The 57,671-nt window shown below is 30.9% G+C and carries 58 protein-coding genes and 1 pseudogene (2 of these 59 cut by a window edge); 52 read left to right on the plus strand and 7 right to left on the minus strand.

The features are described 5' to 3' along the window. Together BUA82_RS00290 and BUA82_RS00295 are read left to right on the plus strand one after the other, a co-directional pair. Positions 1–517 carry the 3' portion of a Gx transporter family protein gene (locus tag BUA82_RS00290; protein WP_073003742.1) on the plus strand. 8 nt of this gene lie to the left of the window's left edge, so only the last 517 of its 525 coding nucleotides appear in the window; the start codon falls outside the window, past its left edge; it ends in the stop codon at positions 515–517. 11 nt (positions 518–528) lie between these two features. Continuing rightward, the gene (locus BUA82_RS00295; RefSeq protein ID WP_073003743.1) at positions 529–1,494 is read left to right on the plus strand and encodes a polyprenyl synthetase family protein; all 966 of its coding nucleotides are present in this window, start codon (positions 529–531) and stop codon (positions 1,492–1,494) included. A gap of 77 nt (positions 1,495–1,571) precedes the next feature. On the opposite strand, the gene BUA82_RS00300 is transcribed toward BUA82_RS00295, so the two are convergent. Beyond that, entirely contained in the window at positions 1,572–2,462 is an 891-nt protein-coding gene (locus tag BUA82_RS00300; RefSeq protein WP_073003744.1) for a LysR family transcriptional regulator, read from the minus strand. 158 nt (positions 2,463–2,620) lie between these two features. On the opposite strand from BUA82_RS00300, the gene BUA82_RS00305 reads away from it, so the two are divergent. From BUA82_RS00305 to BUA82_RS00325, 5 genes are all read left to right on the plus strand, one after another. Next, the gene (locus BUA82_RS00305) at positions 2,621–3,733 is read left to right on the plus strand and encodes a sensor histidine kinase (RefSeq protein ID WP_073003745.1); all 1,113 of its coding nucleotides are present in this window, start codon (positions 2,621–2,623) and stop codon (positions 3,731–3,733) included. Positions 3,734–3,742: 9 nt separating this feature from the next. Beyond that, the gene (locus tag BUA82_RS00310) at positions 3,743–4,372 is read left to right on the plus strand and encodes a response regulator transcription factor (RefSeq protein ID WP_073003746.1); all 630 of its coding nucleotides are present in this window, start codon (positions 3,743–3,745) and stop codon (positions 4,370–4,372) included. Positions 4,373–4,463: 91 nt separating this feature from the next. Further along, positions 4,464–5,399, plus strand: a complete 936-nt coding sequence (locus BUA82_RS00315; RefSeq protein ID WP_073003747.1) for an ABC transporter ATP-binding protein — start codon at positions 4,464–4,466, stop codon at positions 5,397–5,399. 10 nt (positions 5,400–5,409) lie between these two features. Beyond that, entirely contained in the window at positions 5,410–6,528 is a 1,119-nt protein-coding gene (locus BUA82_RS00320; protein WP_073003748.1) for an ABC transporter permease, read from the plus strand. A gap of 1 nt (position 6,529) precedes the next feature. Continuing rightward, positions 6,530–7,675 (plus strand): ABC transporter permease, encoded by a 1,146-nt coding sequence (locus BUA82_RS00325; protein ID WP_073003749.1) that lies wholly within the window; start codon positions 6,530–6,532, stop codon positions 7,673–7,675. A 9-nt stretch (positions 7,676–7,684) separates the two neighbouring features. On the opposite strand, the gene BUA82_RS00330 is transcribed toward BUA82_RS00325, so the two are convergent. After that, positions 7,685–8,617 (minus strand): hypothetical protein, encoded by a 933-nt coding sequence (locus BUA82_RS00330; RefSeq protein WP_073003750.1) that lies wholly within the window; start codon positions 8,615–8,617, stop codon positions 7,685–7,687. A gap of 190 nt (positions 8,618–8,807) precedes the next feature. Beyond that, positions 8,808–9,398 carry a nitroreductase family protein gene (locus BUA82_RS00335; protein ID WP_073003751.1) on the minus strand — a complete coding sequence of 197 codons (591 nt, stop codon included), beginning with the start codon at positions 9,396–9,398 and terminating at the stop codon, positions 8,808–8,810. A gap of 184 nt (positions 9,399–9,582) precedes the next feature. Between BUA82_RS00335 and BUA82_RS00340 the strand changes: the two genes are divergently transcribed. Then, complete coding sequence (locus BUA82_RS00340) at positions 9,583–9,870, plus strand: hypothetical protein (RefSeq protein ID WP_073003752.1); 288 nt, start codon at positions 9,583–9,585, stop codon at positions 9,868–9,870. Positions 9,871–9,941: 71 nt separating this feature from the next. Further along, positions 9,942–11,219, plus strand: a complete 1,278-nt coding sequence (locus tag BUA82_RS00345; protein ID WP_073003753.1) for an ABC transporter substrate-binding protein — start codon at positions 9,942–9,944, stop codon at positions 11,217–11,219. An 11-nt stretch (positions 11,220–11,230) separates the two neighbouring features. Here the strand turns inward: BUA82_RS00345 and BUA82_RS00350 are convergent, their stop codons facing one another. Next, positions 11,231–12,346: a glycosyltransferase family 4 protein gene (locus tag BUA82_RS00350; protein ID WP_073003754.1), complete on the minus strand. Its 1,116-nt coding sequence runs from the start codon at positions 12,344–12,346 to the stop codon at positions 11,231–11,233. A gap of 117 nt (positions 12,347–12,463) precedes the next feature. Between BUA82_RS00350 and BUA82_RS00355 the strand changes: the two genes are divergently transcribed. From BUA82_RS00355 to BUA82_RS00365, 3 genes are read left to right on the plus strand one after another with little or no spacing between them, the layout of a single operon-like run. Next, positions 12,464–13,489, plus strand: a complete 1,026-nt coding sequence (locus BUA82_RS00355; RefSeq protein WP_073003755.1) for a CotS family spore coat protein — start codon at positions 12,464–12,466, stop codon at positions 13,487–13,489. A gap of 3 nt (positions 13,490–13,492) precedes the next feature. Next, positions 13,493–14,251 carry a hypothetical protein gene (locus tag BUA82_RS00360; protein WP_073003756.1) on the plus strand — a complete coding sequence of 253 codons (759 nt, stop codon included), beginning with the start codon at positions 13,493–13,495 and terminating at the stop codon, positions 14,249–14,251. A gap of 16 nt (positions 14,252–14,267) precedes the next feature. After that, positions 14,268–15,311, plus strand: a complete 1,044-nt coding sequence (locus BUA82_RS00365; protein ID WP_073003757.1) for a CotS family spore coat protein — start codon at positions 14,268–14,270, stop codon at positions 15,309–15,311. A gap of 103 nt (positions 15,312–15,414) precedes the next feature. Here BUA82_RS00365 and BUA82_RS00370 read toward each other — a convergent pair whose 3' ends face one another. Further along, the gene (locus tag BUA82_RS00370) at positions 15,415–16,536 is read right to left on the minus strand and encodes a glycosyltransferase family 4 protein (RefSeq protein ID WP_073003758.1); all 1,122 of its coding nucleotides are present in this window, start codon (positions 16,534–16,536) and stop codon (positions 15,415–15,417) included. Between the two features lie 106 nt (positions 16,537–16,642). On the opposite strand from BUA82_RS00370, the gene BUA82_RS00375 reads away from it, so the two are divergent. From BUA82_RS00375 to rho, 13 genes and pseudogenes are all read left to right on the plus strand, one after another. Further along, entirely contained in the window at positions 16,643–17,644 is a 1,002-nt protein-coding gene (locus BUA82_RS00375; protein WP_073003759.1) for a CotS family spore coat protein, read from the plus strand. A gap of 114 nt (positions 17,645–17,758) precedes the next feature. Then, complete coding sequence (yabG, locus tag BUA82_RS00380) at positions 17,759–18,622, plus strand: sporulation peptidase YabG (RefSeq protein WP_073003760.1); 864 nt, start codon at positions 17,759–17,761, stop codon at positions 18,620–18,622. 446 nt (positions 18,623–19,068) lie between these two features. After that, positions 19,069–19,308: a Veg family protein gene (locus tag BUA82_RS00385; RefSeq protein ID WP_073003761.1), complete on the plus strand. Its 240-nt coding sequence runs from the start codon at positions 19,069–19,071 to the stop codon at positions 19,306–19,308. A gap of 389 nt (positions 19,309–19,697) precedes the next feature. Beyond that, positions 19,698–21,263 carry a DUF3794 and LysM peptidoglycan-binding domain-containing protein gene (locus tag BUA82_RS00390; RefSeq protein ID WP_073003762.1) on the plus strand — a complete coding sequence of 522 codons (1,566 nt, stop codon included), beginning with the start codon at positions 19,698–19,700 and terminating at the stop codon, positions 21,261–21,263. 147 nt (positions 21,264–21,410) lie between these two features. Further along, entirely contained in the window at positions 21,411–22,229 is an 819-nt protein-coding gene (locus BUA82_RS00395; RefSeq protein WP_242948904.1) for a cyanophycinase, read from the plus strand. Beyond that, the gene (gene cphA, locus BUA82_RS00400; protein WP_073003763.1) at positions 22,226–24,841 is read left to right on the plus strand and encodes a cyanophycin synthetase; all 2,616 of its coding nucleotides are present in this window, start codon (positions 22,226–22,228) and stop codon (positions 24,839–24,841) included. Before BUA82_RS00395 ends, cphA begins: the two co-directional genes overlap by 4 nt. 100 nt (positions 24,842–24,941) lie before the next feature. Continuing rightward, the gene (gene ispE / locus BUA82_RS00405; RefSeq protein WP_073003764.1) at positions 24,942–25,784 is read left to right on the plus strand and encodes a 4-(cytidine 5'-diphospho)-2-C-methyl-D-erythritol kinase; all 843 of its coding nucleotides are present in this window, start codon (positions 24,942–24,944) and stop codon (positions 25,782–25,784) included. A gap of 66 nt (positions 25,785–25,850) precedes the next feature. After that, a pseudogene (gene spoIIR / locus BUA82_RS20920) lies at positions 25,851–26,441 on the plus strand (stage II sporulation protein R); the annotation flags it as partial. Positions 26,442–26,819: 378 nt separating this feature from the next. Further along, on the plus strand, positions 26,820–27,806 hold the full coding sequence (locus tag BUA82_RS00415) for a DUF814 domain-containing protein (RefSeq protein ID WP_073003766.1): 987 nt from the start codon (positions 26,820–26,822) through the stop codon (positions 27,804–27,806). Between the two features lie 13 nt (positions 27,807–27,819). After that, complete coding sequence (locus tag BUA82_RS00420) at positions 27,820–28,233, plus strand: YwiB family protein (protein WP_073003767.1); 414 nt, start codon at positions 27,820–27,822, stop codon at positions 28,231–28,233. Between the two features lie 278 nt (positions 28,234–28,511). Further along, positions 28,512–28,811 carry a hypothetical protein gene (locus tag BUA82_RS00425; protein ID WP_073003768.1) on the plus strand — a complete coding sequence of 100 codons (300 nt, stop codon included), beginning with the start codon at positions 28,512–28,514 and terminating at the stop codon, positions 28,809–28,811. A 266-nt stretch (positions 28,812–29,077) separates the two neighbouring features. Further along, on the plus strand, positions 29,078–30,685 hold the full coding sequence (locus BUA82_RS00430) for a CTP synthase (RefSeq protein WP_073003769.1): 1,608 nt from the start codon (positions 29,078–29,080) through the stop codon (positions 30,683–30,685). Between the two features lie 251 nt (positions 30,686–30,936). Beyond that, positions 30,937–32,319: a transcription termination factor Rho gene (rho, locus tag BUA82_RS00435; RefSeq protein WP_242948915.1), complete on the plus strand. Its 1,383-nt coding sequence runs from the start codon at positions 30,937–30,939 to the stop codon at positions 32,317–32,319. Positions 32,320–32,349: 30 nt separating this feature from the next. Here the strand turns inward: rho and BUA82_RS00440 are convergent, their stop codons facing one another. Next, positions 32,350–33,462: an MGDG synthase family glycosyltransferase gene (locus BUA82_RS00440; protein ID WP_073003771.1), complete on the minus strand. Its 1,113-nt coding sequence runs from the start codon at positions 33,460–33,462 to the stop codon at positions 32,350–32,352. A gap of 174 nt (positions 33,463–33,636) precedes the next feature. Beyond that, entirely contained in the window at positions 33,637–33,849 is a 213-nt protein-coding gene (gene rpmE / locus BUA82_RS00445; RefSeq protein WP_073003772.1) for a 50S ribosomal protein L31, read from the minus strand. A gap of 182 nt (positions 33,850–34,031) precedes the next feature. Here rpmE and BUA82_RS00450 point away from each other — a divergent pair, with 182 nt between their 5' ends. The 27 genes from BUA82_RS00450 to mreB all read left to right on the plus strand — a co-directional run. Then, complete coding sequence (locus BUA82_RS00450; RefSeq protein WP_073003773.1) at positions 34,032–34,643, plus strand: thymidine kinase; 612 nt, start codon at positions 34,032–34,034, stop codon at positions 34,641–34,643. Positions 34,644–34,657: 14 nt separating this feature from the next. Continuing rightward, on the plus strand, positions 34,658–36,406 hold the full coding sequence (gene prmC / locus BUA82_RS00455; RefSeq protein WP_073003774.1) for a peptide chain release factor N(5)-glutamine methyltransferase: 1,749 nt from the start codon (positions 34,658–34,660) through the stop codon (positions 36,404–36,406). A gap of 75 nt (positions 36,407–36,481) precedes the next feature. Next, the gene (prfA, locus tag BUA82_RS00460; protein WP_073003775.1) at positions 36,482–37,567 is read left to right on the plus strand and encodes a peptide chain release factor 1; all 1,086 of its coding nucleotides are present in this window, start codon (positions 36,482–36,484) and stop codon (positions 37,565–37,567) included. 60 nt (positions 37,568–37,627) lie between these two features. Beyond that, positions 37,628–38,203 (plus strand): hypothetical protein, encoded by a 576-nt coding sequence (locus BUA82_RS00465; RefSeq protein WP_073003776.1) that lies wholly within the window; start codon positions 37,628–37,630, stop codon positions 38,201–38,203. 72 nt (positions 38,204–38,275) lie between these two features. Next, positions 38,276–39,001 (plus strand): ZIP family metal transporter, encoded by a 726-nt coding sequence (locus BUA82_RS00470; RefSeq protein WP_073003777.1) that lies wholly within the window; start codon positions 38,276–38,278, stop codon positions 38,999–39,001. 43 nt (positions 39,002–39,044) lie between these two features. After that, entirely contained in the window at positions 39,045–40,097 is a 1,053-nt protein-coding gene (locus tag BUA82_RS00475; RefSeq protein ID WP_073003778.1) for an L-threonylcarbamoyladenylate synthase, read from the plus strand. 9 nt (positions 40,098–40,106) lie between these two features. Further along, complete coding sequence (locus BUA82_RS00480) at positions 40,107–40,559, plus strand: low molecular weight protein arginine phosphatase (RefSeq protein WP_073003779.1); 453 nt, start codon at positions 40,107–40,109, stop codon at positions 40,557–40,559. A gap of 41 nt (positions 40,560–40,600) precedes the next feature. After that, positions 40,601–41,050: a ribose 5-phosphate isomerase B gene (gene rpiB / locus BUA82_RS00485; RefSeq protein ID WP_073003780.1), complete on the plus strand. Its 450-nt coding sequence runs from the start codon at positions 40,601–40,603 to the stop codon at positions 41,048–41,050. A gap of 23 nt (positions 41,051–41,073) precedes the next feature. Beyond that, positions 41,074–41,703: a uracil phosphoribosyltransferase gene (gene upp / locus BUA82_RS00490; protein ID WP_073003781.1), complete on the plus strand. Its 630-nt coding sequence runs from the start codon at positions 41,074–41,076 to the stop codon at positions 41,701–41,703. A 165-nt stretch (positions 41,704–41,868) separates the two neighbouring features. Then, positions 41,869–42,909 carry an MraY family glycosyltransferase gene (locus BUA82_RS00495; protein WP_143148542.1) on the plus strand — a complete coding sequence of 347 codons (1,041 nt, stop codon included), beginning with the start codon at positions 41,869–41,871 and terminating at the stop codon, positions 42,907–42,909. A gap of 26 nt (positions 42,910–42,935) precedes the next feature. Further along, the gene (gene wecB / locus BUA82_RS00500; RefSeq protein WP_073003783.1) at positions 42,936–44,084 is read left to right on the plus strand and encodes a non-hydrolyzing UDP-N-acetylglucosamine 2-epimerase; all 1,149 of its coding nucleotides are present in this window, start codon (positions 42,936–42,938) and stop codon (positions 44,082–44,084) included. 158 nt (positions 44,085–44,242) lie between these two features. Further along, complete coding sequence (locus tag BUA82_RS00505) at positions 44,243–45,424, plus strand: acetyl-CoA C-acetyltransferase (RefSeq protein WP_073003784.1); 1,182 nt, start codon at positions 44,243–44,245, stop codon at positions 45,422–45,424. Between the two features lie 521 nt (positions 45,425–45,945). Further along, positions 45,946–46,317 (plus strand): ATP synthase subunit I, encoded by a 372-nt coding sequence (locus tag BUA82_RS00510; protein ID WP_073003785.1) that lies wholly within the window; start codon positions 45,946–45,948, stop codon positions 46,315–46,317. A gap of 1 nt (position 46,318) precedes the next feature. Continuing rightward, a complete protein-coding gene (locus BUA82_RS00515) occupies positions 46,319–46,999 on the plus strand; it encodes a F0F1 ATP synthase subunit A (RefSeq protein WP_073003786.1) in 681 nt (226 codons plus the stop codon). Between the two features lie 19 nt (positions 47,000–47,018). After that, complete coding sequence (atpE, locus tag BUA82_RS00520) at positions 47,019–47,258, plus strand: ATP synthase F0 subunit C (protein WP_073003787.1); 240 nt, start codon at positions 47,019–47,021, stop codon at positions 47,256–47,258. A gap of 71 nt (positions 47,259–47,329) precedes the next feature. Beyond that, positions 47,330–47,809, plus strand: a complete 480-nt coding sequence (locus tag BUA82_RS00525; protein WP_073003788.1) for a F0F1 ATP synthase subunit B — start codon at positions 47,330–47,332, stop codon at positions 47,807–47,809. 1 nt (position 47,810) lies between these two features. Continuing rightward, the gene (locus BUA82_RS00530) at positions 47,811–48,350 is read left to right on the plus strand and encodes a F0F1 ATP synthase subunit delta (RefSeq protein WP_073003789.1); all 540 of its coding nucleotides are present in this window, start codon (positions 47,811–47,813) and stop codon (positions 48,348–48,350) included. A gap of 10 nt (positions 48,351–48,360) precedes the next feature. Next, positions 48,361–49,881, plus strand: a complete 1,521-nt coding sequence (atpA, locus tag BUA82_RS00535) for a F0F1 ATP synthase subunit alpha (protein WP_073003790.1) — start codon at positions 48,361–48,363, stop codon at positions 49,879–49,881. 22 nt (positions 49,882–49,903) lie between these two features. Next, a complete protein-coding gene (gene atpG, locus BUA82_RS00540; protein WP_073003791.1) occupies positions 49,904–50,758 on the plus strand; it encodes an ATP synthase F1 subunit gamma in 855 nt (284 codons plus the stop codon). A gap of 14 nt (positions 50,759–50,772) precedes the next feature. Next, a complete protein-coding gene (gene atpD / locus BUA82_RS00545) occupies positions 50,773–52,170 on the plus strand; it encodes a F0F1 ATP synthase subunit beta (RefSeq protein WP_073003792.1) in 1,398 nt (465 codons plus the stop codon). A gap of 22 nt (positions 52,171–52,192) precedes the next feature. Continuing rightward, positions 52,193–52,597 (plus strand): F0F1 ATP synthase subunit epsilon, encoded by a 405-nt coding sequence (locus tag BUA82_RS00550; RefSeq protein ID WP_073003793.1) that lies wholly within the window; start codon positions 52,193–52,195, stop codon positions 52,595–52,597. A 168-nt stretch (positions 52,598–52,765) separates the two neighbouring features. Further along, on the plus strand, positions 52,766–53,464 hold the full coding sequence (locus tag BUA82_RS00555) for a YwmB family TATA-box binding protein (protein WP_073003794.1): 699 nt from the start codon (positions 52,766–52,768) through the stop codon (positions 53,462–53,464). Positions 53,465–53,483: 19 nt separating this feature from the next. Continuing rightward, positions 53,484–54,743 carry a UDP-N-acetylglucosamine 1-carboxyvinyltransferase gene (gene murA / locus BUA82_RS00560; protein WP_073005062.1) on the plus strand — a complete coding sequence of 420 codons (1,260 nt, stop codon included), beginning with the start codon at positions 53,484–53,486 and terminating at the stop codon, positions 54,741–54,743. A 73-nt stretch (positions 54,744–54,816) separates the two neighbouring features. After that, positions 54,817–55,851, plus strand: coding sequence for a stage II sporulation protein D (spoIID, locus tag BUA82_RS00565; protein WP_073003795.1), 1,035 nt, complete (start codon positions 54,817–54,819; stop codon positions 55,849–55,851). 158 nt (positions 55,852–56,009) lie between these two features. Beyond that, positions 56,010–56,747, plus strand: coding sequence for a M23 family metallopeptidase (locus tag BUA82_RS00570; RefSeq protein WP_073003796.1), 738 nt, complete (start codon positions 56,010–56,012; stop codon positions 56,745–56,747). A 106-nt stretch (positions 56,748–56,853) separates the two neighbouring features. Then, on the plus strand, positions 56,854–57,108 hold the full coding sequence (gene spoIIID / locus BUA82_RS00575) for a sporulation transcriptional regulator SpoIIID (protein WP_040210639.1): 255 nt from the start codon (positions 56,854–56,856) through the stop codon (positions 57,106–57,108). Positions 57,109–57,203: 95 nt separating this feature from the next. Further along, positions 57,204–57,671: the 5' end (the start) of a rod shape-determining protein gene (gene mreB / locus BUA82_RS00580; protein ID WP_073003797.1), read on the plus strand. The gene runs 567 nt beyond the window's last position; only the first 468 of its 1,035 coding nucleotides appear in the window; it begins with the start codon at positions 57,204–57,206; its stop codon lies beyond the right edge, outside the window.

Consider the following 57,671-nt stretch of genomic DNA (forward strand, 5'->3'; position numbering starts at 1 on the left):
AACATCAAAGATGGTATATTTAGCATTATTGGTGGCACAAGCGCTGGTACTTCATATCTTTGAATCCATGATACCGGTTCCTTTTATAACCCCCGGTGCAAAGCTTGGATTATCAAACCTTGTAACAGTAATTGCTCTTTATACCTTAGAAGATTATAAAGAAGTATTTATAGTGGTGCTTTTGAGAATTATCTTAGCCACCATGTTTGGTGGTAATCTTTCCAGCTTCATGTACAGCGTAGGTGGAGGATTATTAAGCTTTGGAGCCATGGTGCTAACTAAAGAATTATTTAAAGATAAAGTGAGCATCATAGGAGTAAGTTCTTCTGGTGCTGTTTTCCATAACATTGGTCAGCTGTTAGTAGCTTCTGCTATAGTGAGAAACTTAGGGGTGACTCTTTATCTCCCTATATTATCTATAGCGGGAATAGGAACAGGAATATTTATTGGAGTTTCAGCCAATTATTTAACTAAACATATAAGTAAAATACCTTATTTTAAGAAAATTAAACAATAGAGGTTGATGCAATGGATAAAATGTGGCTTCAGTATCCTGAATTACATAAAGAACTGGAAGCTGTACTGTATATAATGAAGGAAAATACAAAATGCAAAGATAAAAAAATTGAAAATTCAATTTTAGATTTAATAAATTCTGGTGGCAAGATGTTAAGACCGGCATTTACATTAATTTCTTCACGTTTTGGAGAGTATAACGAAGAGAGAGCTAGAGCCTTAGCTGCAGTTATAGAAATGATGCATATGGCAACTTTGGTTCATGATGATGTTATTGATGACTCAAAATTAAGAAGAGGTCAGGAAACCATTCAATCAAAATATGGTAAAGATTATGCGGTATATATTGGTGATTTTCTGTTTTGCGTATGTTTTAAGATTCTTGCATCAAATTCCTCACTGCAAAGTATTAAAGTTGACAGCAAATCAATGTCAAGGATATGCCTTGGAGAGGTAGAGCAGCTTAATACTCGCTTTAAAACTCAAGTATCCGTAAAGGATTATCTTTCTAGAATTTCAGGAAAAACAGCTGAATTATTTTCATTAAGTTTATATATTGGTGCTGCAGAAGCAGGTTGTAGTGAAAAAGTTAATAGATTATTATGGAATATTGGACATAATATTGGTATGGCTTTTCAGATTATTGATGATGTATTAGATTATACCAGTGCTAAATCATACATAGGAAAGCCTGCAGCTAGCGACATAAAGCAAGGTATATTCACTATTCCTATAATATATGCATTATTAAAGGATAAAGGAAGTTTGAAAGATATAATTTCTAAAGATGATTATAGTGATTACGATATAGCTAATATTATTTTTTTAGTAAATGAGCTTGGTGGAATTGAGAAATCTAGAGAATTAGCAAAAAAATATACAGACAAAGCTTATAAACTTATTAATAAGCTTCCAGAAAATAAATATAAAATTGTTCTTAAGGAAGTTTGCGAGACTTTGCTTAATAGAAGTTATTAATTCAATATAAATAAAAGCATGAATATTATTGCCTTGGAAATATATATTTCTAGCAATGATTATTCATGCTTTTTAAATTATATAAGAATTTTTTTACTTTCTTTCTTTATATAATCAATAAAGTTTTTAATTATTTTATGATTTTCTTGGGTATAAATAAGGTATATGCTATATTCAAGAGAAATATCATCAATAGATATTTCTTTTAAGTTTCCTTTTCTTATATCGTCTATGACACACATCCTGGGTAAGATTGTAAGTCCGTAATCTTTAAGGGCAGAAGTCCTAGCGGCGTCCATAGCATTTACCATAAAAAGTACATTCAGGTCGGAAAAACTTTTGTTTTTTTTGTTTAGTGCTAAATGTAATTTCCTTTTTATATTCATCTTATCGTTCATAATTATTAATGGGTATTGAAGCAAATCTAAAGATGAAATAGAAGAGGGCACGTTAAAAGAGCTGGAAGATATGAGTACTAATCTATCTTCTAGTAGCTTTGAAGATAAAAGGGAACTATCATCAGCTTCCTTGAAGGAAATCCCTAAATCGGATATATGGTTAACAAGATTAGATTCCATGTTTTCAATCATGGTATTATTAAGCCTCAATTCATATTGAGGAAATTTCTTTCTTGCATTAAAAAGTAAAGATGGTATATAAGCATTAGTTAAATTATAATAAGAATCAATAACAATTTCAGTTTTATCAAGTTTAAAGCTATCTATATCATCTAACATCCTGTCATAGGATTTTAGCATTACTTCAACATGCTTTAATAAAATTCTTCCTTGGGGGGTCAGTTCTACTCCTTTATTGCTTCTATCAAAAAGTCTTACCCCTAGCCTGCTTTCCATATTATTTAGCTGTTGACTTAAAGCTGATTGAGAAATATGAGATAAAGCAGCAGCTTTTGAAATACTTTTGCAAGTAGCCACATCATAAAAAAATTTAAAATATTCTATATGCATAAAATTCACCTTCAATATATCTATTAATAGCACAGGTAATAAGCTAGTTCTTTAGTTATTTTACTCTATATTTTAAGATAAAACAATGATTGTCATTTTCATAACTAGGTATTTTTAGTTATAATAGAAGTATATTATTTATTTTAGAGGTAACTAATTTGATTAAGAATGGTAAAGATTATATATTAGTTTTAAGGTTTTTAATACTATCCTTTTGTTTAATTGAATATTTACTTGGAGAAGATTATAATTCTGTAATAATAATGGTAGCCTTATCATATATCATTTTGAACACCTTGTTATTTTTAAGTAATAACAAAATGTATAAGATATTTTGGATGTTACTATCATTTATTCTTTGCTTATACACTTCAAAACAGCTTAATGAAATATTCTATGTTTTAATTCCAGTGAATATTATGGATTTATGGAGTATTAGTAACAGCTCAGTACTTATTATTTTTATATTTATTCTGTTTGCCACCATAGCTTTACCACTTAAAATGATCCCATTATTTCTGCTGATAACGATAATAGTATTTTTATTCCATTGTATTGTAAAAAAATATATAGTAAGTCTAGAGGCGCTAATTAATGAAAATGATGAATTAAGAGAAATGAATAGCATTTATTCAATGAAAATTAAAAGTATGAAAAACTATGAAAAGCAATCTCTTTATGCCACTAAATTAGAAGAGAGAAGTAAGATTTCACAAGAGATGCATGATAAAATTGGACATACTATTTCAGGAAGTATCCTTCAATTAGAAGCTGCAAAATTGCTTTTGAATAAAGATAAAGATAAATCTGAGAAAATATTAAATAATACCATTAATGTGCTTAGAGAAGGGCTGGAGGATATAAGAATTATTTTAAGAAGAATAAGGCCTACTAAGGAGGAAATGGGGATAAATAGAATTAAGCTTCTGCTGGCTGAAGCTATGAAAAATACTAAATTTACATATTCATTAAGCTTTCATGGGGATATAGACAATATAACTTATGCTCATTGGAAGGTTGTATATGACAATTTAACAGAAACCATAACCAATATAATGAAGTATTCTAAGGGGGATTTTGTAGAAGTAAATATTCAAGTTTTTAATAAGGTTGTGAAAGCTTCCATAAAGGATAATGGCATGGTGGAAGGAGTCATTAATAAAGGATTAGGTTTAAGAGGGATAGAACAGAGATGTGTTGATATGGGTGGAACAGCCATAATTGATTTTAGTGATGGTTTTAGTATAATAATGATTTTACCCATTAAGTAAGGAGGGTTTATGAAGATTAAGATTTTAATTTGCGATGATGATGCCCTTATTAGGGAAAGTTTAAAAATCATTCTTTCCATGGAAGAGGATTTAGAAATAGTTGGAGAGGCTGATAATGGACTTAAGGCATTGGAGCTTTGTAAAAGAGAACAGATAGATGTAGCTCTTATGGATGTTAGAATGCCAATAATGAATGGTGTAGAAGCTTTGAAGGAAATAGTAAAAAAGACAGAAGCAAAAGTGATTATTCTGTCTACTTTTGATGAAGATGAATATATAAAAGAGTCAGTAAAATATGGAGCCAGCGGATATATACTAAAAAATAATACTCCAGAAAGTATAATTAACGCCATAAAAATGGTGTATAGCGGAAGTAACGTCATAGAGAAGAAAGTTTTTGATAAAATAAAGTTTAATATGATGGATGCTTCCCTTAAATTTGATGCTTCTAGTTTTACTCATAGAGAATTAGAAATAATAAAAGAAATATCGGAAGGCTATTTTAATAAAGAAATTGCTCAAAGATTATTTATATCCGAAGGCACCGTAAAGAATTATATATCAAATATATTAGATAAGACTGAACTAGATCATAGAACTCAAATTGCTATATATTATTTAAAAGGAAATAGTTACTAAAGTCATATATTAATATGACCTTCTCTACTAACATAGCAGAGAAGGTTTTTTTATAATTAAAATAAGTAATGTATATAAGGGAGATGTAGTAATGAAGATATTAGAAGTTAATAACTTAACTAAAAGGTTTGGAGATAAAATTGCTGTAGATAATCTTTCGTTTTATGTTAATGAGGGAGAAATATTTGGGCTATTAGGTCCCAATGGAGCAGGAAAAAGTACTACTATTAATATAATTATTTCTCTTTTAAAAAGTAGTAAAGGAGAAATAAACATTTTTGGCAAATCTCTTCACAAAAATGAGCTTGACATAAAAAAGAATATTGGGGTTGTACCTCAAAGCCTCGCAATTTATGAAAATCTTACGGCAGAGGAAAATATAAGGTTTTTTGCAGGCCTTTATGGTCTATCAGGGAAAAATCTAAAGGAAGCAGTAGACTATGCGCTGGATTTTACTGGGTTAACAGAGGTAAGAAAAACTAGAGCTAAAAAGTTTTCTGGAGGAATGATGAGAAGACTGAATATAGCTTGTGCTATAGCACATAAGCCTAAATTTATAATTATGGATGAACCTACTGTTGGTATAGATCCTCAGTCTAGAAATCATATTTTAAGATCTGTAAAACTTTTGCAGCAAGAAGGTTGTACTATATTATACACCTCTCATTACATGGAGGAAGTAGAAGTTTTATGTAATAGGATAGTTATTATGGATCATGGAAAAATTATTGCAGAGGGAAGTAAGGATGAATTAATATCATTAGTTTCTGATAGTCAAAATCTTGAAATTCAAATAGATAATATGGAAAATATAGATATGGAAAAGCTAAAAAGTATTACTGGAGTTAAAAGTATATCTGTAAAAGAGGATAATATAACCATAAATTCTTCAAGGGAAATCAATAATCTTGATAAAATAATAGGCTTCTTCACTTCTCAGGGAGTAAAAATTAAAAATATAGATTACAAAAATATCAATCTTGAAATGGTATTTTTAAACCTTACAGGTAGAAATCTTAGGGATTAGGGGTGAGGTCATGAGGATTATTAGACAAATTTGGTATGAAATTATAAATGCCTTTAGAGATAAATCAAGCATTAGTTCTATGATAATATTTCCTATAGCTTTTATGATAATATTAGGAGCAGCTTTATCCGGAGCTTTTAATAATGTTCAGGATATAAACCCTGTAGAAATTATATATTATGATAATGGAGAAAAAGAGGCCAAAGAGATTTTTGATACTTTTAAAGATAAAAGTAATATTAAAAATATTACTTTTAAGGAAGTAGGAGCTTTAGAGGAAGGTAAAAAAGAAGTATCAAAGGATTCGCATAGAATATTAGTTGAACTAAAGGAAAACAACATTAAGGTTTATAAAAATGAAAAGGAAGGTATATCTGTAAATATAGTTATGGCAGCACTGAAATCTATTTCTGAAAGATATGGAGCTATTAATGCAATTGTTAAAGTTGCGCCGGAAACCTTAGAGAATATAGATAACGACTTTCATATGAGTTATATAAAAACAAATAAAATAGAAATGGGAAGACAATTAACTTCTTACGACTATTATGGAATTGTAGAAATAACTATGATGTTCTTGTATGGTTCATTATTTGGATTCTTTTCTATATATAATGGGAGAAGAATGAGAATAGAAGGAAGAATTTTTAGTACCGGTGTATCAAAACTTGAATATGTATTTTGTAAGTTTGCTTCCAATTTCATTATAACCATTATAACTTTAATTCCAGCATTTTTATTTTCTATTTTTGTTATGAAGACTTACTGGGGAGATAACCCTCTAGCTTTGGCAGGCATATTATTATCTTTTAATGTTTTCTGTTCAGCTTTAGGTGTAAGCTTTGGATACTTTTTTAATGATGATAAATTAGGTCAATTGATACTCAATTCTTTAGTTTTTCCTGTTATCACCTTCTTGGGAGGAGGGTACGTGTATATAGGAGGAAATACTACTGGAATATTTGATTTTGTTACAAAGCTTTCCCCTCTTAGGTGGGTTAATAGAAGTATCATTAATATTGCTTATGATAATAATTATGCTATGTTCAAAGAGGGAATTGTTATTAATCTAATCTTAGGAATGTTACTTCTTATCTCTGCTGTTATATTAAAAAAGGAGGAAGCTTAATATGTATGAAATATGGATAATAACTAGAAAAAATTTAAAACTGATATTTGATTCAAAAAAATCTATCTTACAATTTGTTGTTCCTATAGTAGTGCTGCTAGCCTTTATGAAGTTGCTTAGTATAGGAAGTTCTCCTATAAAGATAGGAGTAATAGATAAGGATAAGACGACCTCTTCTAATATGGTTATTGAATCTCTAAAGAAAGTTTCCTTTATGAATACAGTGGAAGTAAAGGACGATGAAATAAAACAAGCCATGCTTCAGAGAGATATTGTATTGGGGATTACCATACCTAAAGGCTATGAAGAGGGTATAGTAAAGCAATCTCCTTTATCCATAGAATTATCAGTGGGAGAGGATAATTCTATGGCAGAGGGCATTAGAAGTATAATAAATATAAAAACAAAAGATTTGTTGGATTTATCCAAGGCTTCCTATAAAGATAAAGAGAAATATTCTATACTTATAAATGAATACAAAACTGAAAAGGTTAATATTTCTAGTAGTTTTTTACAAGATATTAGCTCTCAATACGAAACTACGGAAATAAGTATGGGATTCTTAATATTTTATCTTATGATTAGGGCTGTAGTTATTTCGGGCATTATATTAAAAGAAAGAGAAAATAACACTTATGCTAGGATATTTATGTCCCCTGTAGGAAGCTTTAAATATCTCCTAGGCAATATAATAGCCAATTTAATTGTTTTATTTACACAAGTAGTGATAATGCTGCTTACCCTCCAATATATATTCAAAATTAATACCGGCATAAAATTTATTCCTATGATGCTTTTGCTGATGCTTATTATATTGGTAGCTATCTCTTTTGGAATTTTATGTGTTGCACTATTTGAAAATATACAAGTTTACTCTACCATAAGCAACTTAATAATATCTGGTACCTCCATGTTTTCTGGATCCTTTGTTCCTGTAAAGCTGCTTCCAGAATCGGTTCAAAAAGTATCTTTCTTTACCCCGCAAAGATGGGTAATGGATGGCATACAAAAGATGCAGCAAGGGATGGAAATAAAAAGTCTTACAATGAATTTTCTGGTGTTGTTATCCTTTTCCCTAGCTTTCTTTCTAATAGCAGTATATAAAATGAGAAGCAGTCAAAAATCAATTATTGCTATAAATTCATAATTTTATCAGCTATGTTTTTAAAAGATGTATTCCATCCAGTGCTAGTACACTTTGAAAAATAGGATCTCCTTGATTTTTAACCCTAGCTTCTAATATATAATCATCTTCCACGTTCAATTCATAGCTCCATAAACTCCAAGGAGTGTTGCCTGTAGAGTTCACGCTGGCTTTAAATATTATTTCTTCAAAACTATCACTTTTATTTTTTATAACAATTTCTGCAAAATTATCAAAAAGTGGGATATCGCCGGAAAGGAAAAAAGAATAACCTTTTAGCGTAGTCCCTTTTTTTCCGTGAAATCTTTGATACATTATCGCAGTAGAATCTTCTCCTTCAGTGTTTAGTACTGCAAATTTTAACCCTTCCATGGGAGATATATCCTTAAATTTTTCCACAATGGTTACTAGTTTAGAAGAGATTGAGGGAATAATCCAATGATGTAAATCACCTTCAAAGCTGCCATTTTCAATATCTCCTTTATATTCCATCATGATATTAAACTTAAAGTCACCTCTAAACAGAAGCTTATTTAATTCATATTTATACTTTGAAAGGATTAAAGAAGAATTTATATTATTACATATTAAAGACACATAAAAACTTTGAAATAAGTTACTATCAATAAATACTAAATATCTATCTAAGTTTAAAGCAAAATGGGATAATATTAAGGATACACTTCTTTCTCCTTTAGGGGTAAGGAAGGTAAACTCAGAGGCTATTTTATAATTAATCTTTCCTTGGACTTTTATATGTGAGTCTTCCATACTGTATTCCATTAATGGATTGATGTTTACATTTAATATTTTAACTTCACAAGAAGTGTTTTTAGGAAACATATCATCTGAGAGGGATATTTTATTATAAAATGGAATAAAAGTTTCATAAGTATAATAATTGCTTTTTATATTGGCGGTTTCAGGTAGTTTATCTATATCCATGGAAGACTCCTTTCAATGTTTCAATAAGCTTTGTTGATCTTATTAAGAAAAACATTCTGAACTTAATAATGACCTGATACTACATATATATTCTAAAAATATAATTCTGAGCTATATATTAAAAAATAATTTGCTGTTGACGAAGGGGATAATAACATTAGCAGGATAAATATTTATCCTGCTAATGTTATTATTTAATGTAACTATGATCTTCATCTATCCACTTAGTGAAATTTGAAAAGTGAGTTCTTTTTCTAATCCTGTTACTAGGTTCGGCATAACCGATGTAAACTACTCCAATAACAGCGTCCTTATCCTTAAGACCTAATATTTCTTTCATTTTAGGATGGTATACATAATTGCCAGTACCCCAAAAAGCACCCAATCCTTCATCAGTAGCAGTTAGTAGCATATTTTCTACACATGCATTAACTGCAGCTATTTCTTCTACAGGTATTACTTTATCATCCTCTGTAAGCTCACAAGCAACTATTATGTTCACTGGCGCTTTTAGTGGTAAATTTTTATAGGTTTCCATTCTTTTGTTTCTTTCTTCTTCCGCAGCCTCGGACATTATATCTTTAGCTATTTCCTCCATAACCTTAGAGAGAGGTAATCTTCCATCACCAGTGAGAACCCAGAATCTCCATGGCTCTGTAAGCCTTCTATTAGGAGCCCAGGTGCCAGCTTCTATAATGCGTTCTATTTTATCTTTAGATACTTCCATAGGTTGAAAGTTATAGGTGGTTGCTCTTTGTTTTATTATTTGCTTAAAATCCATTTCGTACTCCTTTCAATATATGATAACTATTATCATTTAATTATATTTTATTACAATAAAGGGTGAAATACTATAGGAGTAAATATTATAATACTATTTTATTTAATTATAGTGATTTGAATTTTTTGTAATTTAGTATATAATATTAATGGGATTATTATAAATTGAGTGAGGTGTGGGGGTCTTGAGTTCCTATATAAGTATAATATGCTTATTGATATCATTAATAAGTTTTGTTATAACCTTTGTATATCCTGATAGATGGTTTCAGTATAGAAAAGAAAAATTTAAGTGTATGAATTGGGATAAATATGTAAAGGAATATAAAAGTACCATGAAGTTTTTGCAAATTTATTGCTTAGTTATAGGGGTATTTTTATTAGTGGACAGCAGCTATGCTCCTATTTTAATACTTCCAGCTTTTTTTTCTATCTTTACACTTATAAATATAAAAAACAAATATTCAATTTGAATAACGGCTGTGTATAACATAGCTTTAATGCTTTATTTATTCTAGAAATTCACCTTAGGAGGTGATAGAGCATGAAAAAAAAGATACTATCTGGAATCTTATGCTTAATGTTTTTAGTAAGCGGATGTTCAGATAAGACCAAAAAAGAAAATAGTGACTTGGATAATAAACTAAAAGGTAATATAACCATATGGTCTACAGAAAAACACTATGCTTTTTTAAAAAGCTCTTCAGAAAAATTTCAAACTAAATATCCTGAAGTTAAAATTAACCTACAGCAAAAAACCACTGAAGAGGTTAATAATAATTTTTTAGAGGGATATTTAAAAGCTGAAGAAAAACCAGATGTTATAACTATAAAGAGCAATTTTATAAGTCTTTATTCTGAGGACAAAGAACTTTTTGAACCATTAAATAATATTATTAGCCCTTATGAAAAGAATTTCTATAAAGGTAGATTAGATGAGGTAAAAAAAGATAGTCAGTATGTTGCCTTTCCTATGGATAGTAATCCGGCGGCGCTTTTATACAGAAGAGATATTTTAGATGCTGCAGAAATATACCCTGAAGATATAAATACATGGAATAGATTTATAGAAGGAGGAGAAAAATTAAAAGCTTCTTTTAAAGGGCAAAAAAAGATGCTAGGTATTTCCTCTAAGAATTACAATGAAGTTGTTGCTTTATTGGCCAATGAGCTTTCTATGGAAACCTACTTTAAAGAGAGTAATATGACTTCTACTATAAGTAAATATGAGAAAATTTTAAATGTCCTTAAGAAACTCTCTGAAAGCTCTAACATTGCAATATTTCAGTCAGAAGAAGAACTGTTAAAATCTTTCACTGAAGGAAACATAGGATTTATAGTAGGATATCCAGAGTATATACCAAAGCTGGTAAGTGAAAAGCCCAACTATGGCATAAAGCAGCTTCCCTCTTTTGAGCCAGGGGGGAATAACAACGCACAACTTCCAGCTTACAACTTAGCTCTATTAAAAAACTCTGAAGATAAGGAAATTGCACAAAAGTTTGTTGAATTTACCCTTACAAATAGTGACGCTTTGGTAGAGTCTATGTTGAAATATGGAAATTTTCCCGCCTATATACCTACCTATAGTCATAGTGACTTTGATAATAAAATAGATTGTTTTTCTAAACAAAAAGTATATAGTATCTTTGAGATAAGTTATAAAAATAGTCCTAACATAAAATATAACTCATATACCAAAGACATAGAAGGCATTTTTTATAACAGTGTGGATAGCCTTTTAAAAGGTGAAAGAACAGAAATTGTTTTGAATAAATTGATGAAGGATATAAATGAATTAGCAATTAAAAGGCAGCCATAAATCTGCTGCTTTTAATTGCTAATTTTTTCATAAGCGCAATAAGTTTTTTCTGCCGTTGCCTTCCAAGAAAATTCTTTGCTTCTTTTTAAACCTTTATTTCTTAATACTTCTCTTAACTCTCTATTATTAAGGAGATTTATTAATGCTCTTGTTAATTCCTCTTCATTATGTGGATTTATAAGTATACCAGCATCTTGAACTACTTCTGGGATAGAGGTAGTATTTGATGTTATTACTGGAGTGCCACAGCTCATGGCTTCTAGTGGAGGCAATCCAAATCCCTCATAAAGTGAAGGGTAGATAAATGCTCTACAGGAATTATATAGTATAGGCAACATATTATCTTCTACAAAACCAATGAACTTTATATTAGTAAGGTGCATATCTATTACCTTTTTATATAAAATTTCTCCTTCATCCTTTAAAGAACCCACAATAACTAGTTCATGCTCTTCATTTAATTCTGAAAGAGAATTTTTGAAAGCATTAATTAGAGTCTCTACGTTTTTTCTAGCGCTAAATCCCCCTATATAAAGTATGAATGGCTTAGTAATAGAATATTTATTTTTAACCTTTAACATACACTCATCTTTATTTAAAGGTGTAAATATACTGTCTGCAGCTAAGGGAGTGACAAATATGTTATCGGGTGATAATTGAGGGAAAAATTTTAGGATATCTTTTTTTGAGTATTCAGAAACTGTTATTATTCCATCACTAAGTTCAACTATTTCGGGCATAGTCTTTAAAAAGTTTTTTAAATATCCTTTACCAACGGTTTCAGGAAGAGTATATGGAATTAAGTCATGAATAGTACAAACTTTCTTACAGGGAATGTTTAAGTTCATACCCATACCGTTTTGGGGAATATGATAAATATCCACTGAATCCTTGTTTAAATTATTAGGGAAATAATTATATTCAAAGAATTTCCTATGTTTCTTTGAAGTCATTATTATCTTAGTATTCTCTTGCTCATAAAGCTTATAATTTTCTCCATACCAATAAATATTATAAAAACTGGAAGTGTTCATATCTAATATATTTTTCAAGACGTTTTGAGTATAGGTACCTATTCCTGTTCCCTTATATAAATTTATTCCTCTTGCATCTATGGCAATTTTCATATAATCCTCTCCTAGCTTATTGGGTTATATTACTATAAATATTAATGAGCATAGGTATTTGTGAATAATAATCACAGCTCTAGTGAAATATTCATATACTAAAAAAGAAGTAATAACATGGAGTACAAAATAGTTATGGAATCTATAGACAAATATGTTCAAGATAACTACGGTATTAAAGTAACTCAAGAAGAAAAAATAAAAAATGTTTATAAAATAAGGTCTGGCAATAGATTTTACTGTTTGAAAATCATTAAATATGAGTTTCAACATTTTAATTTTATAGTATCTGCTATAGAACACTTAATAAATAAAGGATTTAATAAGATTCCTCCTATAATTACCACATTAAAAGGAGAAAAATATATACCTATTAATAAAAATTATGCCTATTTAACCTCTTGGGTAAATGCTAGAGAAAGTAATTATGATAATCCATATGATTTATATCTTGCGATTATAACACTGGCAGAACTTCATAAATGCAGTGAGGGGTTTACTTTAAACAAAAATATGAAACCTAGAGTTGGATGGTTTAGATGGATAAGTAATTTTGAAACAAGAACTAATGAGATATTGGATTTTAAAAATAGGATAAGCCAAAAAGCAAAAAAAAGTGAATTTGATGTGATTTATCTTTCTTTGATGGATAAAGAATTAAAAATTGCAGAGAGTGCCATAAATAATCTTAAAAATTCAAACTATCTAAGTGTTATGAATAAAGAATTCTTTAAAAGAGGGTTTTGTCATCATGATTTTGCCCATCACAATGTGCTTATAGATAGCCATAGTAATGTCAGTGTTATTGATTTTGATTATTGTATTTTAGATTCTTATTTACATGATTTAAGCAGCTTAATGCTTAGAAGCATGAAAAATGGCAAATGGGAATTAGAAAAGGCTAAGTTTATATTAAATAATTACTCTAATATAAAGGATATTGAAGATGAACATATCCCTTTAATGGCAGCTTTCATGGAGTTTCCTCAAGATTATTGGCAAGTAGGGTTACAGTATTATTGGGAACAACAAAACTGGGAAGAAAAATTTTTTATTAGTAAACTTAAAAAGATAAAGGAAGATTTAGAGGATAAAGAAGATTTTATAAATGAATTTAAATTATATAAATTAAATGGAGGGTAAGCAATGCAGAAGAATAAACCTTGTGTTTTTAAAGAGCACATATTAAGTAAAGGTATAAAAGTTATAGAAGGAGATTTTAAAGATAATGATTATTCTTGGAAGTTAGATGATAATAAGGCTTCTGAGCATTTAAAAATAATGGTAGAGTTGCAGAAAGCCATAGCAGGTTATACGGGAGTTGTGGGAAGCAGGCTTCCCAATTGTATTGGAGAGCAAATTGAAGAAAGCAAGGTTCAAGTGAGAAGGCTAAAGAGAGATATTAATAATCTAAAAAATTACGGTGCTATGAATAAGTTTGAGGAAATACTCTTGGATAAGGGAGAATATTTCTTGGAAAGAGCAGAAGGAGCTATATCTATAGCTAGGGACTCAAGGTATATCGATAGAATTTATCGAAGTATGAGGGCTAATGAAATTTGTATTGGCAATGTTACACCGGGAAATATAGGTAAAAAAGAACAACTTTTTATTATAGATATTTCACGTTGTTCCTATAATTTATTAGAATTTGATGCAATTTCTTTTTTTAGTAAAGCAAAGAGAAAAGGATGCAGTGTTAATTTTAGAAAACTTTCAAAAGAATATATAGATGAGCACAGCTTAGAAGAAAAAAGCGAAGAATTTATAATTGCTATGATAAATTATCCTTATGAGTTTATGAAATCCTGTAGCAGATATAGAAGTTTAAAGAAAAATTGGACAGAAGAGGAGTATGCTAAAAATTTAATGGAAGCGATGTTAAAAGATGGTGTAGAGATCTAAGAAAGGAGGTTTTTTAATGGATGGTAAATACCCTGATAAAAGGATTCTGTGTTCTTATGATCTAGACATAAAACTTTTTCATGAGTTTAATTTAGAAGTTTTAGATCTAATACCATTAAGGAGTGTCTTCGTACTTAATACAGATAAAGGGAAAAAAATACTTAAGAAAATAGATTATCCTATTAGTAGACTTAACTTTATTTTAAAAGCTTTAGAATATATATCATTTAAATTTAATAGGGTTATAACTTTTGAAAAAAGTATAAAAGGAGAAAACCATGTAATATGGGGAGATTGTGTATATATAGTGTTAAATGTTTTAAATGGAAGAGAGTGCGAGATATCAAATCCCGTGGATGTGATTATCTCTTCTCAAGGATTAAGGGAACTGCATGAAGCATCTTATGGTATTCAAGAGTTTTTCATGAAAGATGATAAAGAAATTGATTACAATGAAGAACTAGGAAGGTTTCCAATAGTTTTAAGGGATAGTTTGGAACTTCTTAAGAATATTAAATCTCAAGTAACTAGTTATAAGTATAAAAATAGTATAGATAGCATTTTTTTAAATGAGGTAGATTGTTTTACTAAGGAGATTGAAGAATGCATTTCTATGATAGAAAACAGCAATTATGAAAGGTTATGTGAAGATAAGCGTTTAATAGCACTTTGTCACAATGATCTTGCCCATCATAATATTTTAATAGAAGAAGAAAAAGCATTCTTCTTAGATTTTGATTATGCTTCTATAGATTTAAGAATAAAAGATTTAAGCAATTTTATTGAAAAGTCTATTAAAGGATTTGATTATGATATAGAAATTGCAAAAAATATAATAAAAAATTATACGCTTAACCAAAAAATGTCTAAGGATGAATATGAAATCATGTACATTATGCTGAAATTTCCTCATGACTTTGTATCCATATGTAAAAACTACTATCTTAAACAAAAGGATTGGGAAGAAAAAGTGTTTCTAGAAAGATTTATAAAGAAAGCCTCCTACAAAAATGATAAGAAATTATTTTTAAAGGATTATAAAAATAATTTCTTGAAGTAATACCTTGCTTTTAGCTAGGTATTACTTTTTTTAAAAAAATTTACAATGTAATAAAAAGGGTATAAGGAGCCCTTATACCCAAAATAATTAATTTTAAATAGTATCATTTAATTATGCTGCTATAAGCTGAGAGAGTAGATAAAGCTGTTTTGTTCCAATTAAATTCGAAAGACCTCTCTAGGCCTTTATTAATAAGTTCTCTTTGAAGATCACTATCTTCTATTAATCTTACCAAAGCTTGGTACAATTCATCTATATCCTGTGGGTTTATTAATAGAGCACTATCACCTAATACCTCTGGTAAAGAGGTGGTATTTGAAGATATTACAGGAGTACCACAAGCCATGCATTCTAGAGGAGGAAGTCCAAAGCCTTCATAGAAAGAGGGATAAGCTAGACATAAGGCTGCATTATACATTATAGGCATATGATTTAAGGGGATAAAGCCTGGAAACAGTACAGAGGATTCAATTCCTAGTTCAATAGTTCTGTTTATATATATATCGTAAGACTTACCATGCTTACCTGTTATAACAAGTTTTAAGTTATCATGTTTTTTATTAATTAATTCTGAGAAAGCTTCAATTAATCCTATGATGTTTTTCCTAGGAGAGAACCCCCCTACGTAAAGTATAAAGTCTTCTTTTACACCATAATACTCTTCTATTATCTTCTTGCAATACTTTTTATCCATTGGTCTATAGATATCCTCAGCTGCTAAATGAGTAACATATATTTTTTCCATAGGATAGTTGAATTCTTTAGAGATATCTCTTTGAGAATATGCAGAAACTGTTATTATCCCGTCGCAGCTATTAACTATACCTTCCATTTCATCATTAAATATTTTCAAATATCTATCTCCTACTGTATCTGGAAGTTTTAGTGGTATAATATCATGTAATGTTATAACTTTATGGCAAATGAGATCTTTAGGTAAACCTACTCCGTTTTGAGGCACATGGTAAATATCCATATCTACATTGTTAATTATATTTGGAATATTCATTTTATCCCAAAAACTATTATTACTATTAGCATTTATATTTGAAATAGAAAAGTTTTTTTTAAAAGGTATTATTTTATCTGAATTATCAGGTTCTAATATTAAGTAATTATTAATGGGATCTATGGTATTTAAACTATTAATAAGCTGGTAAGTATAAGTACCGATGCCTGTTCCTCTATACCAATGTGCAGCTCTGCCATCTATGCCTATTTTCATATCCTAGGTCCTTTCAACATGTTTATATTTTATTATATTAATCATAGTAAAAAGTGTTAATAAATAGGAATATATACACATATAAATTATATAGGAGGTGGTTAAGATGATGAGAGAGTTTGAAATAGAAAGACAATTTAATATTAAAATAGAGTCTATAAAGCCTAATAAGGGTGTATATCATCTTAAGACAAATAAGGGTGAGAAATGCTTGAAAAAAATAAACTATGGAGCTCAAAAGCTGTTATTTGTTTATGGAGCAAAGGAGCACCTCATAAACAATGGATTTAATAAGATAGACAAATACGATTTAAACATTGATGGAGAACCCTATGCCATAGTAAACGAAGATTTATATACATTATCTCAATGGATACCTGGCAGAGAATGTGACTTTTATAATATGGAAGAAGTGGTTCTAGCATCAAAAAATTTAGCTATGTTACATATAGCTTCTATAGGATATGAACCACCGGAAAATAGCAAATTAAAAAGTGACTTAGGAAGATGGCCTCATTTAATGGAAAAGCGTATTAAAGCTTTGGATAAAATGAGGGATATGATTAGGAAAAGAACTAATAAAACTGAATTTGATCTAAATTATATAAGGACTATGCAGTTTTACAAAGACCTTGGAAAGAAGGCAATAGATGTCCTTAATGATTCAGATTATTACAGAATTTGTGAAGAAACAGAAAAAGATAAAAGCTTTTGTCACCATGATTATACTTATCATAATATTATAATAGACGAGGAAAACAGTATTAACGTTATTGATTTTGATTATTCAAAGAGGGAAGTACGAGTATTTGATATATCTAATTTTATGATAAAGGTATTAAAGAGAAATAGTTGGAACTTCGAATTTGCTAAAGGGATAATAGAGGGTTACTGCTCAGTAAATGATTTGCTAAATGAGGAATACAGGGTATTATATTCATTTTTATTATTTCCACAACGATTTTGGAGACTAGCTAATAGGTATTATTATAATGAAGTAAACTGGGGACAAAACACTTTTAATAAGAAGATAGAAAGCCTTATAGAAGAACAGCAGGAGTATATGAGGTTTATAGATGAGTTTAAAGAATATTATCATCAAAAATAATATATCATTATTTATAAATACGCTTTTATTAAGATAAAGGCGTATTTTTATTTTGTAGCATTTAGGTATAAGCTTCATATTATATTAATGAAAAATAAGTTTAGGAGTACTACTGTGCAAATAGGCGATATCGTAGTTAGAAAATCTTATGGTAAGGATATAACTTTTAAAATAATAGATATAAAAGAAGATGACACAGAAAAAATATATATACTTAAAGGAATAAATATTAGAATTATAGCCGATTCAAAGGAAGTAGATTTAGAGACTGTTAGTAAAGAATATAGCGGAGAAACAGATAGAATATTCAATTCTAGGGTAAATGATGTAATTAAAAAAGTCATGGCAGGCAGGGTAGATTTAAAAAGGGTGCAAAAGAGCCCAAAGATCGTACCTACAAAAGAATTGGTCTTCGGAAGACCAGGAAAGATACTTCACATTGATGGAGATCAAAATTACTTAGAAGCATGCCTAAAAGCATATAAGCAGCTTTCCTTAGATGCCACGGGTTACGTTATTGCAGAAAAAGATCAGTCTTCTAAAGTTATAGACCTAGTGAAGATAGTTAAACCTGACATTGTAGTACTAACCGGTCACGATGGAATGATAAGGGATACAAAAGATTTTTTAGATTTAAACAATTATAGAAATTCAAAGCACTTTATAGAAGCTGTAAGCGCCCTAAGAAACTATAATTCTAGCTACGATGAACTAGTAATCTTTGCAGGAGCCTGCCAATCCTGCTATGAAAGAATACTAGATGCAGGTGCAAATTTCGCCAGCTCACCCAACCGAGTCTTAATCCACTGCTTGGATCCGGTATTTGTATGCGAAAAAGTAGCCTACACCAATATAGACAAAATAGTACCCATCACCGATGTACTAGAAAACACAATCACAGGTACAAAGGGGATAGGAGGACTAGAGACCAGAGGCAAATACAGACAGGGATACCCAAAATCACCCTATGTCAATTGAAAATTGCATTTTCAATTGAATTTAGAATTTAGAATTTAGAATTGAGGATAGTTTTTCTGGAAAAGCATCAGAAAAACTTACAATTTATTAAAAGATGAAACCAGGAAAATCTTGGGGGATTTTCTTGGTTTTTATTTCTATAAACCATAAATTTGTAGATAAGTAAGAGCTAAGAAGTAATAGTTGTGGTGAAAATTCAGCCTTGCTGAATTTTTTCAAAAACTCTTACTTTTTACTTCTTACTTATTACTTATTCTTTAAATTATAAATTTAGAAGGAATATCTTTGTTATTTAAGGAGATAATAGTCTATGTATTAACGTTTACAAAGTTAACAAAAAATTAACATTGACAAAATTGAAGTGAAAGTGATAAAATAGTAAGTTAATTTGACATTTTCATAGTTCTCATGTATAATGTATAATGAAGAGAAAGAGGGTGTTTAGCATGGAAAAAGTAAGAACCTTAGCCTCCATAAAAAATGATATTGAAAGGCATATAGGAGAGAAAGTTACTTTAAAGGCTAACGGAGGCAGGCGAAAAGTATACGTTAATGAAGGTGTGTTAGAAAGCGTATACCCTAGCATTTTTGTAATTCGTTTAGATAACGACACCCAAAGGACCGTGACATATAGTTATTCAGACGTGCTAACAAAGACAGTACAAATATCGTTCGGAAGTATTTAGTAGCCTGTTAACAAAACCGCATCTTTTTTAGATGCGGTTTTGTTTTTTTATAAAAAAAGAAAGATGGTGGGTTTCCATCTTTCAACTATGGTATAAAAGGGTATTGAGAATTTATGAGAGGTTATATGGTCAATAACCATAATTAATATTACGACATTAAATGATGTTTGTCAACAATTTTGAGAGAAGTTTTTTGAAAAAATTTAAATATATGCTATGTATTATAATAAAACGATTACAAATGAGATGAAAAAATAAAAGACTAAAATAAGGGATATTTTTCCTGTAGAAACAATTAATGAATTCATAATGTAAATTTTAAATTATTAATCATATTTTTATTGAAATTTGTATATAAATTATAGTAGGTATTTTATGGGAGGGATAGCATGTCGGATATAAATCTCGTTGGAGAGTCCATAGAATTTGAACAGCTTTTAAATGAAAATTTTATTGACACCATGGTAAGGGGAGAATATTTAATACCAGATACACATCCTGATGTAATGAAAATACTAATGATTGAGGCCAGACCATTCATAGTAAATACTGAGGTTATGCAGGATAAGGTTTATTTAGAAGGTCAGGTAGAATATAATATACTCTATTTTGCTAAAGAAGAAGACAAGTTAGCAGTGAACAGCATTTCCTATAATGATAAGTTTAACAGTCAGGTTGATATTGATGGAGCAGAACATAGAATGATATGTGAAGCAGACTGTGAAGTGGAACATATTAATGCTAGTATCATTAATGAGAGAAAAGTATCAGTGGATGGAATATTTAAAATTAAATGTACCCTTTATGAAAATAAGAGGATTGATATGGTGAAAGATATTGATTCTTCAGATGATGTACAGATGCAAAAGCAAAGCGCTTACATGGATAAGATTATTGGAAATATGAATACTGAGATAAATGGTAAGGCCACTGTTCAAGTTTCAGGGGAAAAGCCTGAATTAGGGAAGATATTGAATATTTACTCCATACTTCACAAAAAGGATATTAAAATAATGGAGGGGAGGATTCAATGTAGCACATTTTGTAAGATAAATGTGATGTATAAGGCTTCTGAAAGCGCTGACGTATGCATGTTAGAAGATGATATCTATGTTAGTGATGAATTTGATATGGAAAATGTCTCGCCAAATATGCATGCAATAAGCGAATTTTATGCTAATACTGCTGAATATAGCATTAGAGAAGATGAAACTGGAGAAAGAAGACTTTTAGATATTGAAGTCCCTATAAATGTCAATATTAAAGTGTTGGCTAAGGAAAATATAGATATTATTGAAGATGCTTATTCACCTAATATGACTATGGAACTTAATAAAGAAAAGCAAGAACTAGTGCTTATGCTAGGGGAAAACAATACAGAGACTATTGTTAAGGATAATATATACTTAGATTCCGAAGACTTAATGCCATCACAAATTTTAAATACCACTGGTAAAATATTTATACTGGATAAAAAAATAATTGAAAATAAGATATTGGTGGAAGGCGTTATAAGATGTGAAGTGATATATAGAGGAAATGACGAAAATAATAGTATTTCTGCTATTTCTGGAGAGCTTCCTTTTAACACATCTATAGAGATCGCTGGTATTAAAATCGATATGATGGCTAAACTTAAATCTTCTATAGAGAGTATTGATGCAGATATAGAAGCAAATACATTAGCAGTTAAGGCCGTTATTAATACTAGTTGTAGAGTCTACTATAAAAGCATTAGAGAGTTTCTTGTAGATGTAAAATGTACTGAGGATGAACAACCTAAGAAAAAGAGCAGCATAACCATTTATGTGGTTCAGCCAGGAGATAATATATGGAGTATTTCTAAAAAGTATTATATAACTCAAGAAGAACTAATTAAAATAAATGATATGGAGCCTAATGGTGAAATTAAGCCGGGAGAAAAGTTGCTTATCCCTGGAAGAGCAATTATGTAGGTGAAATTTTGATATTTTTAATAAACTCTATGATTTTTATCATAGAGTTTATTTTATTGGATAAAATAAGAGAAGTCTTAACTCTCAAATTGAATAATTAAAAAAACTGTGGATAAAATAAAAAATGCTATGCTAGGGAGTGGTATTTTGGTTGAAAATACAAAAAGAAACTTAATAATAATCGGAGGTGCCGAAGATAAAAAAGGAGGCAAAGAAATATTAAAAGAGGTTTGTTCTTCTATAGATATGAATAATGATAATTTGGTTATTGCTACCTTAGCAACAGAATCACCAATAGAAGCAGGGGATAAATATAAAAAAATATTTAGTTCCTTAGGAGTTAAAAATATAAAGACTTTAGATATAAATCATAGAAAACATGCTTTTTTACAAGAAAATGTTGAAATAATTAAAAATGCAGATTTGATATTTTTTACTGGAGGAGACCAACTTAGGATAACTAGTTTAATAGGGGGTACACCTGTAGGCAACGAGATGAGATATAGCTATGAAAGAGGATGTATTTATGTAGGTACATCAGCTGGAGCTTCAGTGGTAAGCGATATTATGATAGTAACGGGAGAGGATGAAGAATCTCCTAGAAAATGCACCCTTAAAATGTCCCCGGGGTTAGGTTTTATAAACCATGTAATAATTGATCAACATTTTGCTCAAAGAGGCAGAATAGGAAGAATACTTGCAGGGATAGCTCAGAACCCAGAAGTATTAGGCATAGGTATTGATGAAGATACAGCCATAGTAGTTAATGAGAAAGCGATGCTAAAAGTAATAGGTTCTGGTGCAGTTTATGTTATTGATGGGTGGAATATAACTCACACTAACGTTTCAGAACAGTATCAAGATGAAATATTATCTATATTCAATGTTAAAATGCATGTACTAATAAAAGGAAATGTTTTTGACCTTAACAAAAGAGAGCCTATGGAGGAGGAAAATAAAAAATGAAAATTCTAGATTATAGAATTTATGAGGGAAGAAATATTTATTCTCACAGAAAATGTGTAAAGCTTACATTAGATTTAGAAGGATATAAAGATATATCTAGTAATATGATTCCTAATTTTAATTATAATATATTAAAACTTCTTCCAGAGCTTAAGGAGCATCATTGCGGTATTTATAAAGAAGGTGGCTTTGTTATAAGGCTTAATGAAGGAACTTACCTTGCTCATATTTGCGAACATGTAATAATTGCACTCCATAATAGGCTTAACATGGATGTTAGTTTCGGTAAAGCCCGGGAGATTAAAGGTGATATATATTATGTAATCTTTCAATATTATTATAAGAATACTGCCTTAGCTATAGCCAATTTTGCTGTGGATATAGTAAATTCTTTGGTGGCACAAAACCCCATAGAGTTTAAATCTAGACTAGAGCATATTAAGCAAATAATGAATAACGAGGCTATGGGACCTAGTACTGAAGCAATTTGCAAGGCTGCGGAAAAAAGAGGTATACCAATTCTTTCAGTAGGAGATAGTGGGTTATATCAGTTAGGCTATGGGAAAAAAGGTAGGATTATTGAAGCTTCCATTTCTCCATTTACTTCTTGTATAGGAGCTGATATTTCCTGTGATAAGCTTTTAACTAAAATCATATTAAAACAGCAATGTATACCTGTACCCAATGGATATAAGGTTAATAATAGCATTGAATTAATACAATTAGCAGAGGATATTGGTTATCCTGTGGTTTTAAAGCCTCAGTTTGGAAGTAAAGGAAATGGGGTAATGATAAACATAAAAAAGAAAGTAGAGCTTATAAAAAAATACACTATTTTGAAAAATGATTTTAAAGATATAATAATTGAAAAGTATTACAGAGGAAATGATTATAGGGTGTGTGTAGTAGACTATAAGGTTTCTGCAGTTTCTAGAAGAATTCCACCATATATAATCGGAGACGGAAAAAGTACAATAAAAGAGCTTATAACAAGATTAAATGAAGATGAACTTCGAGGGGAAGATCATGAAAAACCACTAACCAAAATTAAAATAGATGATTCGTTAATAGATTGTTTAAGTAAAAATAACTATAATCTTACCAGTATAATAAAAAGTAAAGAAAAGTTAATTTTGCGCAATAATGCAAACCTATCTACAGGTGGTATGGCGATAGATTGCACTGAAGAAATATGTGAAGAAAATATTGAAACTTGTGTGAGAGCTGCTAAGGCTTTAGGGTTAGATATTTGTGGAATAGATATATGTTGTGATGATATTTCAGTACCTCTTAGTGAGCAGGAGGGTGTTATTATTGAAGTAAATGCAGCACCAGGCATAAGGATGCATCATTATCCAACAGTAGGAAAAGAAAGAAATGTAGCTGGAGACATAGTAGATATGATATTTAAAAATTCTAAGGAAAATATACCCTTGGTATCAGTAACTGGAACCAATGGAAAAACTACCACTACAAGGCTTATATATCACACGCTTTCTATTATGGGGTATACTGTAGGAATGACCACTACTGGTGGTATATATATAGGTAAAAAATGCATAGATAAAGGAGATACTACTGGGGTAGAAAGTGCCAAAACAGTATTGTTTAATAAGGATGTAGAGGTAGCGGTGTTGGAAACGGCAAGAGGAGGAATCATTAGAAATGGTCTTGCTTACGACATGGCAGATGTAGGCATTATAACCAATATAACTGCAGATCATCTAGGAATAGATGATATTAATTCCTTAGAAGAGCTGGCTTATGTAAAGTCTTTAGTGGTGGAAGCTGTAAAAGATAATGGTTATGCTGTACTAAATTCTGAGGATTATTGGAGTATGCAAATGATAAATAGAGTAAAAAGCAATAAGATATTCTTTGGAAAAGACAGAGAAAATAATTATTTACTTAAAAATTTAAATGATGGAGGCTATGGTATTTATCTTAAAGATAATATCATCTGCGTAGAGAAAGACGATAAGGTTTATAAGATATGTAGTGTTGATGAAATTCCAATAACACTAAAAGGCAGGCTGAAACATAATATTGAAAATGCTATGGCAGCTTGTGGAGCACTGGTAGGATTAGAAGTAGATTACTGTATGATTAGAAAGGGATTAATGAGCTTTAGGGGAAATGAAGAGGATAATCCAGGTAGATTCAATATCCATGATTTTAACAATTATACAGTAGTACTAGATTATGGCCATAATATAGAAGGTTATAAAGCAGTACTATCTTCCATAAAAGAAATTCCGCATAATAGGCTTATAGGTATAATAGGCATACCAGGAGATAGACTTAATGATGATGTTTATGAAGTAGGTAGAATAAGCAGCGAATATTTAGATTATATATATATTAAAGAAGATGAAGATAAGAGAGGAAGAAAAAAAGGAGAAATTGCAAATTTATTAGAAAAAGGAATTTTGCAGAATAATTATAAAAGTAATAGATGTGAAATAGTATTAGATGAAGTAGAAGCGCTAAATAAAGCTATGGTAAAAGCTTTGCCAGGAGACTTAATAATAATATTTTTTGAAAACTATGATAGGGTGATAAAATTTATTAAGAATAATAAAATTGCTTTAAATAAGGAAAACATAATTTAAAATTTTAATAGAACTGGACTTAAAGTCCAGTTTTATTCTTTACATTTCTTATAATGTTGTTAATAATAAATAATGATAATATTTTTAAGGTGGTGATTATATGATGGCTAAGGCTTATGCAAAGATAAACATTGCCCTAGACGTAGTTGGGAAAAGAGAAGATGGATATCATCTTTTAAAGATGATAATGCAACAGATAGATTTATATGATGTAATAACTGTGGAAAAACAAGGAGAAGGCATCTCTATGAGCTGCAACAAAAAGTATGTTCCCTTAGATAAAAAGAATCTAGCATATAAAGCAGCAGAATTATTTTTAAATAAGTATTCTATTCATAGCGGTGTAAAAATAAATATTGAAAAAAATATTCCTGTATCTGCTGGATTGGCAGGTGGCAGTACGGATGCTGCAACGGTTCTGATTTTATTAAATAAAATATTTAACGTTAAAGCTACTGAGAAAGAGCTGATGGATTTAGGACTGCAATTAGGTGCAGATGTACCTTATTGTATTACTGGAGGCACTGCATTATGCGAAAATATAGGTGAGGTGATAACTAAATTAAAACCTTTTAAAAATCATATTTTAGTAGTAGCTAAACCTAATTTTGGCATTTCTACTAAGGAGGTTTATAGACACCTAGACATATCTAAAATATACAAACATCCTAGAGTAGATGAAATAATTAAGTATATGGAAAAAGATGACTTGAAATCTGTGTGTTCAAATATGAAAAATGTTTTAGAAAATGTTACTTTGAGAAAACATAATGAACTTATAAAAATAAAAGAAAAGATTATGGATATGAATGCTTTAGGGGTATTGATGAGCGGAAGTGGTCCAACTATATTTGCTTTTTATGAAGACATGCTTTTAGCTCAAAGATGCTACGAAAAGCTAAAAATGGAATACAATGAAGTTTTTATTACTAGAACATTATAATTTTAAAAAATAAATGAATAAACCTCAAGATATTGGCAATAATTGCTAATAACGGGGGTTGATTAAATGAAAAAAATATTTTCGATAATTTTATGTTTTACCTTTACTATAGTATTTTGTGGGTGTTCAAACATAAATAATGCAAATGATAGGGACAAGCTAATAAAAGGTATCAGTGGAAAAATAATAAGATTTCATGTACTAGCAAACAGCGACAGCTCCAAGGATCAAGCTTTAAAACAAAAAGTTAAAGATGAGATTATAAAATATATTATTCCAAAATTAAAAGAGTCAAAAAGCATAGATGAAACAAGGAACATTTTAAAGGAAAATGATGAAGATATAGTTAAAGTTGCTTTAAGGGTTATTAAAAGTGAAGGGTTTAACTATAGTGTAAAATCTCAATTATCAAAGGAAAATTTTCCATTAAAAAGATATGGAACCGTAGTGTTACCTCAAGGGGAATATGAAGCTTATAGAATAATCATTGGTGAGGGTAATGGACAGAATTGGTGGTGTGTCATGTTTCCGCCATTATGCTTTATTGATGTAACCAAAGGTGAGATTGCGGAAGAAGAAACGGAAGAACAAATGAAAAAACATCTGTCTAAAGAAGAGTATGATACTCTTAAAGAAGAAAGTAAAGATACTGAAATTGGTAAGAAATCTCAAAGTAAAGCTAACAATAAATCAAGTAGTTCCGATAATAAAAAGGTCAGTGAAAGCAAAAATAAACAAAATACGCCTAGGCCTTCTATTAAAGACAAATTATTAAAAATAATAAATCCAGAGGATAATAAACAAAATGTCTCTAAGGATTCCTATTCAGAAACTCAAAAAACTATTAATAAAGTGGAGAAACCTAGTGCATCAAAAGAATGTAAAGATGAAATAAAATTAGAGTTTAAAATAGTGGAAGTTTTTAAGAAGATATTTCAGTAATTCCTAGTTCTAAATTAATTTCCTTGCATTATTTTGAAAATATCAATAAACTATAATCTGGAGATAAATTGTTTTGAAAAATGGAGGAAAATAATGACTAGAGCATTAGCGATGATATCTGGAGGATTAGATAGTATTTTAGCTGCAAAGTTAATTAAAGATCAAGGAATAGAAGTTATTGGAATATGTTTTAAATCATATTTTTTTAGTGAGAGTAATGCTGTGAGGATGTGTAAACAAATAGATATTCCTCTTGAAGTGATAGATTTTTCTAAAGAACATTTTGAAATGGTAAAGAAGCCTAAGCATGGTTATGGAAAAAATTTAAATCCTTGTATTGATTGCCATGCTATGATGATGAAATATAGCGGGGAGTTATTAAGGACTTTTAATGCAGATTTTATAATTACTGGAGAAGTTCTAAATCAAAGGCCTATGTCCCAAAATAAAAGATCTTTAGAAGTGGTTAAAAAGGAATCGGGTTTTTCTGATAAAATATTAAGACCTCTTTGCGCTAAAAATTTGGACCCTACACCCATGGAAGTTCAAGGACTTGTAGATAGAGAAAAAATGATGGATATTTCAGGAAGAAGTAGATCTGTACAGATGGAGTTAGCTGCAAATTGGAACATAGTAGACTATCCTTCTCCAGCAGGGGGGTGCAAGCTTACAGAACCAAATTTTTCAGAGCGATTGAAAGACTTACTTTTGTATAAGGAAAATATAACTCCCGAAGATATCAAGCTTTTAAGCTTTGGTAGGCATTTTAGGATTAATAATTCAATAAAAATAATAGTTGCAAGAACAAAAGAAGATGCGGAAGGTATTAAAAAACTTTTAAATAGTGATAATATAATAATGTTTCCTTCTTCTCATAGTGGGGCCATGGTAGTTATAGATGGTACATTTAATGAAGCGGATTTAGAAATTGCAGCATCCATTGCTGCCAGGTATTCTAAGGGAAAAAATGAAAACAGTGTTATAATAAAGTATGGAAGATATAGACATCCTCTTAAAAGTATAATAGAAGTTAAGCCTATAGAAGATAGTGAGATGAATAGTTTTACAATAAATGATTAGAAAGGATGTTAACATGAAAAAGAAAGCGATCATATCTATATCTAGCAATCAAGAAGTAGATAAGGATGATTTAATAGAAGTGATTACTCCAGGAGAGTTTTATCATGACGTAAACGGATTTCATGCATCTTATGATGAGACTGAAATTTCTGGTATGGAAGGTACGAGAACAAGACTTCTTATTCAACAGGATAAGTTTATGCTGGAAAGAGAAGGCACCACTTCCACACAAATGGAATTTAAAAAGAACAACGAGTCCTTGAGCCTTTATAATACGCCTTATGGTATGTTAGAGCTAAAAATACATACAAAAGATCTCAAGGTAGACGTGGATGAAAATGGTGGAGAGATATTTGTAAATTATAATTTAAGTATAGGTGGACAACAACCTCAAACTACAGAGCTTAGAATTAAAATAAAAGCATAAAAATATTAAATCCTCACTCTTTTACTTTAGAGTGAGGATTTATATTTATGATAAAAACATATAAAGTAAATATGTCTAAAATAATTATATACTGACAATAATTTAGATATCAAGTGATTCTTAGCTTCAGATGGAGTTTGCTTAAAAGGAAGACTTACTCCGGCTGAAGGTTAGAAGAACTTATCCAGGAGCTTAGTGCCACTTATCCCGCCGCTTGAAGAAGCAGGGGTATTAGGGGCGGTTAGCTATCGGATAAAATATTACTGGAGGTATTAGGCGTGCTCACTGATAATGAAAATAGATATATAGAAATAATAGAATTTATATGTTCATATAATCAGATATCAAAAGAACAGTTAATCACTCTTTTAAAATATAGAGACAATAAATATTTGTTGTTTTTAATATTTAAAAAATACAGATGTACGGATAAAAATGTTATTTTAAAGATACTAAATTTAAAGAGTAAACAATCAATTAATTTAAATTTTAAGAAAGCTGAAGAAAGATTTTTTATAAATAAAGAATTTAGAGAAAAGTATTTTACCATAGAAGAAAAGATAAGCACAATTATATAAAATTCATAGACACAATTATATAAAATTCATAGACACAATAATATTAATATAAACCTACAACAAATAAAAAATACCTATAAAAATATATATAGGTAATAAAACATACTAGACTTGAAGTATAGAAATGTGGTATGATGAACTGTATTTAAAAAAATTAATATTAACCCATTATATTTTATGGGGTAATATTAATTATAATATCTCTTATTCATAATGTCAAATAAATTTTTAACTATTTTACAAAATAATAAAGGAGGACTTAAATAATGAAAACAAAGTATATATTTGTAACTGGTGGGGTTGTATCTTCTTTAGGTAAGGGGATTACTGCGGCATCATTAGGAAGACTTTTAAAAAATAGAGGGTTAAAGGTATCAATTCAGAAATTCGATCCTTATCTTAACGTAGATCCAGGAACTATGAGTCCTTATCAACATGGAGAGGTGTTTGTAACAGATGACGGAGCTGAAACGGATTTAGACTTAGGGCATTATGAAAGATTTATAGATGAAAATCTAACTAAGAATAACAACGTTACTACAGGAAAAATATATTGGTCAGTTATAACTAAAGAAAGAAAAGGTGAATATCTTGGAGGTACTGTGCAGGTAATTCCTCACATAACTAATGAAATTAAAAAAAGAGTTTATACAACAGCAAAAGAAAAACAAGTAGATGTAGTTATTACTGAGATTGGAGGAACTGTAGGAGATATTGAATCTTTACCTTTTTTAGAAGCCATAAGACAAATAAAGTATGAGGTAGGCATAGAAAATGTATGTTTTATTCATGTTACTTTAGTGCCTTTTCTTGGCAAGGCTGGGGAGTTAAAAACTAAGCCAACTCAGCATTCTGTTAAAGAATTAAGAAGTATAGGCATCCAGCCTGATATTATAGTATGTAGATCTGAAAAAGCATTAAGTCAAGAGTTGAAGGATAAAATAGGGTTGTTTTGTAATATAGAAGGTAGGTCTGTTATTCAGAACCTAGATGCAGAAAATCTCTATGAGATTCCTTTACTGCTTCATAAAGAAGGATTGGATAATATAGCATGTGAAAAGTTAGGTATGAAATGTAATGATATTGATAACTCAGAGTGGGAACAAATGGTGAAGAACATAAAGGGTTTACATAGAAATATAACTATAGCTTTAGTGGGTAAATATGTAGAACTTCATGATGCATATATATCTATAGTAGAAGCTTTAAATCATGGTGGTTTTGCTAATGGGGTTAATGTCGATATAAGTTGGATAGATTCTACTAAGGTTAATAATAAAAATGCAGAGGAACTCTTTAAAAGTGTAGATGGAATTCTTGTTCCGGGGGGATTCGGAGATAGAGGAATAGAGGGGAAAATAGAAGCGATAAAATATGCCAGAGAAAATAAAGTTCCTTTTCTTGGTATATGCCTTGGGATGCAATGCGCTGTAATAGAGTTTGCAAGAAATGTTTTAAATTTACAAGGAGCTCATAGTTCGGAAATAAATCCAAATACAAACTATCCGGTTATTGATCTTATGCCTGAACAGAAGGATATAGATGAAATGGGAGGAACTATGAGACTGGGACTTTTCCCCTGTAAATTAGAAGAAAACTCTAAGGCTTATAACTCCTATGGTGAAGAAATTATATATGAGAGACATAGACATAGATATGAATTTAATAATGAATATAGAAAAATTATTTCTGATAAAGGTATGGCGTTAACAGGAGTAAGTCCTGATGAGCGATTAGTAGAAATTGTGGAGATAAAGGATCATCCATGGTTTGTTGCCGTGCAGTTTCACCCTGAATTAAAGTCTAGACCAAATAAGGCACATCCGCTTTTTAGAGATTTTGTAGAGAGGTGTATAAATAGAGGAAGTAAATAAGTAAAAAAATAAAAAATGTTTTTTAGAAGGATTTTAATTAACTTTGTAGAATTAAGTAAAGATATAGTTATTAATACTATTTATAATGATAAGCAGTTTCCTTTAAACTGTTATAATTATTTTATTTTGGTTAATAATTAAAATAGAATTAAGGCCTCTCTTTAAACCTATTTTAAATCCCTATATACTATGTGTCCGCTTTAGTATTTTATTATGGAGGTGATATTTTGAATTTAGATAATATTCAAGATATGACATTGTTAGAATTAAAAGATGTTGCAAAAAATTTGGGGTTAAAAAATATTTCAAAGCTAAAGAAAAGTGAGTTACAGGAGGAAATAAAAAAACATATTCCTAAAACTGTAGAAATAGCTGGTGTTAAGCTTACTGAAAAGATTTCTCCCAAAATACAAGTAAAGCCTCAGGAAGAAGTTAAGGAATCCTCAAATAATGTAGAGGCTATACAGCAAAATGGTGAGGAGAAGAAAGAAAAGCTTAAAGAAATGATTAATGATTCGGAAAAAGCTCGTGGAGTTTTAGAAATCCAAGAAAATAATAACTTTGGATTTTTAAGATGTAAAAACTACCTAAGTGGTGATGGCGATGTGTATGTTTCTCCTTCTCAAATTAGAAGATTCAATCTTCAAACAGGGGATGAGGTGGAAGGCAAAGTTAGACTACCCAAAGAAGGAGAAAAGTTTAAGGCTCTTTTATATGTTGAAATGGTAAATGGCGAGCATCCTGAAAAGGCAGTGAGAAGAAAGCCTTTCGAATATCTTACACCAATTTATCCACAAGAAAGATTAAGATTAGAAACAAACAATGAAAAAGATCTCTCTTCAAGGCTTATGGACATAATATGTCCTATAGGAAAAGGGCAAAGAGGTATAATAGTTGCTCCTCCTAAAGCAGGGAAAACTACACTTCTAAAAAAGATAGCTCAAAACATATCGCACAATTATCCCGATATAAAACTTATTGTTCTTCTTATAGATGAAAGACCAGAGGAAGTTACAGATATGAAAAGGTCTATTAATGGAGAAGTAATATATTCTACCTTTGATGAAGAACCACAAAATCATATTAAGGTTGCTCAAATGGTGCTGGAAAGAGCAAAAAGAGTAGTAGAGATGGGTCAAGATGTTGTAATATTATTAGATAGTATTACTAGACTTTCTAGAGCATATAATCTTACCATTACACCTACGGGAAGAACTCTATCAGGAGGGCTGGATCCCGGTGCATTAGTGATGCCTAAAAAGTTCTTTGGAGCCGCTAGAAATATTGAAGAAGGTGGAAGTTTAACTATATTAGCTACAGCTTTAGTGGAAACTGGCAGTAGGATGGATGACATGATATTTGAAGAGTTTAAAGGTACAGGAAATATGGAAGTGCACTTAGATAGAAAGCTTCAAGAAAGAAGAATATTCCCAGCTATAGATATTTACAAATCAGGTACAAGAAAAGAAGATCTTCTTTTAAGAGATGATGAAAAAGAAGTAGCTTTCGGTATTAGAAAAATCATGTACAGGGATGGAAATATTGATACTATTACAGAAAACTTAATTAATATGCTTTCAAAAACTAATAGTAATAAAGAATTTATTAATGTATTCCAAAAAAACAACTTATAAAAAATAAAACAAGCTCTCAAAGAGCTTGTTTTACTTCTTATAAGTATCAATTAATTTATTTGATAAGGTTACTATTTCGTTTAAGGAATAATGTTTAGCAACCTTTTCTATATTATCTTTCATATCTTGAAGTTTTTTAGGATTTGTTATAAGTTCATTTAACCTAGGGTTAAGATTTTTTAAATTAGGCTCGTAAATCGCACATCCTATGGAGGATAAAAATTCAGCATTTTCTGTTTCTTGCCCTGGTATGGCAAAAGGTATAATCATAGGTAAATTTTTCACTAAAGATTCTGATGATGTTAGCCCTCCAGGTTTTGAAATTATTACATCTGAAAGTTCCATAAGGGAAGATACAGCTTTAGTAAAACCTAAAATATGAATCTTTTTATACTCTGGTGTCGTCTTATAATGCTCTTCTAATTTTTCCTTAAGTTCAGAGTTGTTGCCGCATATCACGGTAATCCTAAGTTTGTTTGTATTCTTCATTAATTCTTCAAGGACATAGAATATATTATTAAGTCCCATACTTCCTCCCATGAGAAGTATATTGAAATAATCGTCTCTTTCCATCCTTAAAAAAGCATCCTCTTTTGAAAAGAATTCTTGCTTAATGGGAATTCCATAGGGGTATATTTTATTTTCAGGTATAATTCCTTCAGACATTTTTTGCTTTGTATATTCACTAGCAGTAATGTATGCATCTACATAGGGGCTTATGTAAGCGTAATGAGCTTTAAAGTCCGTTACTATGGATATGAAGGGAATATCTATCATTTTTTGCTTTTTTAAAGATGCGATTATATTAACGGAAAGGGGATGAGTCCCTATAATTATATCTGGATTACACTTAGAGATATAATCATTAACTTTGTTTACTGTGCGCAAAAAAGCTAATTTTAAACTAGAATTTATATTTGAAAAATTAGTGATTTTGTATATGCCACCATAAACTTTGGGGGTTTTTGATACTAATAATTCATAGCCTCCAACTATACACTTGGTTAAAAATTTACTATTATTATCTAAAAAATCATATTTTATAACTTCAAAGCCATTTTTAACAAAGGTATGTTTTAATGAATCAGCAGCTTGATTATGCCCTTGTCCAGTGGATGTAGTCAATATTAATACCTTTTTCATTTTCGCATTACTCTCCATATAAAAATTATTATATTATATAATTAGTTTATCATTTATATAAATCTTGTAAAGGAAAAATGGAATTATTAAGAATTACTTAAGAATGAATTAAGGAAATGAATTAAGGAAATGAAAACTTAATGGGAAAGACTATGTCTTTCCCATTAGCAGAGATTATTTTTCGTTTTTAAGATTAAACTTCTTGTTGAATCTCTCAACTCTTCCACCTACGTCAACAATTTTTTGCTTTCCAGTGAAGAAAGGATGGCATTTTGAGCATATTTCAACTTTTAACTCATCTTTTATAGAACCAGTGGTAAAAGTGTTACCGCAAGCACACTTTACTACTGCGTCATGATTATAATTTGGGTGTATGCCTTCTCTCATTTATTTCACCTCTTTCAAGATTAAAAATCCTTATTTATAACTTCATTAGTATAACACGATTTAATAAATACAGTCAAGATATTAGCGGAGTGTTTTAATATAATTTCTGCTTTTTATAAGGTAGGTTAAATGATATAATCATAATAGTATTATTTAAGACATTGAAAGGATGTATAGTTAGTATGGGAAAACTTTATTTTAGATATGGAGCGATGAATTCAGGGAAATCTACTAGCTTAATGCAAGTGGCATATAATTACGAAGAGAGAGGTATGAAAGTACTTATTATAAAACCCATGACAGATAAAAAAGGTGGAGATAAGCTTCTTTCAAGATTAGGAGTAGAGAGGTCTGTGGATCTTGTTATAAGGGATGAACAGAATATATATGATAGTATAAAAAAACTTCAGGATGAACAGGATGACATCCATTGTATACTTGCAGATGAAGTTCAATTTTTTAAAAAGCATCATATTGATGAATTATTTAAAATTGCAGTTTTATTAGATATACCTGTAATTTGTTATGGCCTTAGAACAGACTTTTTAATGAATGGTTTTGAAGGCAGTGAGAGGCTTTTGCTATTGGCTCATAGCATTGAAGAGATGAAAACTATATGTACCTGTGGAAGAAAGGCTGTTTTAAATGGTAGAAAGATAAATGGGAAATATGTATTTAAAGGGGAACAAGTGGCTATTGACCTTATAGATAATGTAGAATATCAATCTTTATGTGGACAATGCTATTTTAAATATCTAAAGGAATCAGAAATGGATAAGCAATTAAGCAAATAAAGGATGGATTATATATGAGAAATACTCAAGTAGGCGGTCAAGCCGTAATTGAAGGCGTTATGATGAGGGGGGTTAAAGGCACAGCCACTGCAGTTAGAAAGCCAGATGGTAGAATACAAGTAGAATTTGAAAAAAGATTGCCTATTACTAAAAAGAATAAGATTTTATCAGTGCCTATAATAAGAGGTTTTGTAAGTTTAATTGATTCATTAATGATAGGATTAAAATCTTTAAATTTTTCCGCTTCATTTTATGAAGAAGATGATGAGCCTTCAAAGTTTGAAAAATGGTTTAATGAAAGATTTAAAGAAAAGGGAGATAATATAATATTAGGTTTTACTCTTTTTATATCCATATTATTATCTGTTGCTTTATTTTTTCTTTTACCTACAGCGTTGACATCATTATTTAAAAAAGCTGGTTTAGGGGTATTATGGCTTAATTTAATTGAGGCCGTAATAAGGATAATTATTTTTCTTTCCTATATTTATTTTATTGGAAGAATGGATGATATAAATAGAGTTTATGAATATCATGGCGCTGAACATAAAACTATATTTTGTTACGAAAATGAGGAAGAGCTTACAGTAGAAAATGTTAAAAAGTACCCTAGACTACATCCTAGATGTGGAACAAACTTTTTGTTTTTGGTGATGATAGTAAGTATAGTGATTTTTTCCTTTACTGGATGGGCATCCTTATGGCAAAGATTAGTGTGGAGAATCGTACTTTTACCTTTAGTTTCAGGAGTTACCTTTGAAATAATAAAATGGATGGGAAAGAGCCAGAGTAAATTAGCAGGAATATTTGCTGCTCCAGGTTTGAAGCTTCAGCTTTTAACCACTAGAGAGCCAGATGATTCTCAGATTGAAGTGGCTATAGAGGCTTTAAAGTCTGCAGAGGGTATTAAGGAAACTATAGGATCTTTATTAGATAAAGGAAGTAAAGATCTTAATAATGCAGGTGTTGAAAGCTATTTATTAGACAGTCAGCTGCTTTTGGGTAAGGTAATTGGTAAGGAAAAAATATATTTAATTACCCATAGGGAAGAAGAAATAGATAGATATCATTGTGAAGAGTACTTTGAACTTATAGAAATGAGAAAGAAAAAAATGCCTATTAAATATATATTGGAAAAATGTGAGTTTATGGGTATTGATTTCTTTATAAAACCCGGAGTTTTAATACCGAGACCTGACACTGAAATATTAGTTGAAAAAGTTTTGGAGTGCATAGAAGAAGATAATCAATTAAGCTTATGTGATGTATGCTGTGGCAGTGGTGCTATTGGAGTTAGCCTGGCTTACTATAGAAATAACATAAAGGTTCACTGTATAGATGTTTCTGAGCTAGCTGGTGAGGTAACCCAAAGAAATATTGAAAAATTTGATTTGTACCCTAGAGCTAAATTTATTAAAAGTGATTTATTAGAAGAAGCATTAATTAATAAAGAATCCTATGATATAATTGTTTCTAATCCCCCTTACATAAGAGAAGCTGTTATGGATACTTTGATGGAGGATGTAAAAAATTACGAACCGCATATTGCTTTAAATGGAGGAATAGATGGTCTGGATTTCTATAGAAAGATTACTATGCAATCAGTTAACCTTCTTAAAAAGGGAGGGATATTAGCCTATGAAATAGGTCATGACCAAAGGGAAGAGGTTATTAAAATCTTAAAGGAAAATGGGTTCTCAAATATAAGGAGTTTCACCGATTTGGCAGGGAACTCCAGGGTGGTAATGGGAGAAGTTCCATAAATATTTTATATTGATTACTGGTAAGAAAAATGTTATAATATAAAACTATGAGAAAAATATATACGGAGTGATAAGATGATACTTGATAGACTTAATTTTATTGAAAATAAGTATGATGAGTTATCGGTGAAAATCAGTGATCCTTCCATAATGGCAAACCAAAAGGAATGGCAAAAATTATGTAAGGAGCATTCTGATATTGAAACTGTGGTAAATCAATACAGAGAGTATAAAAACATACTTGATGAAATAGAAACTAGCAAAGAGATGTTCAATGAAGAAAGCGATAGAGATATGAAGGATATGATTCAAGAAGAACTTCATATACTAACAGAAAGACAGCAAAAGTTAGAGCAAGATCTTCAAATACTACTTCTTCCTAAAGATCCTAACGATGATAAAAACGTATTTGTAGAAATAAGAGGAGGAGCTGGTGGAGAAGAAGCTGCTTTATTTGCTGCAAACCTATTTAGGATGTATACTAGATACTCTGAAAACCAAAGATGGAAAGTTGAACTCATGAGTACAAATGAAACAGATATAGGCGGATTCAAAGAAGTTGTGTTTATGATTAAAGGCGTTGGGGCCTATAGCAAACTTAAGTATGAAAGCGGAGTTCATAGGGTTCAAAGAGTTCCTGATACTGAGTCTAGCGGCAGAATTCATACCTCTACTGCCACTGTAGCAGTACTTCCAGAGGTAGAGGATGTAGACATTGATATTAACGAAAAAGATATAAGAATAGATGTATTTAGGGCTTCTGGCCATGGTGGACAGTGTGTTAATACCACAGATTCCGCTGTTAGAATTACACACCTTCCTACAGGACTAGTGGTGTCTTGCCAAGATGAAAAGTCTCAGCTTAAGAATAAAGAAAAAGCTATGAAGGTTCTTATGGCAAGACTATATGAAAAAGCTGAGGCAGAAAGATCTGCAGGCATAGCTGAAGATAGAAAAAGTCAAGTTGGAACCGGGGATAGAAGTGAAAGAATAAGAACTTATAATTATCCTCAAGGGAGAGTAACAGATCATAGGATAGGGTTAACCCTTTATAAATTAGAATCATTTCTAAATGGAGATCTAGACGAGATGATTAATTCATTAATAACATATGATCAGGCTGAAAAGATGAAAGCTATGGGAAATGTTGGTGGATTCTAATATTAAAGCCTTACATAATTATGTAAGGCTTTAAATATATTTTACTTTCTGAGGTGTAAAATGGATATTTATAAAGCTTATGAAAAGCAAAGAAAGTCATATAAAAGATTTATTATTTTAATGACAATATTATTTTTTTCATTACCTTTAATTGTATATATAACTGGAAAAACAGAGTTGTTTTTTGTAAGCTATCTGATTTTTATAGAAATATTGATATTTGTTGCAATTATTTTAGCTAAAGATAATTGGACTTTAGAATTTAATTTAAGCAATAATAAGATGATATTAAAAATTGGTTTGCTAAAAAAGAAATATAACATACTTTGTGATAAGGTTGTTTGTATACATACTGAAAAGGACTATGAAGATCTTCAGATCATCGTATTAACTACACAAAAATTTAGAAATAAATTTTTTAAACCTATAACGGAGAACTTTCTAAAAAAATACCCTTTAGCAGCTCATGAATATATAAAAATAAAGCATATAGATCCAGAATTTGAATATTATTATTTTGTAGTTAAAAAAGGCGGGTTCTTAAAATATGAGCTCCTTGAAGCGTTATTTAAAAATTGTGTTAAGGCTGTTTTTACAGAAAATAGCATATCAAACTTAAAAAAGATAAGATATTAAAATACATACTATTAGTTATATTCCTCTTATGCTGCAAATAAGATTTAATATGCACATTAAGGGGGTTTTTTTATGTTTAAATATTTTTCAATAATTATTTTAGCTATGAGCATTTCTCTTATAGGAACTATGATAGGAGCATCCATAGGGGTAATTGTAAGAAATCCAAGCAAAAAGCTTTTAGGGACTATTATGGGATTTGCTGGTGGGTTAATGCTGGCTGTAGTGGTATTTGAACTTATTCCTGAAGCTATAAATAAGACGAATATATTATTTACTGTAATATTTTACTCCATAGGTATAGGAATAGTTATGCTTATTGAAAAAATTACTGAAAAAAAAAGTATGGAAACTGGCAATTATATGAAGGTGGCTATAATAACATCCCTAGGTTTGATGTTACATAATCTTCCTGAAGGTATTATAATGGGATGCGGTTTTTTGGTAGAACAAAATTTAGGCGTTCAGATGAGCATTATAATCGCTTTACATGATATACCAGAGGGAATAGCAGTGACTGCCCCCCTTATGGCATCTAATGTAAAAGTTGGCAAAATAATAATTTACGCATTTTTAACAGCACTACCCACTGCTTTAGGAGCGGCTTTAGGAGTAATGACAGGAAAAATTTCTGATTTCTATCTTGGTTTAAGCCTTGCTTTGGCTTCTGGTATAATGATGTATGTAGTCTTTGGAGAGCTTATACCTGAATCCAACAAATTATGGTCAGGAATTCTTAATACATTAAGTGTTATAATTGGTTTGACATTGGGCTTTATAATGATAAACTTAATTTAGATTATTTTAATCTTGTGAATTAGAAGCGAAAGAAGTGAATATTTTGGATACAAAAGTTGCAATAATAAAAGAAGATAATATTAATTATGAAGCTATTAATGAAGCAGCAAAGGTTATTAAAAAAGGAGGCTTGGTGGCTTTTCCTACAGAAACGGTCTATGGTTTGGGAGCTAATGCTCTTGATGAGGTTTCTGTAAAAAAAATATTTGAAGCTAAAGGAAGGCCTCAAGATAATCCACTTATAATTCATGTGGCTGATAAAGATATAAATAAATATGCTAAGGAAGTACCTGATATAGCCAAAAGGCTTATAGATGAATTTTGGCCAGGGCCTCTTACTGTGATATTAAAAAAATCTGATATTGTCCCTTCAGTTACCAGCGCTGGTCTTGACACTATAGGTATAAGGATGCCTTACACAAAGATTGCATTAGAGCTCATTAAAGCTAGTGGGGTACCTATAGCTGCTCCTTCAGCTAATATAAGCGGTAGACCTAGTCCTACAGATGTTCAAAGATGTATTGAGGACTTAAATGGAAGAGTGGATTACATACTTGGGGGAGAAGAGAGTAGAGTTGGATTAGAATCTACTATTGTAGATTGTTCTGTAAATCCTCCATGTATACTAAGGCCTGGGGCAATAACTTTAGAAATGTTAAGAAGTATTAATGATAGTATATATATAGATGCAGCTATAATGAATAAACCCAAGGAAGATTTAAAGCCAAAAGCTCCAGGAATGAAGTATAGACATTATGCTCCTAAGGCAAAGTTAAAAATAATCCAAGGAGATTTTCAAAAAACTATTGAAAAAATCAACGAAATGGTGTTAAATTATATAGACGAAAATTTAAAGGTAGGCATAATGGCTACAGATGAATCTCTTCCCTATTATAAGGTGGGAGAGGTTATATCTTTAGGCAGCAGGGCAAATCTTCAAGAAATAGCAAAAAACCTCTTTGAAACTTTAAGGACCTTTGATGATAAAAATGTAGATATTATTCTATCAGAGTCTTTTATTAGAGAAGGCTTGGGAATTGCTATTATGAATAGACTTACAAAAGCTGCAGGCTTTGATATTATTAAGATTGATTAGGAGGGCAACATGAAAGTTTTATTTGTATGCACGGGTAATACTTGTAGAAGTGCTATGGCAGAATCAATTTTTAACAGTAAAAATTCTATGAAAGATGTTAAAGCTGTTTCAGCTGGACTTTCTGCTATTAGTGGAAGTAAAGCTTCCTTACATGCTGCTAAGTTAGTTCTTGATAATTTAAATGAAGATATCCGTTCTAGAAATGCGGTACAATTAACTAAAGATTTACTTAATGAAGCTGATTTAATTTTAACTATGACTGATTATATGAAGGATATATTAAAATTAAATTACTTAGAGTATTCAGACAAAACTTTTACTTTAAACGAATATGTCGGCGTTAAAGGTGATATTGTAGACCCTTTCGGCGGCAGCTTTGAAATCTATAAAAAAACTTATAATGATTTAGAAAACAAAATAGATTTATTATTGGAAAAAATAAAGAGAGATAGAGGTTTATAGGCTTACTATCTCTTTTTTTAATAAATATGGAGGTGTATTCAATGAAACTAGCAATTGGCAGTGACCATGGTGGATTTAGATTAAAAAAAGAAATTATTGAACATCTTAAAGCAAAAGGAATTGGATATAAGGATTTTGGTACTTTTAGTGAGGAGTCTTGTGATTATCCTGATATTTCATTAGAAGTGGGAGAAGCTGTAGCCGCAAAACAATACGATTTAGGGATATTAATCTGTGGTACCGGTATAGGCATTGGTATAGCAGCTAATAAAATAGCAGGAGTTAGGGCAGCATTATGTCATGACACCTTTAGTGCTCATGCCTGTAGAGAGCATAATAATGCCAATATACTTACCATGGGTGAAAGGGTAATAGGAACAGGATTAGCATTAGAAATAGTAGATACCTTCTTAAATAGCCAATTTGAAGGCGATAGGCATTTGAGAAGAATTAATAAAATCTCTGATATAGAGAAAAAATATCAAAAGTAAAAAAGCTTAGGGGGAATAAGATAATGAGTAAAGTTACACAAATTGCACATCCATTAATATTGCACAAACTAGCATTTATAAGAGATAAAAATACAGGTTCTAAGGATTTTAGAGAATTAGTAGAAGAAGTAGCAATGCTTATGGCATATGAGGTTACTAGAGATCTTCAAACAGAAGAAATAAATATAGATACACCAATATGCACAACTAAATGTAAAGTGCTAGCGGGGAAAAAGATGGCTATAGTGCCTATATTAAGAGCTGGTTTAGGAATGGTAGATGGAATGCTTAAGCTTATACCTGCTGCAAAAGTAGGTCATATTGGTTTATATAGAGATGAAGAGACGCTTCAACCTGTAGAGTACTTTTGCAAGCTACCACAAGATATTTCTGAAAGAGATGTGATTGTAGTAGATCCAATGCTGGCCACAGGTGGTTCTGCAGCTGATGCTATAACACTTCTTAAGAAAAAAGGCGCTAAGTACATAAGATTGGTTTGTTTAATAGGAGCTCCTGAAGGAGTTAAGCTAGTGCAAGATACTCATCCTGATGTAGATATATATCTTGGATCCATTGATGAAAAACTTAATGAAAATGGATATATAGTTCCTGGTTTAGGTGACGCTGGAGACAGATTATTCGGAACAAAATAAATTAAACCTTTAAGCAAAGACTAAAAGTGTAACTTTTAGTCTTTGCACTATGTTTACTTTCATAAAATGGTAATGTATAATTATCTTGATTATGTTTAAAAGTCATATAATTATCACTTTATATCTAAATTGCACCAGACCCTAAAAAACATTTGATTTAGGATGATGAATATGAAGAATTACTTTATGTGGATACTGATTTCCGCTACTTTATCCTTTATATTAACCCCCATAATGAAGACGCTTTCTATTAAATTGAATATATTAGATATTCCAAAAGACAAAAGAAAAATACATAAAAATCCCATGCCTTTATTAGGCGGTGTTGGGATTTATTTAGCATTTATTATTACTATTTTAATTATGCGAAGGGGATCTATACAAAGAGATGAAATCGGTATACTACTTGGTGCTTTAGTGGTATTATTAGGTGGATTACTAGATGATATAGTTGACTTAAAACCATATAAGAAGCTATTATTTCAAATCATTTCAGCAGCTATTGTAATTTATTTTGGTGTAGTAATTAAAAAGGTTACTAATCCCTTTATTTTTTATAAAGATACTTATATAAGTATAAAGTTATTTTCTATACCTTTAACTATTGTATGGATAGTTGGAGTGACTAATGCAATAAACTTAATGGATGGATTAGATGGATTAGCTTCAGGAATATCTTTGATAGCTTGTATTACTATGTTCTTTATTTCTATTTTATCAGGTAGAGAATCAGCTTCGTTATTTACAGCGGTATTAAGTGGTGCTATTATTGGATTTATTCCGTTTAATTTTAATCCTGCAGATATTTTTCTTGGTGACAATGGAGCACAGGTTTTAGGGTTTTTGCTTGCGTCAATATCTATACAAGGGACTATTAAGTCGGCAGCAGCCTTTTCTATAGTAGTACCTATTTTAGCCTTAGGACTTCCAATATATGATACAATATTTGCAATGATAAGAAGAAAAATAAATGGGAAACCAATATATCAAGCAGATAAAGGACATATTCATCATAGACTATTAGCCATAGGGCTTACTCAGAGACAGGTTGTTACAATAATGTATATAATGAGTGCTATTTTAGGTGCTATTTCAATATTTGCAATGGAAATAAGCACCATTAGTTCATATTTTCTATTATTAGGTGTAGTTGTATTTATTGTCATACTAGCATACAAATCAGGATTTTTTAAGAATAGAGATTAATAACACCAAATCAACAGGAGGACAAAATGAACAAAATTAAAATACTTACTATATTTGGAACGAGACCAGAAGCAATTAAAATGGCTCCTTTAGTAAAAGAACTAGAAAATAGGGAGGAATTTGAATCAAAGGTATGCGTTACTGCTCAACATAGGGAAATGCTTGATCAAGTTTTGGAATTATTTGATATAGTTCCTGATTATGACCTCAATATAATGAAAGATAAGCAGAGCCTTACAGGAATAACTAATAGGGTTTTAGAAGGTTTAGAAGAGGTTTTTGAAAAGGAAAAGCCACACATGATATTGGTTCATGGAGATACCACCACAACCTTTGGTGGAGCTTTAGCAGCATTTTATCAAAAAATTAAAGTAGGACACGTAGAAGCAGGATTAAGGACTTTCGATAAGTACTTTCCATTTCCAGAAGAGATGAATCGAAAACTCACAGGGGCTATTGCAGATCTTCATTTTGCACCTACACCAGGATCAAAAGAAAATCTTCTTAGGGAAGGTGTTTGTGAAAATGATATAATAGTTACTGGTAACACGGTTATTGATGCTATGTGCCATACTGTAAAAGAAGATTATAAGTTTGAAACAGAAGAACTTAACAATATAGATTACGAAAATAAAAAAGTTATAATGATAACTGCCCATAGAAGAGAAAATTGGGGTGAGGGTATAGAAAATATTTGTTATGCTCTTAACAAAGTTATAGAAGAAAATGAAGATGTGGAATTGGTCTATTTGGTACATCTTAATCCAGTGGTAAAAGATGTGGTATATAAACATCTAGATAAAAAAGAGAAGGTACATTTATTACCTCCTTTAGATACTAGAGAAACACATAATCTTATGAATAAGTGTTTTATGGTTATGACAGATTCAGGCGGACTTCAAGAAGAAGCACCTCATTTAGGAAAACCGGTTTTGGTGCTAAGAGATGTAACTGAGAGACCAGAAGCAATTGAGGCTGGCACTGTGAAATTAGTTGGCACAAATAAAGAAGTAATAATAGAAGAAGCTAATAAAATTCTAAATAATAAAGAAGAATATGAGCACATGAAGAAAGCTGTGAATCCTTATGGAGATGGTAAAGCTTCAAAAAGAATTGCAGATGCTATAATAAATTATTTTGGATTAAAGGATATAGAAATAAAAGAGTTCAAATAACGAGGATAGTTAAAAAAATAACAATGTAATATGCTGTAATGTGCTATTAAGCTATTTTTTAACATATAACTTTATTTGCTAGTAAATATAAAAATGCTATAATTATAGAGGTGGGCAATTTATACAAATTAATAGATATTTATTTAGGAGGTTGTAAAATGAGAGAAGTTGTTATCGCAAGTGCTGTAAGAACTGCTATTGGATCCTTCGGAGGGAGCCTTAAGAGCGTATCTGCAGCAGACTTAGGTAGTATAGTAATAAAAGAAGCAGTAAAAAGGGCAGGGATAAAACCAGAGCAGGTAGATGAAGTGCTTTTTGGTAATGTAATACAAGCAGGGTTAGGGCAGAACGTAGCAAGACAATCCTCAGTAAATGCTGGTTTACCAGTGGAAGTTCCTGCAACAACAATTAATATGGTTTGTGGATCTGGTTTAAGAACTGTAGCTATGGCTACTCAAATGATTAAACTTGGAGATGCAGACGTAATTATAGCTGGTGGTACAGAGAATATGTCATTGGCTCCATACGTACTTAAAAATGCTAGATGGGGACAAAGAATGGGTGACGGAAAATTAGTAGATACTATGATTCTTGATGCTCTTACTGATGCTTTCAATGGATATCATATGGGAATTACTGCTGAAAATATCGCTGAGCAGTGGGGATTAACAAGAGAAGAGCAAGATGCCTTTTCAGTTAAATCTCAAAACAAAGCTGAAAAAGCAATAAAAGAAGGAAGATTTAAGGATGAAATAGTTCCTGTAGAAATTCCTCAAAGAAAAGGTGATCCAATAGTTTTTGACACAGATGAATTCCCAAGATTCGGTGCCACAGAAGCTAGTTTAGGAAAACTTAAGCCTGCATTTAAAAAGGATGGAACAGTTACAGCTGGTAATGCATCTGGAATAAATGATGGTGCTGCTGCCCTTGTTATTATGAGCGCAGAAAAAGCTAAAGAGTTAGGAATAAAACCTCTTGCAAAAATAGTTTCTTACGGTTCAAAAGGTTTAGATCCATCCATTATGGGATATGGACCATTCCATGCAACAAAAGTTGCTTTGGAAAAGGTTAATATGTCTGTGGAAGACCTAGATCTTATAGAAGCAAATGAAGCTTTCGCTGCACAAAGTTTAGCAGTAGCTAAAGATTTGAAATTTGATATGGACAAGGTAAATGTTAACGGTGGTGCAATAGCATTAGGACACCCAGTGGGTGCTTCAGGAGCAAGAATACTAGTTACATTGCTTCATGAAATGGAAAAAAGAGATGCTAAAAAAGGACTTGCTACCCTTTGTATAGGTGGAGGTATGGGTACCTCATTAATAGTTGAAAGATTATAAAATTTGTCGCAAAAATATATAAGTAAAAGATCAGGTAGTACTACAAAATAGTACTACCTGATTTTTTATACATAAATTTAACTAATATGTGGATATATTACAGGTTATTTTATAATACTATTTGAATTGTTTATAAAATTTTTGCATAAATCAATGTTATTGGATTCAAATTTAGTACAATAAAATATAATAAGAATAATTACTAATGAAAAATTTATTTTGCTAAAAATGTATTTTTGGCAAAATGTAAATTTTTACACACAAGAGAAAACGTAAACATTCATACAAAGTATTATAATCAAATATTCAGATATATTAGAAAAATGAATAGTAATAATGAATTTGTAGCATACTTAATGTAAATAATAACTACTAAAAGGATACTGAAGAAAAAGCCGGAAATTATGCACCTGCTAGGGATATAGCTTATATTATGGCCTTATATTGCTTTAAATTCCATTTTATATTTTATTTATTATAGTAATATAATTATCACATGATTTTTTTAGGTGATGTCACATATGGAAAAAGAATTAACTAACCTTATTAAGAAAGTTTCATTAATTGATATTGCATTATTATTGCTAATATCACCCATCATTATTTTATTTAAAAGTTATGATATGGCTTTGGTTTTTGACTTAGGTTTATTACTTTCTATGGGTAATTTCATAACTTCAACATTTATTACTTCCAAGGTTATAAAATCTAATAACAAGGAAATTATAGTATATGTAAGCTATGCTGTTAGAATATTAGTTGTTGCATCAGTAGGAGCAATACTAACCTTCATAAATACATCATATAGCTTGATTTTTGTGTTTGGATTTACGGTACATTATATTTCCTTTTTAATCTATGGAGTAATATTTATTAAGAAAGGAAGTGAATAGTTTGGAAGAAGTGGCTCCTTTATACACTTTTTATATAGGTGGCTTTCCTGTTCTAATAACTCTAGAAATTGTTACGCAATGGGGTATAATCTTATTTTTAACAGTGCTTGGCATGTTTATGACCAAGAAAATTGAACCCTTGCCAGATAAAATGCAGAATATTTCAGAAGTTTTTGTGGAAACTGTTTCTAAGCTGGTAGAAGAAAATATGGGAGAGGAGTACCTGGGGTTTGTACCATTTATTGGAACAGTGATAATTTATGTTTTAATAATGAATTTAACAGGACTTATCGGCATAAAACCACCTACCCAAAATATAAGTATAACCCTTTCATTAGGTATAATAACATTCTTCATAGTACAAGCCACAGCCATTAAAAAAGTTGGTATATTTCATTATTTCCTGGGATATGGTAAACCCTTTGCAGCTATGCTTCCTTTAAATATAGTTGAAAGATTTATGCTCCCTGTATCATTAAGCCTTAGATTATTTGGAAATATAACAGCAGGAACGGTAATAGTGGAATTAGTATACCAAGCACTAAATAGTATTGGGTTTGTGGCTGCATTAGGATTACCTATAGCTTTACATTTTTATTTTGACATATTTGATGGAGCTATACAGGTTGCTATATTTACAATGCTTACAATGATTAATATTAAATTGATATCAGAACACTAAAATTTAGGAGGAATTTATAATGGGAAGAGATTTTGTTTCAGCTATGGCGGCTATAGGAGCTGCAATTGCAGTATTAACAGGTATTGGAGCAGGAATAGGAATTGGAAACGCTACAGGAAAAGCTGTGGAAAGTATTGCAAGACAACCAGAATCCAGTGGTAAAATTTTATCAGCTTTAATAATTGGTTGTGGATTTGCAGAAGCTACAGCAATTTATGGATTGCTAGTTTCAATTTTACTTATAAGAGTAATAAGCTAATAAAAGTCATGTTATAGTGCCCCAAAGGGCACTATTAAAATTTGAGCCTGGAAGGGGGCTTTGGTGATTATATGAATATAGATAAGTCTGTGGTGATAGAGTCTATAATTAATTTTATTATTCTTTATTTTATTATGTCCCATTTCTTTTTTAAGCGTATTACTAAAGCCTTAAAAGAAAGAAGAGAAAGAATAAAGAATAATATTGAAAAATCCCAGCAGGATGCTGCAAAAGCAAGAAACCTTATGCTAGAAAATGAAAAGCTTCTTAAGATCGCTAAAGAACAAGGAAAAGCAATTACGGAAGAATATAAAGAAAATGCAGAGAAAGTATACAATGAAATAGTGGAGGATGCTCACAATGAAGCAGATTTAATTATGCAAAGAGCTAACTTGGAGATTAAACGTGAAAGAGAGAAGGCTGAAGAAGCAGTTAAGTCACAAGTTGTAGATTTAGCTTTTGAAATTTCTTTAAAAGCTCTAGAGGGAGTTATTGATGAGGATCAGCACAGAAAATTAATTAAGGATTTCATTTCTAAGGTGGGTGTCTAGTATGTATGAATACTTAGATAGAAGGTATGCATTAGCTCTTTATAAAGCTGCTGAAGAAAAGAACAAGGTTCCAGAGTTTTTAAATGATTTAAGAGAAATATGCGATATTATATACAATAACGAAGATCTTCAAAATGTTATTAAGCACCCTCAAATCAGTACTTCTAAGAAGAAAAGTACATTTATTAATATATTTAAGGGTAAGATAGACGAAGATTTGCTTTCGTTTTTACTCATACTTATAGAGAAAAATAGAATTTTATATTTAAAAGAAAAATTAAGAGAACTGGAAAAAATTCATCTGGAAAAGAACAATACATTGGAGGCTAATATTAAGAGCGTAATACCCCTTGAAGAAGATGAATTAGAAGAGCTTAGAATAAAACTTGAAAATAAATATAAGAAGAAAATCATCTTTTATGAAGAAATTGATAAAAGCATCTTAGGCGGAGTGTATGTGAGAGTGGGAGACGACGTTATAGATGGGACTTTAAGATCAAAATTGCAGGAGATGAAAGAATTAACTCTAAAATCAGAATAGAGGTGAAGCTATGAATATAAAACCTGAAGAGATAACATCAATCATTAAAAGAGAAATACAAAGGTATGAGAAGAAGATTAAAACCGTTGACTCAGGTACCATTATACAAATAGGAGATGGTATATCTAGAGTATATGGTTTAGATGAGTGTATGGAAGGAGAGCTTTTAGAATTTCCTAATAATATTTATGGTATGGCCTTAAATCTTGAGCAAGATAATGTAGGCTGTGTTCTTTTAGGCCCTGAGAAAAATATAAAAGAAGGGGATGTAGTTAAAAGAACTGGCAAAATAGTAGAAGTACCTGTGGGGGATGCACTTATAGGTCGTGTTGTAAATTCATTAGGAGTACCTGTGGACGGAAAAGGACTAATAAAAAATGATGGTATGAGACCCATTGAAATACCCGCTCCTAGCATTATAGAAAGAAGCTCGGTGAATGAACCTTTACAGACGGGTATAAAAGCCATCGACTCAATGATACCCATTGGTAAAGGTCAAAGAGAGCTAATAATAGGAGATAGACAGACAGGTAAAACTGCCTTAGCTCTAGATACCATATTAAATCAAAAAGGTAAGGATGTGGTATGTATATATGTAGCTATAGGGCAAAAGCAATCCACTGTTGCTCATATAGTTAACACCCTTACAGAAATGGGAGCATTAGATTATACCGTGGTAGTAGAATCTACAGCTTCTGATTCTGCCCCATTACAGTACTTAGCTCCTTATGCGGGCTGTAGTATTGGTGAGTATTTTATGAATAAAGGAAAAGACGTGCTTATAATATATGATGATTTGTCAAAACATGCAGTAGCATATAGGACTATGTCCTTGCTTCTTAGGAGACCACCTGGTAGAGAAGCTTATCCTGGAGATGTATTTTATATACATTCTAGATTGTTAGAAAGAGCGGCTAAACTATCTAAAGAGCTAGGTGGAGGTTCACTTACAGCCTTACCTATAATAGAAACTTTAGCAGGAGATGTGACTTCATATATACCTACTAATGTCATTTCTATAACAGATGGTCAAATATTCTTAGAAACAGAACTCTTTTATGCAGGTCAGCGTCCAGCGGTTAATGCTGGTATTTCAGTTTCTAGGGTGGGTGGAAATGCTCAAATTAAGGCCATGAAGCAAGTGGCAGGAACATTAAGGCTAGAGCTAGCTCAATATAGAGAATTGGCTGCTTTTGCCCAATTTGGATCAGATTTAGATAAAGATGCTCAAAGAAGATTAGAAAAAGGTAAGAGATTGGTAGAAGTTTTAAAACAAGATCAATACAAACCTATGCCAGTGGAAGAACAGATAATTATTTTATATGCAGCAGTAAATGATTTTATGTCAGATATAAAAATTGTTGATATTAGAAGATTTGAAGCAGCAATGCTTGAATATATGAATACACATCATAGAGATATTAGTAAAGAAATATCCTCTAAAAAGATATTAAGCGATGAACTGAAAGAAAAGCTTGAAGCAGCAATATTAGAATTTAAGAAAGTATTCTTAAAAGAATTAGTAGATTAGTTAATATACAGGAGGTGGATTTATGGCTGGTGCTGGACTTGTTCAAATTAAAAGAAGGATTAAATCTATAAGTAATACAAGAAAGATAACTAGAGCCATGGGACTTGTTGCCACTTCAAAATTAAGAAAAGTAAAGGAAGTTTTGAAGACTAATGAAGAGTATTATAAAAGCGTTATTGAAACTAAAGATTTAGTATTATCAAAACTTCCAGAAGAAACCCTAAATATATTTTTTCAAGGTGATGAAGATAAGGATATCTTATACATTATCGTCACTTCAGATGCGGGTCTAAGTGGAGGATTTAACGTTTCTGTAATTAATTATTTTAGAGATAATATCGCTCTTAAAGGATATTCACCTCAAATAATAGTAGTAGGAGAAAAAGGTATAGGTTATATTAATAAGCTGGGATATCAAACAGTAGCTGAATATGTTGACTTACCGGATATTCCCACAATGAAGGAAGTTAGAACCATAAGCCAGCATGCCATGGACCTCTATAAAAGTGGTGCTGTGGGAGAAGTGAAAATAGTATATACAAAGTTTTTAAACTCTGTGAAGCAAATAGTTACAGAAGAAACTTTACTGCCTATAACCATGGAAAATGAAGAAATAGAAGAAGATTATATAGTTGAACCAAAGGTAGAAGATATTGTGGAAGATGTACTCAATTTAAATCTTAGAGCTAAGATTTTAAACTGTCTTATAAATTCAAAAGCCAGTGAACAGAGTGCAAGAATGTCAGCTATGGATGGAGCTACCAAAAATGCTGATGATTTATTGTCAGAGCTAAAAACTAGATTTAATAGAATAAGACAGAGCATAATCACTCAAGAAATATCTGAAATAGTGGGTGGCGCAGAAGCTCAGAAATAGAAAGGAGGCCATTTATGGAAAATAGTATGGGAAAAGTAGTACAAATTATAGGTCCGGTAATAGATATTAAATTTGATGGAGACTCGCTACCTAATTTATATAATGCTATAGAAATTATATTAGAAGGAAAAAAGATAGTAGCAGAGGTTGAGCAACATATAGGGGATGATATAGTAAGAACTATTGCTATGGAATCTACTGAAGGACTTAGAAGAGGAATGGAAGCCTATGACACAAAGGAACCTATTACTGTTCCTGTGGGAAATAATGTACTAGGAAGGCTTTTTAATGTTTTGGGAAAGCCTATGGATCACAAAGAAGACGTAATTAGTGATGAATATTATCCTATTCATAGAGCTGCTCCAACATTCCAAGAACAAGCTGTGGAGCCAGAAATACTAGAAACAGGCATAAAGGTTATAGATTTGCTTGCACCCTACCAAAAAGGCGGTAAGATAGGATTGTTTGGTGGAGCAGGAGTTGGAAAAACAGTACTTATTCAAGAACTAATAAATAATATAGCAAAGCAACATGGAGGACTATCCGTGTTTACAGGGGTAGGAGAGAGATCTAGAGAAGGAAATGACTTGTACCATGAGATGATGGAGTCAGGAGTAATAAATAAAACCGCTTTAGTGTTTGGACAGATGAATGAACCTCCAGGAGCCAGGATGAGAGTGGCTTTAACAGGTCTTACTATGGCTGAATATTTTAGAGATAAAGGCCAAGATGTGTTGCTATTTATAGATAATATTTTCAGGTTTACTCAAGCAGGTTCAGAGGTTTCAGCGCTTCTTGGAAGAATTCCTTCAGCTGTAGGTTATCAACCTACTCTAGCTACTGAAATGGGAGCTCTTCAGGAAAGAATAACTTCTACAAAACATGGATCTATTACTTCTGTTCAAGCTGTGTATGTTCCTGCAGACGATTTAACTGATCCAGCTCCAGCAACCACCTTCACTCATCTAGATGCCACTACGGTACTTTCAAGAGCTATTACAGAGCTAGGAATATATCCAGCAGTGGATCCGCTAGAATCTACCTCAAGAATACTAGATCCTAGAATAGTGGGTAATGAACACTATGAAATTGCTTCTAAAGTAAAGCATATTTTAGAAAGATATAAAGAGCTTCAAGATATTATTGCTATTTTAGGAATGGATGAATTATCAGAAGAAGATAAGATGCTGGTTTCTAGAGCAAGAAAGATACAGAGATTCTTATCTCAACCTTTTACAGTGGCTGAGCAATTTACAGGAATGCAAGGCAAATATGTACCAGTAAAAGAAACTGTAAGAGGATTTAAAGAAATTCTTCAAGGAAAACATGATAATATACCAGAGTCTGCTTTTTTATTTGTAGGTAATATAGAAGAGGCAATAGAAAAAGCCAAAATCATGACTGCTAAATAAAGGGTGAAAGGGGTAGATTATATTGTCAAGTAATATGGTACTTAACATTAATACACCAGATAAATCCTTTTACCATGGTGAAATATTAAGATTTTTTACAGAAAATAGTGAAGGTAACTTTGAAATTTTGCCTCATCACGCCTCTATTGTAACTTACTTAAAGCCTAATATATCTAGCTTTATAGATACTCAAGGCAATGAAAAAAAGTTCTTTAACTCTGAAGGTGTCTTAATCGTTAAAGATAATATAATAACTCTTAATGTTGATGCTTCAGAATGGCCGGAAGACATTGACATAGAAAGAGCAAAGAAAGCTAAAGAAAGAGCTGAGAAGAGGTTGAACTCAAAAGATGGCATGGATGTAAAAAGAGCACAAGCAGCCTTAATGCGAGCTATGGTTAGAATTAACACAACTATAAATGAATAAATACAAAAAGCATTTTTACGAAGGTAATATTTTCGTAAAAATGCTTTTTTTCTCACATTTTTAAGATATATTTATATATTAATAATATATTCAAGGATTTATACTCCCTGTTTTGTATAGATACTGGATAAATTGTCCATAATCTAAAATGTGATAGGGGGTATTAACATGATTAAGAAGATGTGGACTATTATATTTGCAATAGCTTTTAATTCAAGTTTAATATTTAATTCTCAAGGGATTTATAATTCTAAGATATCATCAGAGATAGAAGAGAATGAGGTTTTAACTTCTATGGCTAAAGTTGTAGATATGGAGATTTGTGAAACCGGTGTTAAAATGATTTATTATTGTAATGATAATGCTGAAAGCGAATTAAAAAGCTTGTTACAAATAAGTCCTATAAAAGATATAAGTAATATAAAAAATGATTCTGAGGATATCTATTTTTCAAACATATCAAATTATGATGAATTCATAGAACTACAAGGAGTAGATCTAAAAGAGCAGTGTAAAATAACTATAAATTATAAAATTTTAAATAGTGAAAATTCATTAAATAAAATTGAAGAATATTTGCAGAAATATACAGAAAATAAAGTGGTAGAAGCTAAATATTTCAAGTATTTAAAGGGAAAACTAGATTCAAACAACATGGATTATTATAATGACCAAATAATAAAAGCTTTAAAAAAGTATGGTGCAACTAATATATCCAGTTTGAAAATATCCAATGGAATTACTTCTACTGCAGTATTAGAGGACAAATACAACAATAAAAAAATTAATTTAAATTACTCCATTTGTAGTTATGAATCAGGTACTTATCTATTAATAGGAACACCATTTCTAGATGAATTATATTAATAAAATTGTGGAGGATAATATGGAAAAGATAGTAGTAAATGGAGGGCGCATGTTGCATGGGGAAGTAGAGATAAGCTCCGCTAAGAATTCTGTACTACCCATAATTGCTGCAAGTATACTATGTAAAGATAAGAGCGTTATTGAAAATGCACCTATGCTAGAAGATGTGTACGTTATATGTGAGGTTTTAAGGGATTTAGGATGTAATGTATATATTGATAAAAAAGATAATAAGATCACTGTGGAAACTCATAATATTACTTTAAAAGAGCCCAATATGGACTTAGTTCGTAAAATGAGAGCTTCTTTTCTTATAATGGGTCCTATGGTAGCAAAGTTTGGTCGATTTAAGCTTTCCATGCCTGGAGGCTGCAATATAGGTAGTAGACCCATAGATCTTCATTTAAAAGGTTTAAAGGCTTTAGGTGCTGAAGTAGAAACAGGTCATGGATTTGTAGAGGTAGATGCAAAGAAACTTATTGGAAATAAGATATATTTGGATTTTCCTTCTGTAGGAGCTACAGAAAATATAATGATGGCAGCAGTGTTTGCAGAGGGGGAAACCACTATTGAAAATGCTGCAGAAGAACCTGAAATATGGGATTTAGCTATGTTCTTAAATTCTATGGGGGCTGATATTAGAGGTGCGGGTACGGGAACCATCAAAATTTATGGTGTGAAAGAATTGCACAATACTTGCTACAGACCTATATATGATAGAATTGAAGCGGGCACTTATATGGTGGCTGCAGCTATGACCCATAGCAAGATTAAAATCAAAGGGGTAAATGAAGAACATTTAAGGCCAGTAATTTCTAAATTGCAGGAATGTGGTGTAATAATTCATACATTAAACAATGGAATTATAATAGATGGAAGTAATAAAACCAAGGCGGTAGATATCAAAACTATGCCATACCCAGGTTTTCCTACAGACATGCAGGCACAAATGATGACTTTATTAACCCTAGCTTCTGGTACTAGTATTATCACAGAAACAGTATTTGAAAATAGGTTTATGCATGTATCTGAACTTTGCAGAATGGGTGCTAATATTAAAATTGATGGAAGAGTAGCTATACTTGATGGAGTTAAAAAGTTAACTGGTTGTGAAGTTAAAGCATCAGATCTTAGAGCAGGAGCAGCTCTTATTATAGCGGGACTTTGTGCCGAAGGCACCACCCAAATTGGTGATATATATCATGTGGATAGGGGATATGTAAATATAGAAGAAAAGCTTAAAAAGCTTGGTGCAGATATACAAAGAGTAAAGGTATGAATTATTTTAAATAATTTTGTAATAATAATCCCACCCTTTTTATATAAATTAATATAAAGAAGGTGGGATTTACATGTATAGAAGAAATTTCAATAAAAATTATGCACATCTAATAATATATTCATTATTGATAGTATGTTTAATAACTTTTATATGGTTAATATGCTTCAAATTTAAAGGCAAGATTGATTCTAAATTAACTAAAGATAACAACTATACAATTAAAAAGTTCGTTCTTGATTCTTCAGATAAGATGGAGTTTAATGGGAAGATTAAAGTATATATAACAGAAGAAAAAAAGGTTATGGAGCTAGATTTAGAAGATTATGTATTTGGAGTTTTAAGTGGCGAGATGCCTATTTCCTTTGAGCTAGAAGCGTTAAAGTCACAAGCGGTAGCTGCAAGAACTTATGGACTTTCCAAGACTATTAATAAATGCAGTGCAGGTAATGGAGCTGATGTTTGCGATACGGTTCATTGTCAAGTGTATAAACCAAAGGAAAAGATTATAGCTACATGGTCTAAAGATAAAAAAGACGAATACTCTTCAAAACTATCTAAAGCTGTAAAGGAAACAGAAGGGCAGATACTTACTTACAATGGTTCTATAGTTTTATATGCTCAATATTTTTCCACCAGTTGGGGGAAGACGGAAGATAGTTTGGCAGCCTTTAAAAGGGAAGTACCTTATTTAAAATCTGTAACCAGTGAAGGGGAAGAAATCTCAAATAGATATAAAAGCACTGTAAAAATAAGCTATTCAGATTTAATAAAAACTGTTAATAGCAAATATCCTAAATCTAAGCTTTCTTCTTCTAAAATTAAAAGTCAAGTAAAGATCTTAAGTAAAAATAAAAGTGGATCTGTAAATGAAATTAAGCTTGGAGATACGGTAATGAGCGGAAAGGATTTTAGAATGCTTCTAAACTTAAACTCTGCAAACTTTACCATATCCTTTAGTAAAAATACCATAGATATTAACTGTTTAGGGTATGGTCATGGAGTTGGAATGAGTCAATGGGGAGCCAATGTGATGGCTAAGAAGGGCAGTAATTATATCGATATACTAACCCATTATTATACAGGGGTTAAAGTGGAAAAAATATAGATTCAATTGAGTTAGGTATATATCTATGCTGTATAGGTATATATCTATATTTTTTTGTAGAAATTTGACTAAAAATATCGGAAAAAACAGGAAAAAAATCTAACAATTAGTGTATTTTTTATTGCATCTTGGACAGACTACACAATGGAGGTGTTCATATGGACAAAAAATTTTTTCAAAAGTCTTCCAACTTTCTAAAGAAGGAGGGATTCTACGTAATATTATTTGTATGTCTATGCATTATAGCAAGTGTAGCTGCTATTACTACTAGAAATTCAAAATTAAAAACTGCTACGCTTCCTAATTCTCCAGATAAAGAAGTAGCAATGGAGAAAAAAGAAGAAACTAAAAAACAATTACCTAATGCAGACATGGTGAAGAAAATTACCGAAACAAATAATGTTGCGTCAAAGACTGAGGGTTCAAAAACCACACCAGTTGCTAACACTTCAACAAAGCTTACTAATCCTGTTAAAGGAGATATAGTAAGAGCATATTCCTATCCCAATGCAGTATGGTGCGAAACTATGGGACATTATAGGAGCATGAAAGGCATTGATATATCAGCAAAAGTGGGTACTGATGTATTAGCAGTGGCTGAAGGGGTAGTTGAAGAAGTGGATAATGATAAAACTGAGCGTGGTCAATACGTTGTTATAAAGCATGCTAATGGATTACTTAGTGTGTATTCCAACCTTGATGAGAAGGTATCAGTTAAAAAGGGCGATAAGGTTAAACAAAATCAGCCTATTGGTAAAGTTGGAAAGACAGCTACCACTTTTAGCGAAGAAAAATATGGGGATCATGTTAATTTTCAGTTGATTAACACTACTAAAAATGAGCAAGTAGATCCTACATCATATCTTTCTTTAAAAGTTGCACCAAATAATAAATAATCATAATCAGCCATTTTTCCATTTTCAAGATAAATGGCTGATTATAAAGTAATCCAACGACACTGAAGCGCATATTAATAATTATAGCAATTAAGGAGGTAGCATTTTGAAAGACTACATTGAGGAAAGAGTTCTTGACGTGGCAAATTATATCATAGATTCAAAAGCTACAATTAGAAAAACAGCTAAAGTTTTTGGCGTAAGTAAAAGTACGATTCATAAAGATATGACTGAAAGACTCCCAAAGCTTAATCCAGCCATAGCCCAGGAGGCCAAGCTTATTTTGGATCTAAATAAAGCTGAAAGACACATTAGAGGTGGAAAAGCTACAAAGTTAAAATATAAAGCTATTGAAGGATAAATGCATTCCATGTATAATAATAAAAGGGGAATTATGTAAAAATAGAGTGTATTTAATTATATAACTAATAATGATGAAATTGGGAGTGACTAAATATGTGGTTTTTGAGCATGGGAACAGATATGGGGATTGATTTAGGTACAGCAACTGTGCTAGTTTACTTAAAAGGTAAAGGCGTTATTTTAAAAGAGCCTTCTGTGGTGGCTATTGATAAGAACACTAACAGAATATTGGCAGTTGGAGAAGAAGCAAGAAAAATGATAGGTAGAACCCCAGGTAATATTGTTGCAGTTCGTCCTTTAAGGGATGGTGTTATCTCAGATTATGATATTACTGAAAAAATGTTAAAATATTTTATAAGAAAGGCTTGTGGAAAGAGAAGAATTTCTGCACCTAAGGTAATGGTCTGTGTACCATCTCAAGCCACAGAAGTAGAGAAAAGAGCAGTTATGGATGCAGCAAGGAATGCAGGTGCAAAGAGAGTTTTTCTAATAGAAGAACCCTTAGCAGCAGCAATAGGAGCCGGAATAGATATAGCTAAGCCTATGGGAAATATGGTAGTA

The organism is Clostridium amylolyticum, assembly GCF_900142075.1.
In the GTDB taxonomy this organism is placed as follows: domain Bacteria; phylum Bacillota; class Clostridia; order Clostridiales; family Clostridiaceae; genus Clostridium_AA; species Clostridium_AA amylolyticum.

What these genes read in the sequence shown, in the direction of transcription:
- atpA (WP_073003790.1), top strand. Translation starts at nt 48,361, where the DNA reads ATGAATATAAAACCTGAAGAGATAACATCAATCATTAAAAGAGAAATA.
- BUA82_RS00480 (WP_073003779.1), top strand. Translation starts at nt 40,107, where the DNA reads ATGAAAGTTTTATTTGTATGCACGGGTAATACTTGTAGAAGTGCTATG.
- BUA82_RS00295 (WP_073003743.1), top strand. Translation starts at nt 529, where the DNA reads ATGGATAAAATGTGGCTTCAGTATCCTGAATTACATAAAGAACTGGAA.
- prmC (WP_073003774.1), top strand. Translation starts at nt 34,658, where the DNA reads ATGAGAAATACTCAAGTAGGCGGTCAAGCCGTAATTGAAGGCGTTATG.
- prfA (WP_073003775.1), top strand. Translation starts at nt 36,482, where the DNA reads ATGATACTTGATAGACTTAATTTTATTGAAAATAAGTATGATGAGTTA.
- rpmE (WP_073003772.1), bottom strand. Translation starts at nt 33,849, where the DNA reads ATGAGAGAAGGCATACACCCAAATTATAATCATGACGCAGTAGTAAAG.
- BUA82_RS00430 (WP_073003769.1), top strand. Translation starts at nt 29,078, where the DNA reads ATGAAAACAAAGTATATATTTGTAACTGGTGGGGTTGTATCTTCTTTA.
- BUA82_RS00335 (WP_073003751.1), bottom strand. Translation starts at nt 9,398, where the DNA reads ATGGATTTTAAGCAAATAATAAAACAAAGAGCAACCACCTATAACTTT.
- BUA82_RS00555 (WP_073003794.1), top strand. Translation starts at nt 52,766, where the DNA reads ATGATTAAGAAGATGTGGACTATTATATTTGCAATAGCTTTTAATTCA.
- BUA82_RS00345 (WP_073003753.1), top strand. Translation starts at nt 9,942, where the DNA reads ATGAAAAAAAAGATACTATCTGGAATCTTATGCTTAATGTTTTTAGTA.
- BUA82_RS00530 (WP_073003789.1), top strand. Translation starts at nt 47,811, where the DNA reads ATGTATGAATACTTAGATAGAAGGTATGCATTAGCTCTTTATAAAGCT.
- BUA82_RS00350 (WP_073003754.1), bottom strand. Translation starts at nt 12,346, where the DNA reads ATGAAAATTGCCATAGATGCAAGAGGAATAAATTTATATAAGGGAACA.
- BUA82_RS00420 (WP_073003767.1), top strand. Translation starts at nt 27,820, where the DNA reads ATGAAAAAGAAAGCGATCATATCTATATCTAGCAATCAAGAAGTAGAT.
- BUA82_RS00450 (WP_073003773.1), top strand. Translation starts at nt 34,032, where the DNA reads ATGGGAAAACTTTATTTTAGATATGGAGCGATGAATTCAGGGAAATCT.
- BUA82_RS00355 (WP_073003755.1), top strand. Translation starts at nt 12,464, where the DNA reads ATGGAGTACAAAATAGTTATGGAATCTATAGACAAATATGTTCAAGAT.
- BUA82_RS00495 (WP_143148542.1), top strand. Translation starts at nt 41,869, where the DNA reads ATGAATATGAAGAATTACTTTATGTGGATACTGATTTCCGCTACTTTA.
- ispE (WP_073003764.1), top strand. Translation starts at nt 24,942, where the DNA reads ATGATGGCTAAGGCTTATGCAAAGATAAACATTGCCCTAGACGTAGTT.
- spoIID (WP_073003795.1), top strand. Translation starts at nt 54,817, where the DNA reads ATGTATAGAAGAAATTTCAATAAAAATTATGCACATCTAATAATATAT.
- BUA82_RS00370 (WP_073003758.1), bottom strand. Translation starts at nt 16,536, where the DNA reads ATGAAAATAGGCATAGATGGCAGAGCTGCACATTGGTATAGAGGAACA.
- atpE (WP_073003787.1), top strand. Translation starts at nt 47,019, where the DNA reads ATGGGAAGAGATTTTGTTTCAGCTATGGCGGCTATAGGAGCTGCAATT.
- BUA82_RS00505 (WP_073003784.1), top strand. Translation starts at nt 44,243, where the DNA reads ATGAGAGAAGTTGTTATCGCAAGTGCTGTAAGAACTGCTATTGGATCC.
- BUA82_RS00360 (WP_073003756.1), top strand. Translation starts at nt 13,493, where the DNA reads ATGCAGAAGAATAAACCTTGTGTTTTTAAAGAGCACATATTAAGTAAA.
- BUA82_RS00320 (WP_073003748.1), top strand. Translation starts at nt 5,410, where the DNA reads ATGAGGATTATTAGACAAATTTGGTATGAAATTATAAATGCCTTTAGA.
- atpG (WP_073003791.1), top strand. Translation starts at nt 49,904, where the DNA reads ATGGCTGGTGCTGGACTTGTTCAAATTAAAAGAAGGATTAAATCTATA.
- BUA82_RS00310 (WP_073003746.1), top strand. Translation starts at nt 3,743, where the DNA reads ATGAAGATTAAGATTTTAATTTGCGATGATGATGCCCTTATTAGGGAA.
- BUA82_RS00325 (WP_073003749.1), top strand. Translation starts at nt 6,530, where the DNA reads ATGTATGAAATATGGATAATAACTAGAAAAAATTTAAAACTGATATTT.
- BUA82_RS00415 (WP_073003766.1), top strand. Translation starts at nt 26,820, where the DNA reads ATGACTAGAGCATTAGCGATGATATCTGGAGGATTAGATAGTATTTTA.
- rpiB (WP_073003780.1), top strand. Translation starts at nt 40,601, where the DNA reads ATGAAACTAGCAATTGGCAGTGACCATGGTGGATTTAGATTAAAAAAA.
- BUA82_RS00315 (WP_073003747.1), top strand. Translation starts at nt 4,464, where the DNA reads ATGAAGATATTAGAAGTTAATAACTTAACTAAAAGGTTTGGAGATAAA.
- rho (WP_242948915.1), top strand. Translation starts at nt 30,937, where the DNA reads ATGACATTGTTAGAATTAAAAGATGTTGCAAAAAATTTGGGGTTAAAA.
- BUA82_RS00525 (WP_073003788.1), top strand. Translation starts at nt 47,330, where the DNA reads ATGAATATAGATAAGTCTGTGGTGATAGAGTCTATAATTAATTTTATT.
- cphA (WP_073003763.1), top strand. Translation starts at nt 22,226, where the DNA reads ATGAAAATTCTAGATTATAGAATTTATGAGGGAAGAAATATTTATTCT.
- BUA82_RS00390 (WP_073003762.1), top strand. Translation starts at nt 19,698, where the DNA reads ATGTCGGATATAAATCTCGTTGGAGAGTCCATAGAATTTGAACAGCTT.
- BUA82_RS00510 (WP_073003785.1), top strand. Translation starts at nt 45,946, where the DNA reads ATGGAAAAAGAATTAACTAACCTTATTAAGAAAGTTTCATTAATTGAT.
- BUA82_RS00570 (WP_073003796.1), top strand. Translation starts at nt 56,010, where the DNA reads ATGGACAAAAAATTTTTTCAAAAGTCTTCCAACTTTCTAAAGAAGGAG.
- atpD (WP_073003792.1), top strand. Translation starts at nt 50,773, where the DNA reads ATGGAAAATAGTATGGGAAAAGTAGTACAAATTATAGGTCCGGTAATA.
- BUA82_RS00385 (WP_073003761.1), top strand. Translation starts at nt 19,069, where the DNA reads ATGGAAAAAGTAAGAACCTTAGCCTCCATAAAAAATGATATTGAAAGG.
- BUA82_RS00300 (WP_073003744.1), bottom strand. Translation starts at nt 2,462, where the DNA reads ATGCATATAGAATATTTTAAATTTTTTTATGATGTGGCTACTTGCAAA.
- BUA82_RS00440 (WP_073003771.1), bottom strand. Translation starts at nt 33,462, where the DNA reads ATGAAAAAGGTATTAATATTGACTACATCCACTGGACAAGGGCATAAT.
- upp (WP_073003781.1), top strand. Translation starts at nt 41,074, where the DNA reads ATGAGTAAAGTTACACAAATTGCACATCCATTAATATTGCACAAACTA.
- murA (WP_073005062.1), top strand. Translation starts at nt 53,484, where the DNA reads ATGGAAAAGATAGTAGTAAATGGAGGGCGCATGTTGCATGGGGAAGTA.
- BUA82_RS00465 (WP_073003776.1), top strand. Translation starts at nt 37,628, where the DNA reads ATGGATATTTATAAAGCTTATGAAAAGCAAAGAAAGTCATATAAAAGA.
- BUA82_RS00330 (WP_073003750.1), bottom strand. Translation starts at nt 8,617, where the DNA reads ATGGATATAGATAAACTACCTGAAACCGCCAATATAAAAAGCAATTAT.
- BUA82_RS00365 (WP_073003757.1), top strand. Translation starts at nt 14,268, where the DNA reads ATGGATGGTAAATACCCTGATAAAAGGATTCTGTGTTCTTATGATCTA.
- BUA82_RS00470 (WP_073003777.1), top strand. Translation starts at nt 38,276, where the DNA reads ATGTTTAAATATTTTTCAATAATTATTTTAGCTATGAGCATTTCTCTT.
- wecB (WP_073003783.1), top strand. Translation starts at nt 42,936, where the DNA reads ATGAACAAAATTAAAATACTTACTATATTTGGAACGAGACCAGAAGCA.
- BUA82_RS00375 (WP_073003759.1), top strand. Translation starts at nt 16,643, where the DNA reads ATGATGAGAGAGTTTGAAATAGAAAGACAATTTAATATTAAAATAGAG.